This window comes from Paenibacillus sp. yr247 (assembly GCF_900103825.1).
Lineage (GTDB): Bacteria > Bacillota > Bacilli > Paenibacillales > NBRC-103111 > Paenibacillus_E.
The window spans coordinates 115,344-173,014 of sequence record NZ_FNIF01000009.1; the positions used below are offsets into that span (position 1 = coordinate 115,344).

At 43.5% G+C, this 57,671-nt stretch carries 62 protein-coding genes and 1 pseudogene (2 of these 63 cut by a window edge); 58 read left to right on the forward strand and 5 right to left on the reverse strand.

The features are described from left to right. The 18 genes from BLT91_RS17095 to BLT91_RS17180 form a co-directional block, all read left to right on the forward strand. A protein-coding gene (locus BLT91_RS17095) for a helicase-related protein (protein WP_090823056.1) crosses the window boundary here: on the forward strand, positions 1-792 show its 3' end. 1,491 nt of this gene lie to the left of the window's left edge; 792 of the gene's 2,283 nt are visible here — the last part of the coding sequence; its start codon lies beyond the left edge, outside the window; it ends in the stop codon at positions 790-792. Between the two features lie 63 nt (positions 793-855). Beyond that, positions 856-1,329 carry a hypothetical protein gene (locus tag BLT91_RS17100; RefSeq protein ID WP_090823058.1) on the forward strand — a complete coding sequence of 158 codons (474 nt, stop codon included), beginning with the start codon at positions 856-858 and terminating at the stop codon, positions 1,327-1,329. Further along, complete coding sequence (locus BLT91_RS17105) at positions 1,307-1,756, forward strand: hypothetical protein (RefSeq protein WP_090823060.1); 450 nt, start codon at positions 1,307-1,309, stop codon at positions 1,754-1,756. Before BLT91_RS17100 ends, BLT91_RS17105 begins: the two co-directional genes overlap by 23 nt. A gap of 30 nt (positions 1,757-1,786) precedes the next feature. Next, positions 1,787-2,053, forward strand: a complete 267-nt coding sequence (locus BLT91_RS17110; protein ID WP_090823063.1) for a hypothetical protein — start codon at positions 1,787-1,789, stop codon at positions 2,051-2,053. A 13-nt stretch (positions 2,054-2,066) separates the two neighbouring features. Continuing rightward, a complete protein-coding gene (gene yfbR / locus BLT91_RS17115) occupies positions 2,067-2,885 on the forward strand; it encodes a 5'-deoxynucleotidase (RefSeq protein ID WP_090823065.1) in 819 nt (272 codons plus the stop codon). A gap of 157 nt (positions 2,886-3,042) precedes the next feature. After that, positions 3,043-3,816, forward strand: a complete 774-nt coding sequence (locus tag BLT91_RS17120) for a hypothetical protein (protein ID WP_090823067.1) — start codon at positions 3,043-3,045, stop codon at positions 3,814-3,816. Between the two features lie 633 nt (positions 3,817-4,449). Continuing rightward, the gene (locus tag BLT91_RS17125) at positions 4,450-4,830 is read left to right on the forward strand and encodes a hypothetical protein (RefSeq protein WP_090823068.1); all 381 of its coding nucleotides are present in this window, start codon (positions 4,450-4,452) and stop codon (positions 4,828-4,830) included. After that, the gene (locus tag BLT91_RS17130) at positions 4,830-5,363 is read left to right on the forward strand and encodes a hypothetical protein (RefSeq protein ID WP_090823070.1); all 534 of its coding nucleotides are present in this window, start codon (positions 4,830-4,832) and stop codon (positions 5,361-5,363) included. The genes BLT91_RS17125 and BLT91_RS17130 overlap by 1 nt, the downstream gene beginning before the upstream one ends. A gap of 14 nt (positions 5,364-5,377) precedes the next feature. Then, positions 5,378-6,490, forward strand: coding sequence for an RNA-guided endonuclease InsQ/TnpB family protein (locus BLT91_RS17135; RefSeq protein WP_090823072.1), 1,113 nt, complete (start codon positions 5,378-5,380; stop codon positions 6,488-6,490). A 174-nt stretch (positions 6,491-6,664) separates the two neighbouring features. After that, the gene (locus BLT91_RS17140; RefSeq protein WP_090823073.1) at positions 6,665-7,825 is read left to right on the forward strand and encodes a hypothetical protein; all 1,161 of its coding nucleotides are present in this window, start codon (positions 6,665-6,667) and stop codon (positions 7,823-7,825) included. 19 nt (positions 7,826-7,844) lie between these two features. Further along, complete coding sequence (locus tag BLT91_RS17145) at positions 7,845-8,606, forward strand: hypothetical protein (RefSeq protein ID WP_090823075.1); 762 nt, start codon at positions 7,845-7,847, stop codon at positions 8,604-8,606. Further along, entirely contained in the window at positions 8,603-9,247 is a 645-nt protein-coding gene (locus tag BLT91_RS17150; RefSeq protein WP_090823077.1) for a hypothetical protein, read from the forward strand. The genes BLT91_RS17145 and BLT91_RS17150 overlap by 4 nt, the downstream gene beginning before the upstream one ends. Positions 9,248-9,347: 100 nt before the next feature. After that, the gene (locus BLT91_RS17155) at positions 9,348-10,031 is read left to right on the forward strand and encodes a JAB domain-containing protein (RefSeq protein WP_090823079.1); all 684 of its coding nucleotides are present in this window, start codon (positions 9,348-9,350) and stop codon (positions 10,029-10,031) included. Positions 10,032-10,062: 31 nt separating this feature from the next. Further along, complete coding sequence (locus BLT91_RS33890) at positions 10,063-10,476, forward strand: ubiquitin-activating E1 family protein (RefSeq protein ID WP_368086817.1); 414 nt, start codon at positions 10,063-10,065, stop codon at positions 10,474-10,476. A gap of 697 nt (positions 10,477-11,173) precedes the next feature. Further along, positions 11,174-12,901 carry a reverse transcriptase/maturase family protein gene (locus BLT91_RS17165; RefSeq protein WP_254776993.1) on the forward strand — a complete coding sequence of 576 codons (1,728 nt, stop codon included), beginning with the start codon at positions 11,174-11,176 and terminating at the stop codon, positions 12,899-12,901. 137 nt (positions 12,902-13,038) lie between these two features. Continuing rightward, positions 13,039-13,482, forward strand: a complete 444-nt coding sequence (locus tag BLT91_RS17170; protein WP_141225016.1) for a hypothetical protein — start codon at positions 13,039-13,041, stop codon at positions 13,480-13,482. Next, positions 13,475-13,786, forward strand: coding sequence for a hypothetical protein (locus BLT91_RS17175; protein WP_090823087.1), 312 nt, complete (start codon positions 13,475-13,477; stop codon positions 13,784-13,786). Before BLT91_RS17170 ends, BLT91_RS17175 begins: the two co-directional genes overlap by 8 nt. Positions 13,787-13,832: 46 nt before the next feature. Further along, complete coding sequence (locus tag BLT91_RS17180; protein ID WP_090823089.1) at positions 13,833-14,318, forward strand: hypothetical protein; 486 nt, start codon at positions 13,833-13,835, stop codon at positions 14,316-14,318. A gap of 598 nt (positions 14,319-14,916) precedes the next feature. Here BLT91_RS17180 and BLT91_RS17185 read toward each other — a convergent pair. Beyond that, positions 14,917-15,555, reverse strand: coding sequence for a hypothetical protein (locus BLT91_RS17185; RefSeq protein ID WP_090823091.1), 639 nt, complete (start codon positions 15,553-15,555; stop codon positions 14,917-14,919). An 89-nt stretch (positions 15,556-15,644) separates the two neighbouring features. Beyond that, positions 15,645-17,273: a DUF4209 domain-containing protein gene (locus BLT91_RS17190; RefSeq protein ID WP_090823093.1), complete on the reverse strand. Its 1,629-nt coding sequence runs from the start codon at positions 17,271-17,273 to the stop codon at positions 15,645-15,647. 1,330 nt (positions 17,274-18,603) lie between these two features. Between BLT91_RS17190 and BLT91_RS17195 the strand changes: the two genes are divergently transcribed. The 20 genes from BLT91_RS17195 (at position 18,604) to BLT91_RS17285 (ending at position 36,246) form a co-directional block, all read left to right on the forward strand. Next, positions 18,604-19,182, forward strand: a complete 579-nt coding sequence (locus BLT91_RS17195) for a restriction endonuclease subunit S (protein ID WP_090823094.1) — start codon at positions 18,604-18,606, stop codon at positions 19,180-19,182. A gap of 4 nt (positions 19,183-19,186) precedes the next feature. After that, positions 19,187-22,243, forward strand: coding sequence for a type I restriction endonuclease subunit R, EcoR124 family (locus BLT91_RS17200; RefSeq protein ID WP_090823097.1), 3,057 nt, complete (start codon positions 19,187-19,189; stop codon positions 22,241-22,243). Between the two features lie 42 nt (positions 22,244-22,285). After that, entirely contained in the window at positions 22,286-23,509 is a 1,224-nt protein-coding gene (locus BLT91_RS30755; protein WP_217635236.1) for a restriction endonuclease subunit S, read from the forward strand. Between the two features lie 18 nt (positions 23,510-23,527). Further along, the gene (locus BLT91_RS17210; RefSeq protein WP_090823099.1) at positions 23,528-25,144 is read left to right on the forward strand and encodes a type I restriction-modification system subunit M; all 1,617 of its coding nucleotides are present in this window, start codon (positions 23,528-23,530) and stop codon (positions 25,142-25,144) included. Positions 25,145-26,117: 973 nt separating this feature from the next. Next, positions 26,118-27,074 carry a DNA adenine methylase gene (locus BLT91_RS17220; protein ID WP_090823104.1) on the forward strand — a complete coding sequence of 319 codons (957 nt, stop codon included), beginning with the start codon at positions 26,118-26,120 and terminating at the stop codon, positions 27,072-27,074. A gap of 122 nt (positions 27,075-27,196) precedes the next feature. Further along, complete coding sequence (locus tag BLT91_RS33895) at positions 27,197-27,418, forward strand: YodC family protein (protein ID WP_368086815.1); 222 nt, start codon at positions 27,197-27,199, stop codon at positions 27,416-27,418. A gap of 29 nt (positions 27,419-27,447) precedes the next feature. Beyond that, positions 27,448-27,687: a tetratricopeptide repeat protein gene (locus BLT91_RS33900; RefSeq protein ID WP_368086816.1), complete on the forward strand. Its 240-nt coding sequence runs from the start codon at positions 27,448-27,450 to the stop codon at positions 27,685-27,687. Further along, a complete protein-coding gene (locus BLT91_RS17230; RefSeq protein WP_175532361.1) occupies positions 27,677-28,090 on the forward strand; it encodes a toprim domain-containing protein in 414 nt (137 codons plus the stop codon). Before BLT91_RS33900 ends, BLT91_RS17230 begins: the two co-directional genes overlap by 11 nt. A 432-nt stretch (positions 28,091-28,522) precedes the next feature. After that, complete coding sequence (locus BLT91_RS17235; RefSeq protein ID WP_090823108.1) at positions 28,523-29,035, forward strand: hypothetical protein; 513 nt, start codon at positions 28,523-28,525, stop codon at positions 29,033-29,035. Continuing rightward, complete coding sequence (locus BLT91_RS17240; protein ID WP_090823110.1) at positions 28,990-29,427, forward strand: hypothetical protein; 438 nt, start codon at positions 28,990-28,992, stop codon at positions 29,425-29,427. Before BLT91_RS17235 ends, BLT91_RS17240 begins: the two co-directional genes overlap by 46 nt. Before the next feature lie 271 nt (positions 29,428-29,698). Then, complete coding sequence (locus tag BLT91_RS17245) at positions 29,699-30,283, forward strand: recombinase family protein (RefSeq protein WP_090823112.1); 585 nt, start codon at positions 29,699-29,701, stop codon at positions 30,281-30,283. A gap of 210 nt (positions 30,284-30,493) precedes the next feature. After that, positions 30,494-30,721 (forward strand): hypothetical protein, encoded by a 228-nt coding sequence (locus BLT91_RS17250; protein ID WP_090823114.1) that lies wholly within the window; start codon positions 30,494-30,496, stop codon positions 30,719-30,721. Beyond that, positions 30,718-31,659 carry a recombinase family protein gene (locus BLT91_RS17255; RefSeq protein WP_090823116.1) on the forward strand — a complete coding sequence of 314 codons (942 nt, stop codon included), beginning with the start codon at positions 30,718-30,720 and terminating at the stop codon, positions 31,657-31,659. Before BLT91_RS17250 ends, BLT91_RS17255 begins: the two co-directional genes overlap by 4 nt. After that, on the forward strand, positions 31,640-32,290 hold the full coding sequence (locus BLT91_RS17260; protein ID WP_175532363.1) for a recombinase zinc ribbon domain-containing protein: 651 nt from the start codon (positions 31,640-31,642) through the stop codon (positions 32,288-32,290). Before BLT91_RS17255 ends, BLT91_RS17260 begins: the two co-directional genes overlap by 20 nt. 199 nt (positions 32,291-32,489) lie before the next feature. Continuing rightward, positions 32,490-32,810, forward strand: coding sequence for a hypothetical protein (locus BLT91_RS31730; RefSeq protein WP_175532364.1), 321 nt, complete (start codon positions 32,490-32,492; stop codon positions 32,808-32,810). A gap of 280 nt (positions 32,811-33,090) precedes the next feature. Continuing rightward, entirely contained in the window at positions 33,091-33,804 is a 714-nt protein-coding gene (locus BLT91_RS17265; protein WP_090823121.1) for a hypothetical protein, read from the forward strand. Between the two features lie 287 nt (positions 33,805-34,091). After that, complete coding sequence (locus BLT91_RS17270) at positions 34,092-34,469, forward strand: hypothetical protein (protein WP_090823123.1); 378 nt, start codon at positions 34,092-34,094, stop codon at positions 34,467-34,469. A 13-nt stretch (positions 34,470-34,482) separates the two neighbouring features. Further along, the gene (locus BLT91_RS17275) at positions 34,483-34,776 is read left to right on the forward strand and encodes a hypothetical protein (protein WP_090823126.1); all 294 of its coding nucleotides are present in this window, start codon (positions 34,483-34,485) and stop codon (positions 34,774-34,776) included. Positions 34,777-34,791: 15 nt separating this feature from the next. Then, a complete protein-coding gene (locus BLT91_RS17280; protein ID WP_090823128.1) occupies positions 34,792-35,286 on the forward strand; it encodes a hypothetical protein in 495 nt (164 codons plus the stop codon). Positions 35,287-35,388: 102 nt separating this feature from the next. Next, complete coding sequence (locus BLT91_RS17285) at positions 35,389-36,246, forward strand: hypothetical protein (RefSeq protein WP_090823129.1); 858 nt, start codon at positions 35,389-35,391, stop codon at positions 36,244-36,246. A 36-nt stretch (positions 36,247-36,282) separates the two neighbouring features. Here the strand turns inward: BLT91_RS17285 and BLT91_RS17290 are convergent, their stop codons facing one another. After that, positions 36,283-36,558 (reverse strand): hypothetical protein, encoded by a 276-nt coding sequence (locus BLT91_RS17290; protein ID WP_090823131.1) that lies wholly within the window; start codon positions 36,556-36,558, stop codon positions 36,283-36,285. A gap of 401 nt (positions 36,559-36,959) precedes the next feature. On the opposite strand from BLT91_RS17290, the gene BLT91_RS33905 reads away from it, so the two are divergent. From BLT91_RS33905 to tnpA, 7 genes and pseudogenes are all read left to right on the forward strand, one after another. After that, positions 36,960-37,196: a DUF6884 domain-containing protein gene (locus BLT91_RS33905; RefSeq protein ID WP_090823133.1), complete on the forward strand. Its 237-nt coding sequence runs from the start codon at positions 36,960-36,962 to the stop codon at positions 37,194-37,196. Beyond that, complete coding sequence (locus BLT91_RS17300) at positions 37,177-37,404, forward strand: hypothetical protein (RefSeq protein WP_090823135.1); 228 nt, start codon at positions 37,177-37,179, stop codon at positions 37,402-37,404. Before BLT91_RS33905 ends, BLT91_RS17300 begins: the two co-directional genes overlap by 20 nt. After that, on the forward strand, positions 37,401-37,736 hold the full coding sequence (locus tag BLT91_RS17305) for a hypothetical protein (RefSeq protein ID WP_090823137.1): 336 nt from the start codon (positions 37,401-37,403) through the stop codon (positions 37,734-37,736). The genes BLT91_RS17300 and BLT91_RS17305 overlap by 4 nt, the downstream gene beginning before the upstream one ends. A gap of 49 nt (positions 37,737-37,785) precedes the next feature. Next, on the forward strand, positions 37,786-38,262 hold the full coding sequence (locus tag BLT91_RS17310; protein ID WP_090823141.1) for a hypothetical protein: 477 nt from the start codon (positions 37,786-37,788) through the stop codon (positions 38,260-38,262). A gap of 31 nt (positions 38,263-38,293) precedes the next feature. Beyond that, on the forward strand, positions 38,294-38,584 hold the full coding sequence (locus BLT91_RS17315; RefSeq protein WP_217635237.1) for a hypothetical protein: 291 nt from the start codon (positions 38,294-38,296) through the stop codon (positions 38,582-38,584). 119 nt (positions 38,585-38,703) lie between these two features. Continuing rightward, the gene (locus BLT91_RS17320; RefSeq protein ID WP_090823145.1) at positions 38,704-39,345 is read left to right on the forward strand and encodes a hypothetical protein; all 642 of its coding nucleotides are present in this window, start codon (positions 38,704-38,706) and stop codon (positions 39,343-39,345) included. A gap of 481 nt (positions 39,346-39,826) precedes the next feature. Beyond that, a pseudogene (gene tnpA, locus BLT91_RS17325) lies at positions 39,827-40,284 on the forward strand (IS200/IS605 family transposase). 213 nt (positions 40,285-40,497) lie between these two features. Here the strand turns inward: tnpA and BLT91_RS17330 are convergent. Next, the gene (locus BLT91_RS17330) at positions 40,498-41,271 is read right to left on the reverse strand and encodes a helix-turn-helix transcriptional regulator (protein ID WP_090823147.1); all 774 of its coding nucleotides are present in this window, start codon (positions 41,269-41,271) and stop codon (positions 40,498-40,500) included. A 155-nt stretch (positions 41,272-41,426) separates the two neighbouring features. Between BLT91_RS17330 and rbsK the strand changes: the two genes are divergently transcribed. The 4 genes from rbsK to BLT91_RS17350 are packed head-to-tail and all read left to right on the forward strand — an operon-like array spanning position 41,427 to position 44,566. Next, on the forward strand, positions 41,427-42,335 hold the full coding sequence (gene rbsK / locus BLT91_RS17335; RefSeq protein ID WP_090823150.1) for a ribokinase: 909 nt from the start codon (positions 41,427-41,429) through the stop codon (positions 42,333-42,335). Continuing rightward, complete coding sequence (gene rbsD / locus BLT91_RS17340; RefSeq protein ID WP_090823152.1) at positions 42,332-42,733, forward strand: D-ribose pyranase; 402 nt, start codon at positions 42,332-42,334, stop codon at positions 42,731-42,733. The genes rbsK and rbsD overlap by 4 nt, the downstream gene beginning before the upstream one ends. A 34-nt stretch (positions 42,734-42,767) precedes the next feature. Then, positions 42,768-43,682, forward strand: a complete 915-nt coding sequence (locus tag BLT91_RS17345) for a nucleoside hydrolase (RefSeq protein WP_090823154.1) — start codon at positions 42,768-42,770, stop codon at positions 43,680-43,682. Further along, positions 43,679-44,566, forward strand: coding sequence for a helix-turn-helix domain-containing protein (locus BLT91_RS17350; protein ID WP_090823156.1), 888 nt, complete (start codon positions 43,679-43,681; stop codon positions 44,564-44,566). The genes BLT91_RS17345 and BLT91_RS17350 overlap by 4 nt, the downstream gene beginning before the upstream one ends. Before the next feature lie 25 nt (positions 44,567-44,591). On the opposite strand, the gene BLT91_RS17355 is transcribed toward BLT91_RS17350, so the two are convergent. Continuing rightward, positions 44,592-45,371 carry a phytanoyl-CoA dioxygenase family protein gene (locus BLT91_RS17355; RefSeq protein WP_090823157.1) on the reverse strand — a complete coding sequence of 260 codons (780 nt, stop codon included), beginning with the start codon at positions 45,369-45,371 and terminating at the stop codon, positions 44,592-44,594. A 253-nt stretch (positions 45,372-45,624) separates the two neighbouring features. Between BLT91_RS17355 and BLT91_RS17360 the strand changes: the two genes are divergently transcribed. From BLT91_RS17360 to BLT91_RS17400, 9 genes are all read left to right on the forward strand, one after another. Further along, positions 45,625-47,397: a histidine kinase gene (locus tag BLT91_RS17360; RefSeq protein ID WP_090823159.1), complete on the forward strand. Its 1,773-nt coding sequence runs from the start codon at positions 45,625-45,627 to the stop codon at positions 47,395-47,397. Between the two features lie 8 nt (positions 47,398-47,405). Further along, complete coding sequence (locus BLT91_RS17365) at positions 47,406-49,082, forward strand: response regulator transcription factor (protein ID WP_090823162.1); 1,677 nt, start codon at positions 47,406-47,408, stop codon at positions 49,080-49,082. 137 nt (positions 49,083-49,219) lie between these two features. After that, a complete protein-coding gene (locus BLT91_RS17370) occupies positions 49,220-50,917 on the forward strand; it encodes a type 2 periplasmic-binding domain-containing protein (RefSeq protein WP_090823164.1) in 1,698 nt (565 codons plus the stop codon). 81 nt (positions 50,918-50,998) lie between these two features. Further along, complete coding sequence (locus BLT91_RS17375) at positions 50,999-51,934, forward strand: ABC transporter permease (protein WP_175532365.1); 936 nt, start codon at positions 50,999-51,001, stop codon at positions 51,932-51,934. Between the two features lie 12 nt (positions 51,935-51,946). Then, a complete protein-coding gene (locus BLT91_RS17380; RefSeq protein WP_175532366.1) occupies positions 51,947-52,825 on the forward strand; it encodes a carbohydrate ABC transporter permease in 879 nt (292 codons plus the stop codon). 37 nt (positions 52,826-52,862) lie between these two features. Further along, complete coding sequence (locus tag BLT91_RS17385) at positions 52,863-54,518, forward strand: glycoside hydrolase family protein (RefSeq protein WP_090823171.1); 1,656 nt, start codon at positions 52,863-52,865, stop codon at positions 54,516-54,518. Positions 54,519-54,867: 349 nt separating this feature from the next. Further along, positions 54,868-55,857, forward strand: a complete 990-nt coding sequence (locus BLT91_RS17390; protein ID WP_090823173.1) for a LacI family DNA-binding transcriptional regulator — start codon at positions 54,868-54,870, stop codon at positions 55,855-55,857. A gap of 29 nt (positions 55,858-55,886) precedes the next feature. After that, positions 55,887-56,810, forward strand: coding sequence for an ABC transporter permease (locus BLT91_RS17395; protein ID WP_090823197.1), 924 nt, complete (start codon positions 55,887-55,889; stop codon positions 56,808-56,810). 10 nt (positions 56,811-56,820) lie between these two features. After that, on the forward strand, positions 56,821-57,671 hold the 5' portion of the coding sequence (locus tag BLT91_RS17400; RefSeq protein WP_090823175.1) for a carbohydrate ABC transporter permease. It continues 31 nt past the right edge of the window; 851 of the gene's 882 nt are visible here — the first part of the coding sequence; the start codon lies at positions 56,821-56,823; its stop codon lies off the right edge, out of view.

The following is a 57,671-nucleotide window of genomic DNA, read 5'->3' on the forward strand; positions in this document are numbered from 1 at the left end:
GAAGCTGATGAAATACCTGTAATTATTACAAACATGAAAATGGTGGAGGTTGGCCTCGATATGATGTACTGGCCAACGATCATTTTTTATCAGCTCAATTATGAGGTTTCTACTGTGAGGCAATCCTCTCGTCGGGCATGGCGTATCGGGCAGGACCGTGAATGTCGTGTATACTACGCTCTGTATAACGGTACCCAGCAAATGAAACAATTCATGTCCATTATGAGTGGACGCGGGCATGCCCTTATGGTCGAAGGTCGTCTCGACGGTTCAGAGCTAGCGCAGTACTCTCGTGATTCGCAATCAGCGCTTGCGAGTGATCTGGCCAGCTGCTTTGCTTCTAGTGACGTTGCACAGTCTTGGACCGCACTCGCCGCTAAGGACTTGGCAGATGTCGAGATGGTTGAAGAAGGAAGTTTTAAAGAGGTGCTTGCCGAACGGTTTAAAGCTCTAGCTGACGAAACCCTACGGATTTGTGGCGTAGTGGATCTGGCAGCTTGGAGAGAGGCAAAAGAACAACGTGAGAAGGATTTGAAGGAGGAAGTGGTGGTCGATGTCATCGATTTCATGGACATAGTCACTCAAACGGATTCAGAAGACACAAAGAGTCCATCCCTCTTCGATTTCGATTTTTCATCCTTTGGGATCGAGAACACGTTCCCTGGTGCTACTGCGGATAGAGAGAGTGAATCGAAGGCCCGCTATGAGCCTGAGGTCGTTGTCGAAATCGCGAAGTATCAGAAAAAAGGGAAGAAGGCACCTGCAGAAAACCAACTCTGCTGGAATTTTTAAGATCACTTATTGGAGGCCCTGTACATTGTATGGGGTCTCCTTTTTACATGAGGAGGACATGACATGGCCTATGTATATAGTTCGCATCATGCATGCAAAGAAAGGTTTGTACATTATACCTACCTTTGGAACATTCGGGGCATTTGCACTCATGGTCTACGGCAAGCTTCGGACGGGCTTATGGGCCCGGGTATATATTGCTGCAGGGTCAATGATAAGCCGACCTGTGAAGAGATTATCGAGCTACTGAGTGAGGAAATTGATTGGAATAAGGCGACAGAATATGTGAAGGAGCGGGAGTTCACTTCCGAGTCTGCCCGTTCGCTCATCCATCCTATCTATTATGAATACATGGGACCGTATCTATTAGGTGAGGAAAATCCGCAGGGATTTTCAGATATCGCCGGGTATGTCTTGATTCCGAGGATTGCTTTAATACCGAGTCAACTCGTCATCGGTTGCCCTGTTGATTCAGGTATCGTCCCATCCTTTCTCATGGAAGGAGATGGTTCGATTGGCGAAACAGCCAGGTTATAAAGCGATTGTCCATTACTATTTACAGAAAAGCTGCTGGAGTATTCACTTCCAATCGTGCTGTTACACAGGTGCCTACGTTTACGTTTCGGGGGCTTGGGAGACAGAGGTTAAGCCTAATCGCCCGAGTAACCCACGTGGATGGGTTACCGCACGTTCCGTTCAAATTACGTTTTTTTGTGCGGAGGATGCTGGACTTCCAGTGAACCGTAAACTGCTTGAGGAGCTGCGGCCGAGAATTATGGGTCCACTCAAGTACGACAAGAACAAGGTGTCCTTTAATGTGACTGAAGGAACGGGAGGGGTCTTATTCACTCCTGAAGGTGCATTCGTTCTAAAACCAGAGGTGGCGACAATGGACTTATTTAGCTTCGCCGAACACGGCATGAACGTAAACGGAGCGGGGCTTGATCTTGCAACAATGTACTAATGGCTGACTCTGACAAAGGAGATTTTGACAATGTTTAAGGATGGAAAGTATGTCACTGCAAAAGAGAAGGAAAGGATTGATTGCAGGGATCTTAGTTTTGCGATCCGTGCTTATGCGATGGAGCATTTCGCAGATGTGGTTTCGGAATTTAAGAACATGAAGATTCAAAAAGAAATCGATCTGATGAAGAAATTTGCTGAAAAACATGGATATGCAATTACAATTACCTCTCCGGCCGCAATGGATTTTACAAACTACGAGCTGAAACCGGACGGGTCGTTGTCATTTAAATTTTAGGAGGAGATGTCATATGTCGCATTTATTCGCGCATCTATACAGATTAAGAAATATTAAACGGTGGAGCTTAATGAGGAATTTGCAGCCTGAAAATGTGGCGGAGCATACGCTGAACGTGGCCCTCATTGTGCATGCGTTGTGTTCGATTGCCCGTGATGTGTTTGGGAAGGATGTTCCGACGGAGAAAATTGTTCTTGCAGCTTGTTTTCACGACGCATCGGAACTTTTTACATCTGATGTGCCTACGCCAGTTAAGTACCACAATGAAGATATTCTTAAGCAATTCCGGATTCTGGAGGAGTTAGCTACGGCTAGACTACTGAACATGGTTCCAAACGAACTACTGGAGTCGTATCGTCCTCTGATCCGAGATGTAGATTTGGAAGTAAGGCGCTGGATTAAGGCGGCTGACCTATGTGACGCCTACGTCAAGTGTAAAAGTGAAATTGCGGCAGGTAATCGGGAATTCGCTTCGGCGGAAAAGCAGGTGCGACTTGCTCTTTATCAAATGGACATGCGCGAAGTAGATTATTTTCTTGAACATTTTGCGCCTTCCTTTGAGATGACACTCGATGAAATATCCATCTCAAGCAACCGGCTCACCACGGATATGATCCCTGAAATGCAAGCTGGTGTATATGAGGTGAATACGAAAAACGAAATCATCGCTGAGCTCCATACTCTCAATGAAGAGGGTCACATCATGATCCACAAAGATTGTACAGAAGGGCCAGAGATCATAGTGGGTGTACAACAGTTCTTAAATGAACGTGGGATACGGCATGTAGTGTTCACCCGAGGAGACTATACTGAACTTCATTTATCTGAGTAGCAACATAGAGAGGACGGCGCACTGGAAGGATCGGGGCGCCTTTCTTAATTAAACTTTGGGGGATGATGTGATCGATGAATTCGAATTGTGTTAAATGCGCGTGCTGTTGGGAAAGTTCACCTGGGGAGCGTTCGAAAGGGACGGAGGAAAAGAGTGCATGAGTACTGCCCTTATCCAGCATGCTGGACCTGAAGATGGTACACAGTTATGCTTCGACCTTCATGATGGAAAATTCGGTCCTTGGGTCGTTACGCATAAAGGTGATCAGGCAGTCCGGAAACTGCTAGACTCTCACTACAGTCGTCAATCGAAAGGGCATAGCCAGTTCTGTAGACCCGGGAACAATTTGATACTCCGGAACGTGGATTGTACGGCAGTTTGGATTAGCTGGCGAAGCCTCTACAGAGATGATGGGCAAGAGGATGTATGGGAATGTGCCAGTTTCCGAAATTCAGCTGCTAGTGGGTATTTATCCAGTGAAATGATTCATTGGGCCATCTATACGACGATTTGCTGCTGGCATGACCGGTATCCGGCGAAGGGGATCATTACATATGTAGATTCTTCGAAAATTCTCTCCAGTAACCCAGGGTATCGTTTTAAAGTTGCTGGATTTAAGGAGATAGGACGAAGCAAGCGGAGAAATTTGATCCTGCTGCATCATCCACTAGAGAATAACTATCTGGCTCTTCGAGCTGCCAAAGGAATTCGAGAGATCGATTACTGGGTACGTACAGCACTTGACTCCGGCGAGTTTGCTCAAGCCTATGACTTTTTCAGGGATGGGGACGAACACTATAAGTTTCTCCATCATCTACAGCAAATGGTTCAGCACGGAAGGCTAACCGCTTGGAGAGGTCTGGAAGAAAGTGTGATGAAATACGAGGAGCTTATGGAGATTATCTCGCCGTATGAAGAGATTGATATCTAAAACGTATATAGGTGTTTGGTACAAAAAATGACTAGGAGTGGTTATAGATGAGATGGTTCTTATAAATTTTATGGATATTCCTTGTCATAGGTGCTTTTGCTTCCTTTGTAAGGCATCAAGAAGCAACGGCTGTCACCGGCATTGCGAAAGACATTCATGCGACGATAGGCAGTATTTCGTTCGATGTCAATACTGGAGAGGTCAAAGGGGATGTTTCGACCAAGTATCGGAAAGAAGCCGTGAAGCAGATGGACAAAGACAACAATGACTTTTTTGGCACGCTTTCCTTCATTCTCGGAGGTCTTTCCGTGCTGATCGTGATCTTTTTGTTCATCACTCGAAAGCGCGATCGGTAATCGGTACTATAACGCAATTACATCTTGGATAAAGCGCAGGGGTATGGTAAAATGTACATGTACACTTACTTTGCTCACTACTTGAGCTTGACTCCGAAGATATAAGCCCTAGAGGCGGTATAATCATATAGGATAGCTATGTCTATCTCTATAATGAGGAATACTCGCTTCTAGGGCTTTCATTTGTCTTTAGGGGCGTTTTAGTGAGGGCCGTAATTCAAGGATGTCTCCTTGTATTACGGCCTTTTTACATTTCACAGAGGAAGGATGATGATTTGTGGCGTCTTGGTTTTTGGAACCACCAGAAAACAATGTAACCTTCAACCCAAAAATCTTCGCTCGATCCATTGAAGAGCGCGGACTTTCAGATGCTTCAGCAGATTCCCAAGAAGGCATGCTGCATCTGATTAATCTCGTCTGCTATTCGGAAAAGAGATTGATAAGCGAAGTCGACCTCAGGTCTCTTGACCTGGAGTTAATGAAGGACACATTTGATGAGCTGCATAGTTATGAGTCTGACGAGCATGGCGATGAAAATACGGACCTCAACAATGAGGGACAGACGATCATCGAGCTGAATCGAAAGGCAGGCATAACGATTCACTTTGACCGGTTTCAGCCAAAGTGGGTGCAGAAGAAAAGCAGGAGGTTTTTTTGATGAAGAGTCTGTTTCTAACGAGCAATACGCTTACTCAACATTTGCAGACGCTGGATAATCTGATGGCCCTAAAAATGCTACAAGATAAAGGACATGAGATTCCAGGAGACTTGGCATTTGAGGCAGACTGTTGGGGGGACACTGTGCTGGAGTTGGTGCTTGGGATTTTATTTTCCTGTAAGCCAGTGGAGCGGGAAGTGACCCGTACTACATCCAACGGTTCTTACTCGGATCGAGAAACGGTGCTGTCCTTAGAAGGTTATGACGATTGGATTCGTCTCAAGGGCGTATATCCGGAAATGGAAGAAGCGGAAGAGGAGATGCGTGACTTGGAATTCTCATGCGACTACATGGGATCGGGCCTAAGTATCAGTTTTGATGCGGATGGGCTGGTTCTGGAGAATAGCTATGGCGAGTCCTTTTACGTACATACGATCCTTGAAGATTTCTTTACGCTGAAACACATGTGGACAGAAACACTAAGTTATTGGAGGAAGAAAAAAATTGAAGACTTAATCCAAGAAAATGCTTAAGGAGTTGATAGAGGGTGATTCTTGCGAAAAGAGTCAGAATCAAACCGACACTTGAGCAAGAGCGTCAATTATGGAAATTCACAGGATCCGCCAGATGGGTATACAACTGGACGCTTGTACGACAGGAAGAAAACTATCGGAATGGCGGTAAATTTATCCGTGACGGAGATTTGCGCAAAGAACTGACGAAGCTGAAACAGACGGAAAAATATGCATGGCTAAGTGAAATATCAGCTCAGACCATAACGCAATCTGTCAAAGATGCATGTGATGCCTATAAGAAGATGTTCAAGGGCCAATCTAGAAAACCGAAATTCAAAAGCAGGAAGCGTTCAAAGCCAGCGTTCTATAGCAGGTATGACCGATTCAAAGCAAACGGAAAGGCTGTCTATCTTGAGAAACTCGGTTGGATACAAACATCCGAGCCATTGCCTCAGGCTGATAAATATTGTAATCCACGCGTAACATTTGACGGTAAGTATTGGTATGTATCCATCGGTATTGAGCAAGAGTCCGAAAAGGTTGAATTAACAGGGCAAAGTATCGGAATTGATGTAGGCATCAAAGAATTGGCTGTTTGTAGTGACGGAACGGTGTTTAAAAACATCAACAAGTCAGCCGCCGTAAGAAAGGCGGAGAAACGCTTGCGCAGGTTGCAACGTAGAGTTTCCCGAAAATACGAAATGAACAAGGAAGGAAACCGATTTGCCAAGACCCGCAACATTTTAAAAATCGAAAAGTCCATCTGTTTGCTTTATCGGAGGTTAACGAATATCCGCACCAATCACATTCATCAAGCGACAAGCGCAATAGCGAAAACCAAGCCGCGTGCTGTCGTTATGGAGGACTTGAATGTAAGCGGGATGATGAAGAACCATTATTTGAGCAATGCGATTGCCGGGCAAAAACTGGGTGATTTCATCAGGCTGATGAAATACAAGTGCGAAAAGATTGGCGCACAGTTCTTCCAGGCAGACAGGTTCTTTCCATCATCAAAACTATGTTCATGCTGCGGAAAAATTAAGACAGACTTGAAACTATCTGACCGTATCTATGAATGTGATTGCGGATTCAGGATTGACCGCGATTTGAACGCGGCGATCAACCTATCAAAATTGGTGGTCTGACACTTAAACGTCATTGCCAAGATGTAGGATTCGTTGCATCCGAATTTACGCCTGTGGAGTGTTATACCAAATGCGAGTAGCTACGGCAAAAGCAGACACCCTGAAACAGGAAGCAAACAAGACTTGTGCAGACATGTACAATCTCTTGGTAACGGAGAAGGGAGTTTGAAGAGTATGGAAGTCGCAACAATGAGGGAAGAGTACAGGATCGTTCTTCCGAACGATTCTACGAAACTGGCCAGGTTGCTTAAGGTCGTCAATGGCATTGAGGTCGACTCCAAGCGGATCCTAATAGGGGAGCTTATTCTTTCCTTGCTGGAGCAGTTGGATGATCATCTGCTTATTGACTACCTCCTTCGGGACGGGAAAATGAAAGACCTGTTTGAGGAAATAGTAACCTTTGCTCATGAACATGAACCGGATCAACTTGCCGTCGTGATGGAGAGGATTCTAAGTTACGCAACCGATGAACCCACATCGAAGATGGTTAGGGCCATTTTGGGCAGTATTGCCGAAAGTCATAACCTCGCTAAACTCGATGAGGAGCAGCTGGTAAGCGTACTTTCATCTTTGCTGAGAACTGCCGGGGACATGAAAAACAAGCAGGTTTTAGAGCGGACATATCTCGAACTGCTGAAGCGCGTAAGCTTGTTTGATTCTCCGGATGCGAACCTGTTGTCCAATGTGATTACGTGCCTGCTTACTCATACCAAGCAGTTTACAGATGACCAAATGGAACAGCTCAACGCCATGTTTTTGGCGCTGTCCAAGAAAGTTAGTAGAGAAGCTTTGGTGGAAGCAGCGCGTCCACACCTTGCTGATCAGAAACTATCTTCTCCGGTTCTTCCAAAAAACTGTGCCTTTTTCGAACAGTACGGAAACGGCAAGATGGTCGTTGGTATTGAGGTGGAAAAGGGACAGCATGACGTCGTCTTCGGTGATCAAGGGCAAACGGTGTATGAGAAGGTAGGCTATCCAAGGCTGTTATTTTGGTTTTCTCTTTATAACGGGAAGGCCGAAGGGTATGTAGCAGCGGTAAAAGATGCCATCCTCAAGGATTCCACCGAGTTGTTCCGGTTTCCGTATTCGAACGTGAATCAAAGTGGTTTAATGTGCTGGCCTACGCTAAAGCAGCATACGATCCAAGACTTGCGGCAACTTGAAACTCTACCCTTTGTGTTCTTGGGAGCTCCGAAGAATATGGATCTCTACGTCAGTATACAGGGGATGAATCTGCGCGATCTACTCGATCGCATGCAGCATCAGGATTTCAACGATGACCTGCTTGTCCCAACGAACAAAACCATTGGTGATTTACTTAAGTCGAACAACTAATCCATAGGAGGAATTATCCATGAACGATTTATTTGATGATTTTTTCGGTAGCAATGAACCCCAGTCTTCCGGTGTAAACCACGAGCAAGCTGAGGATACGCTTAGGTCTGTTGACACTTCTTCTGGTCAGCAACAAGTGGAACGTGATGCACAGCATTCGACCCATGAGTCGACCCGAGATGCCGAAGCGACTTTAGTTGAAGCAGATAGGCCAGATGATGATTCATCCATGCCGGCAGCATCTACGATAGAAGCATCGGCCAGTGAGGAGACAACCGAGGATAATTCGGAAGAATTAGAAGAACCTGCAGATCATGAACAGGAAGCAGATGAGGCGAATGAGGAAGAGGAGGAAGCACCCGAAACGGAGGACGGTTCGGAAGCAGCCGATGGGAACAGAGATCTGTTCGGCGAGATTATCCAAAGCGCTCCATCTGCGAAGAAAGGTGCTAAAACCACCACGACTTCACCAGATTCCAAGAAAACTTCTTCGTCTACTGTTGCTGCTTCAACCGGCTCCGGTATGAGAAGGGGACTGAAAGAACAGAACATCGAAGTTGGGATTGATTTCACCGTGCATTATGCAACTCGGATGTTTTTGGTCGAGGACATCATCGATGAAATTCCGGAATCCGGTAAGGTTCATCTCAATGTCATTAGGGAGGTCTTGCTGAAAGAATTTTGGGAGTTCTCGGAATCCCGTACAAAGTGGGACTATGACTTGGAAGCGAAAAAATTGGTTCCAATGATTATCGGTGAAAAAATGGGTGGTGCGGTATGAAGATAAAACTTCGTTCGTTCTTCTGGAAGTTATCCGACTACCTATCATCTTCTCATCAATCCCCGATGAACATCGTCGCATCCCGCGATGGCCGTCTTTATGAAGTCCGTGAGACGGATTTCATGCGAATCGCGGTGAGTAAAACCGAGGTCACTGAGCTGGAGGACGTCCAAGAAGGTGTTACGCTGAAACTCCCCAAAATCCCCGGTAGCTATTTAGCGACGGCCGTGGCCTTCTTTCGTTATTACTGCGAGAAGGAGGTGGAGGCGCTGGTGTACATCTATTGGAATCGTAGCACATGTTCCTATGAGCTTGTCTGCCCGGAACAGAATGTGAACATCATAGAGGTCGTATCTTTTATCGAACCTGTCTATAATCCTGATCGGGACATTGTGATGGTGATTCATTCTCACCACCACATGGATGCGTTCTTTTCTCCGGTCGATAATAGGAACGATCAGGCTTTTAGGGTGTATGGTGTGATTGGACGATTGGACTTGCCTTATGGCATGCATGTGAAGTTCCGTGCCGGCTATAACGGGCAGCATTTTGAAATGGATGTGAAGGATCTTTTTGAGTTCAATGGTGTGAACTCGACCACCATGTTTCCGGAGGAATGGAAAGAGCGGGTGCATCTCTGACGCTCTGAGCTGATATCAAATGAGGAGAAGGAAGACGTCTATAGGGCGTCTTCCTTCTTTGCATGATGAAGAATAATTGAGATTTATGGAGGAGATTCGGATGAAAAACGAAAATATAGCGCTCGTCAAAGAGGTTTGCACAATTTACTATGGATCCGGCAATATGGGGAATTTATCGAAAAGAGATTTGTTCGTTCTGATTTGCAACGGGATGATAAATTCCAATGATTCGCTCTCGTTACTTGCCGATGCATTGTCAACTCGTAATCTTCGAGAATTGACTGAGATGTCGGATGTTGAGTTATCCATGTCGTTCGGTCTTAATGATCAGGATGCTCGTAAGTTGTGCGCCATTTTTGAGTTTGCGAAGCGCTATCGTGCGGTGATGAACCATGGAAACGAGGAACGGGTGATCGTCCGATCTCCGGCAGATGCTGTTAACACATTCGAACATATTCGGTATTTAGACAGAGAACATTTTGTTGTATCTTTTCTGAATACAAAAAATATGGTGATTGGAACAGAGAAGATTTCGATAGGTTCCGTTAATGCAAGTATCGTTCATCCGCGTGAGGTGTTTAATCGGGCTATTCGAATGAGTGCTAGTGGTATTATTTGTTGTCACCAACATCCGAGCGGAGATCCTACTCCAAGCCCGGAGGACATCGAGCTTACAAAACGGCTAGTTTCAGCAGGAGAATTGTTAGGAATCCGAGTACTTGACCATCTGATTCTTGGGAGCGGTCAAAGGTACGTATCTTTGAAGGAATCTGGTCATTTTTGATCTATAAGGAGGAGAGAAGATGAATTCATTAATGTATAAGGACCATAGGATACCATTACTTCAGTTTACGATCATCGGAGTGGGGGCTAATGGAAGCCATTTTTTCCGTAGCCTGTGTCAAGATCTTCGAACTCATTTGAATAGGCCGGGTTTTGACAAGGCGCCATCATTTAAATTAGGTCATATCATGCTGGTAGACGGTGACGTATGTGAATCTAAGAATCTTGCGAACCAAGTATTCGATAAAGATGATGTGGGGGAACATAAGGTGATTGCGCTAGCGGAGCGATACGGTGAACATTACGACTTACCGATCCTTCGTTATCCTGAGTACGTCAGGGATATAGATACGCTCAATAACCTGATGGGCGTCCCCGAGCATAATCCTAAAACCACAATGTTCATGCCCGTTTTGATCGGAATGATTGACAACGTGCGCCCATAAGGGCATGAAATGATTGCGGTAAAACGCTAGGATAATGACTCCTATCTCCTAACACCTTATCCGAAAGGGAAACCGGACGGGGAGTGTAGCATGGTGTAAAGGCATTGTACTTGTGAACCACACATGGGTACGTTTAGCTGAAGGGGAAAAAGAGGTTGTATGGTTAAGGCTTGATTGCTTCAACCCAAGTTCTAAGGCGGGTAGAATCATCCCCCTACTGGTGATTGTGGGGAAGACAGTAGGTAGATCAGGTGTTCATGGGTTTGTTGTCCTCATGAACAGTCATTCCGTGGTCTTGCCGGTTACGATAAGTAACTCAACTGAACGAAATGGGAACCTAACCAACCTCGTTAAAGTATCATTTCATGTTTAAATGGGGATTACCTAAACTGGAACGCCAATACGGGCTATGATTTTAGAATCTGAATATCCAGTATGGTAACGGAGCTTCCGTATTAGTCTGAGGAACCTGAATCAACAGGTATTGCCGTAAATCGGAAACGGGAAAACCGTCCACACATCTATGGGAGCATAGATGACACACCATCTGGTGTGCTGGCGAAGGGAAGCAGGATAATTCGCTTAAAAATAAGCAGAAAGGTTATGGTGAAATGCCATGCAAGGACCATCTATTATTTTAAGCGTCTTGAAATCAAAGTCGAGTAATGAGAACTATACCTTTAAAGATCTGTACAAAATGCTATATAATCCTGAGTTTCACCTCAAGGCATATAGCAAACTGGCTCCCAATCCAGGAAATATGACTGCTAGATCCGATGGTACAACTATTGATGGCTACGGAATCGAGAGAATCATGAAAGTGGTTAATGCTCTACGAGATGAAAGCTATCAACCAGTACCAGTACAAAGAACCTACATCCCTAAAAGAAACTCCGATAAGAAGAGACCACTTGGGATGCCATCATTTGGCGACAAGGTTGTGCAAGAACTTATTAGGGTAATACTTGAGGCGATTTATGAGGATAACTTCTCAGACTTCTCTCATGCTTATAGACCTAATAGGAGCTGCCACACTTGCTTGGCCCAAATCAAAACTTGGAGTAAAAGCACAAAATGGTGGGTAGAAGGCGATATTAAAGGCTTCTTTGATTATATCGATCACGACATAATGATCAGCATTCTTCGCATGCGGATAAAGGATGAACGATTCCTTAATCTGATTCGGAAATTCCTTAATGCTGGATACATGGAAGACTGGGAATGGCACCCTACCTATAGTGGTACACCGCAAGGTGGAGTGCTCAGCCCTATCCTATCCAATATCTACCTCAATGAATTTGATAAATTCATGGAAAAACTTGTTGAGGACTTCAACAAGGGGAAATTAAGGAAGCATAGCAATGAATGGGGCAGACCCAATGCGAATGCTCAAAACCGAAGGAAGAAGCGAAAGAATACCACTGATCCTATTGAGAGGGATCGGTTATTAAAAGAAATCAAAGAACTCGAAAAACAATATCGCTCGGTTCCATCTAAAGATGAGATGGACCTTGGGTTCAAGAGACTAAAGTATTTCAGATATGCTGATGACTTCCTCATTAGCGTTATTGGGAGCCACGAGGATGCACTAGCAGTCAAAGAACAGATCAAAGACTTTCTACAGAAGGAACTAAAACTCGAACTAAGCGTTGAAAAAACTCTGATCACACACAACACTCAACCTGTAAGATTCCTTGGTTATGATATCAAAATCAACCAGAGCCAAGAAGTCCTCGACACTGCCAAAGGCAAATCAAGACAGCTGAGTGGAAACGTACTGCTGTCTATGCCACATGACAGAATCAGAGACTTCATGCTAAAGAATGATTACATCATCATCAAAGAAGATGGCACTTGGAAGGCACAGCATGTAAGAAAGCTCATTAACAACTCTGAACTTGAGATCCTGAGAACATTCAATTCTCAAATTCGTGGGTTCTATGAGTACTACAAGCTAGCCAATAATATCTTCCGATTCCATAATCCGTACTTCGCTATCCAAAATAGCTTCCAAAGAACTCTAGCTAACAAGGGCAAGACTTCCACTATGAAAATACGTGAAAGTCACACCTTTGACGGCAGGTTGGGAGTGAAATATCAGGATAAGAAGGGGAATATGCAAGTCGCATACCTGTTCAAGGGACCATTCGAAAGAGTGGATATTCCTAGCACAGACGAGCATGTAGACTTCGTTCCAGTAACGTCGATTTACCTCGGAAGAAATTCGCTAGAGGAAAGAATACTAGCTAACAAGTGCGAGTGGTGCAAGACAGAGGAAGGACCGTTCGAGGTTCATCATGTAAGAAAGCTAAAAGACTTAAAGGGTAAGAAACTCTGGGAAAAAACCATGATTGCGCGTATGAGGAAAACAATGGTGCTTTGTAAAAGATGCCATGTTGACCTCCACGCAGGAAGACTCGACTAAGAAATTAAGACGAATGTTTTATCTAGAGAGCCGTATACGCTGAAAGGTGTACGTACGGTTTGGGGGGGAGTGCTTGGAAACCTACCATAGAAATATGGAAAGGCGCCGGGTGCTTACCCTACAACGCGACGAGACGCTTGCTAGACCAATATTTTTTTCAAGATGAGGTCGAAAACCTGATCTACATCGATGCTGGTGTAGAAGGTGTGGCCGGCTTGGGAGAGGTCCAGAATGTACAGGAATCAGGATTCGGCGGACAGATCGTGTGTGGCTTCAAATACCGCTCGGAAGTTTTACTGCAGCCGGTAGGTAGGGTCTACACGAACATATTGGAAGATGAGGATAGCCCATTCCCTGGTTGCGGAGTCCAGATTCAATCGGCGCCGCAGCGGAGTGCGACTAATAAGACGGCGGCGCAGTTGGCAAATAACGTGGTGAACAATTTACTTCATACCCACTCGATTTACCAGCACGTTATTAACTTCAATGCGCAGCTTTGTGGGACAAGTCCTCAGCTTATCTCGAAGGATATCAAAGAACGGTTTGAAGTCTTAAAGCAAGGGGCTGATGTGAATGTGTGAGCACGCGACTTGGTTACCGCAATCTGAGAGGGTGGATGTTATCCAACAGAAAGAAGCTCGGTTTGGACCGACTGTTAAGATCCGTCGAGCAGATGGTTCTTCTCTGGATGTGCCTCGATCACAGGTTCTGATGAACGATGATGCGGACCTCATTCAGCAACTACAGCACATTTTGATGGCGAATAACCCGGCACGAGATCCGGCGTATTTTTCAACCGTGAAGAATCTTTTGCGCCGAGGAGCCCCGCTCCAGTTGGTCGCGAAAAGAACGGCGCCGACAGGTCAGCAACTTAAGATATTTTGAAAGAATTGAGGATTGAACAGTCACGAATCCGAATGGAGGAGAAGGTATGGGACGACTGATGTTCCGGGTATATGATGCTCAAACGTTGGATGGAGATGTCATCTCATTTTGCGTGAGTGCACTACGGGAGATATCGCTTCGAGAAGAGATTGCCTCAGGGGAGATTTTGCTCAAGGCTGATAGAACGAAGCGCGAGCAATGTGCGGCTATCATGAATTTTAATCGGATAACGCATATCGCGCTGAAGGTGGAGCTGTGTGAACAGCTCCTGAAAACTACAGGGTATGATTTATTTAATTACACCGAGGTTTTGGAGATAGAGATCACATCATATGCAAATGAGTTTGAGTGTCTCTCAGCACTACGACGCAATGAAGCTGGTTACGCCGGCGATCGTCAGGCAAAAGCGAAAGTGAATCGGATAGCGGAAGCTGGCCGTGTCCTTAGAAAAAAGCTATATGCGCGTGACATTATTACTCATCTGCGCTATCGAGATGAGTGCGACTTGACTCATAACTTTGCAATTGTTTGAACCATACATTTGCCACATATTAAAAATGGTTGCATGACGAGTTTCATAACCTTAATCAGGGCTTCTAAAAGTATAAGTTATAAATAAAAGTAAAAATATAAGAACAGAAATATAAGCTTTACCTTCGTCGGAGCCGAAGGCCACGTTTTTATAAAATAATGAGGTGAGTACATTAGTTATGAGCCTTAACTTTTCGACTTTGGACAAGCTTATATGAAATGAGATAATGGACATAAAAGCTCAACGCTAATGTGTACCTTTGCCATAAAATCAGTATACCTCGTCGAACATGGTAGAAAGGGGATAGTTTAAGTGAGTCCGGCCTCTTGGACTGCTACGAGACGCTTTAAATCGTCCCCTTTTATGGCATGGGCGGGATACGTCCACATAATTTGGCTAGCCCATGAAGTTTAGACGCATACACACGTTACTCTCATGCTACGGTCTAATGGAATACCAAGAAGGTAAAAAAACTACCTTAGGGTATATTTAGCCTTAGGCTCGCTTTTCGCGAAAAGCAATTCCTACCATGTTGTGTTGCATTCGTATAAGTGCCATGACGATACAAAAAAGGAGCCATTCGACTCCCAAGAGGCAATCAAGAATCTAAAACACCTTGTAAATAATTACGTACAAGCGGTTCTGTTTTCACTGCGTTTTCCAACCATCGCTCAAGGTTGAGTACAGCCATTGGGTTTAGATGAAGACAGTGATTGGTTTGAATGCTATATTTATTGAATTGTCGTATCTCTACGAAAAAAGGCATCCCTTTATTTATCAGTGATTTCGTGAGAATTGGGTCATACTCACACATTTCCCCTGCTTGGACTACTCGAAATGTCGTACCATGAGAGGTCTTATATAACTGCCCTTCTGAGGAGTACCTTTTTACTTCTTCCCACTTGTAAACCAAACATGCAGCTTCAGTCGGCAGTAAAACCACATACCTATCTTCTTGTTGAATCTTTACATATCCGTATTTTCCAACCGGGAGTAAGCTGATTGTCGCATCTGGCTCAGCTTGCTTTGTTTTTTTTGATGTATACGCTACAAACACAATAAATAAGATAATGGCCGGGATGAGGACATACCATGGAACAGTGCCCAAGACTACCATAAATATAGGTATGCAAACTAATGCAAGCATAAATAAAAACAACTTAGATACCGCACTTTTCACAGCCGAAGCTCCAAACAATAGGATAACAATAACTACAAGCAGGAGAATAATGATCACTGAATTGACTCCTTTTCTCATGGTGAATGTAAGAAGAGAGCCTGTGCTCTCGTTGACTAACAAATGTTAGAACAAAATCGTTTGCTGTCTTAAGTGACTTCTTGTTCAGCAACAGTCGATTTTTGATATTCAAGCTCAATTAACTTATAAATGCAGCAAAATTTTAGAATAAGCCACCAAAGATATTCAGCTTGCAAAGAGTACAAACCTCCATAACTAACTAGTCCATGTGCAACTTTATTTCTAAGATTAGAACCAAATCGTTCGACTAATAAACCTTGCATATCAAAGACAGTATCCTCTCCTAAAAGTGAAGAAAGATCAGGTGAAAATAGTAACGAGTTAAGATTACGTTCATCTTGAACCCCATCTGCATCTATAGTGGATACTATTACATCATTTTGAGAAAGAATACATCTAATGGAATTTTCTAGTTGAGGAATGAGTAAATGAATGCTAACCATCATATCCCCATATAAACCTGCATGTAGTCCATGTGCATAAATCTGTTCTCGTCCCTCAGGTATAAAAGGGTTATTGGAGACAATGGCCTCAAAATCACGAACTCTGATATTATGCTCCAAAAGAATTTGTCTTCTGGCAGGATCAATTACTCCTTGAGTTTGTAATTGTTGATAATAAATTGCTTGTTTATACATTTCCACTTTAATTGCAGCTTCTAATTCCTTCGGGTCAGTAGAAAGCATTGATGGTTGACGTTCGGTTACCTTACCCATTTCATTAACAGCGACATTTGTAACCAAATGTGACAATCTGAAACGACCTTTTGAATCTTCGACTTGCTTCCGTAGCTCAACAACTGATGGGGAGGAACCTAGTGTGGCTAATGTGAATAGTGCGTCATAAATCATTTTTTCTTTCACTTTATTTCTGGCATCTTCTTGATGCTTACTCAAATCAATTGAATCAGACGATATAGTGCCCATCTCTGATATTGATTGTTTCTGGTACATTAGGAGCGTTCTATGAAGTTCAGCGACACGATCACCTGTACCTCCGATTCGTCTGAATGCTTCAATAGCTTGCTGGAGGTATCCTGAAGCCAACATATAGCTTGGGTGATCCTTTGATATTGCTTCCTCCGATTCCTTAACGTATGTCTCTGCTAGGGAAAGTAGGCTGCTCCTCTTTTCTTCGTTGTTCTGAGTTTGTGTATTCCATCGTGAACTCAAGTCCCAGTAAGTTCGAGCTTTGTGCCAATTACCCTCTTCCTCTGACCTTCTAGCTAATTTAGGCGCTAATTGTGCATATTTTTCCGCATCACCTTTACGTTGTTCGAGTAAGATTTCCATTAGACTTGAAGAAAGAAATAAAGGGTCTTCATCGTCATATTTAACAAGTGTTCGTTCAATTAATTCGATAGTTTGAGTATACGGTGTGTTCTTTCTACCTAATAGTACAGCTAACTGGGTAGCTCGCTCTATTCTTTCAATACATTGTGGCCAGTGGTCAGGATCAAGCAGCTTCTCAAATGATTTTAGATAGCTTTCAACTGCAATTTTTGCCATCGGATGATCTCGCTTAGTTGTCCAGATAACATCCGCGATTCTCGCCTTAAGTTCGGGGTCAGATATTTCAGGAACTAATTCTTTAAGAAGACTTAACTGCTCATCGCTAAAATCTTCAATGGCAGCACTACGAGAGTTTTGTAAAATAATAAAAGGTTGAAATGGTTGCTCTGGCTTATCAAGGTTCATATGTAAGGAAGTAATGCATCCTAAGAGGCTGTAGACCTCTTGCTCTTTTGGATTTCTAGGTTCTGTTTCCTTGGCTTTTTCAAAGAAAAGTGAGTAATAAAAGCTGCACTCCTTTTTTTCGGATAGATTTAATAGGTCTTACCAAGGTATCTGATCGAAATCTGCTTTGGTTATGGTATTGTTTAATTGAGCCATACATTATCCTCCAATACTCCTTCTGCTAAATGCTATTATAAGAAACCATATCATTTCCATGGTTTTCCATCAAGGGTTAGGGGCACAACGTACTTTGCCACTCTGTATATTCCACACATGTGGAGTCAGTAATATTGATGGTTCGAAATGAGAAGTGACAGATTCGCTTAAGAAAGTAGTAAGACAAGCAAACCATACATGTTGAGAGTGTAGCATGGATATAGGTAAGGTGTATTGAGGTTTGCGGGTTGGAATCCGGTGGCTCTAAAATCCCTTTATTATTACCGTAGAAGCATGTCCAAGTTGCAGGGGGAAGCGGCGTACAGAGCGAATTAGATGTCAGTTGTTAGTGAGAAAGCAGTTTAGATATCAGTCCTTAAATGAGAGAGCAGATATATGGAGAAGCGGGCATGATAAGCTAGATAGCAATGCGGGATCCTTACCTATCATAGCTTTCGTGGGGCCTCATGTCCGCAAAGACTCCGTGTTAAGTCGCGCTATTAGCCTAATTATTGTTAATCCCCCCATATTGTATTAGCGAAGAGCCACTACGAAGAAGAGTAAAACCATTTGGTAAAGTATAGGGGACTTATGGCTGAAATCTTGCGTCTTAACTTCAATAGATGAGTCGCGTTATGGAAGTGCATTATATTTCTTTTACAAGTGACAAGAAAGCCCTAAACAATCATGACTTTTGCCGCACCCCCAACATGAAAGTGGAGTTTAGTGCGGCACGTTCTCCTACATACTGCATTGCTAGAGTTAATATAAGATTTAGAACCCTTGAAAATCGCCCAATATGGTGGTTTCAAGGGTTTTTCTCGTTTAGAGACTGTTGGATTTGATTGTGATGGGCGTGTTTTTTGTTATTGAAGCCGTCTGTGGAAACAGAATGACATTAAGAGGGAGTGGAGTTTTACGGAGATGGTTTAGCAATTTGGCGGGATGAGAATCTTTTTGCGGAAGAGTGAAATAAAAGCTTGCCTTGTAAATTAGTTCTGTAGGATTTTATTGAATAAAATATGAAATATAAAAATATTTCAAATTATCGTTTGACAAAGTGAATCCGAGGTGATTCAATATGTAATATATAAATATTTCAAAAAATTACGCTCGAAGTTTGGAGGTGGTGTAATTGGAGAAAAGAGGATTAAAAGAGTTCGTAACATTCGTTCCAGGTATAAATCCAACAAGGGCGCAAAAACAGTTTGGAATCCAAGCAATAAATTATTATGATCAGTCGTCTTTTGAAGCTGATTATAATCATAAGGATGTAATTGTTAAAGATGCGGAAAAATCTTTATCTCAAAATAACCCATCGTTAAATGAAGGTGATGTTGTTATCAGTAACTCATTACAACTTGCAACGATGGTCGGTAAAAATAATGTTGGTAAAGTGTTGTCTCTCAATTTCATGAAAATCGAGTTTGATAAAGAACAACTTGATAAGAGATATTTTCTTTTCTTATTTAATGCGTATAAAGATGTGAGGCGACAAAAAGAAAGGGAGTTGCAGGGGAGTGGCCCTGTTCTAAGAATTCCACTTCGTTCTCTGGAGGAGATTATTATTCCCGTTGTTCCTCTTGAGGAGCAACAAAAAATAGGTGCTATTTATGTAGAAACATTGAAGCTACAAAGTAAGCTAATCAAATACGCAGACTTGATTGGACAGTTTACAAGCTCAATCATAGAAGAAACCTTAGAGGGGGAGTAATCAAATGAAAAGTCAATCGGAGTTGGAATTCGAAAATGAAGTCATCGACTATTTGACTAAAATCGGTGGAGTAAAACAATGGGAATATAAAACAGACATCAAAACCACCGAACAACTCTGGGATAACTTTAAAATGATCCTAGAACAAAACAATCGCGCTCGTTTAGATGAACCATTGTCGGTCACTGAATTTAACCAGGTAAAAAAAATCATTACTGGTATCGAATCACCTTACCATGCGGGACAATTTTTGTATGGTGTTAACGGTGTTTCTGAAATTGAAGTTGATCTAGATAATGGTAAGCATGTGTTTTTAACAGTATTCGACCAAGCCCAAGTAGGTGGGGGGAACACTGTTTATCAAGTGGTAAATCAAATTAAACGGCCAAAAGTTATGGATGGTAAGCCTAACCGTCGATTTGATGTAACTTTACTCATTAATGGTTTGCCAATTATTCAAATCGAATTAAAGAAGGCTCTTCACAGCACTACAGAATCCTTGAACCAGATGGAACAGTATATTGCTGAAAAACAATACAGTGGTATTTTTTCAACATTGCAGATTCTAATCGCGATGACGCAGTTTGATATTCGTTACATGGCAAATACGCCACTCAAAAGCTTTAACCGAGCTTTTGCTTTTAACTGGCAAAACGAAGATGATGCTCGCCCTGTTCGTTCGTGGAAGACGTTTGCGGATAAGGTACTATCTATTCCAATGGCTCATGATTTGGCCACACGCTACATGGTACTAGACGGTACTAAAAACAAAGAAAGTATCAAAGTCATGCGTCCTTATCAAGTCTATGCCACAAAGCGTGTGCTTGAGAAAGTTAGAAAATTCGACTTCAAATATGATGATGGTAAGTTAGGATACATTTGGCATACTACGGGCTCAGGTAAGACAATCACAAGTTTTAAGACTGCATGGCTTGCAAGTCGTCTATCTAATGTAGATAAAGTTGTTTTCTTGGTTGACCGTATTGCGCTTACCAACCAAACAGCTGATGCCTATAAAGCCTATGATCCTGTTGCGGGATTTGAAGGGAAAACTGGTGTGGTGGGAGATACAGCTAATATCTCAGACCTTCATCGCAAATTAACGAAGAAGAGCGATAAGAACATCATTGTGACAAGTATTCAAAAGATGTCGCGTTATGTGGCGCGAGATAGCTTCAAGCCACTTAATGAAAGTATTCTTTTTATCGTTGATGAAGCCCACCGTTCAACTGGTGACGGTACTGAAAATGAAGGTATGCTTGAAACGATCCGAAAAGCTATTCCTAATTCTGCTTGGGTTGGTTATACCGGGACACCAAAATTCCCCGGAACACGAGAAATTTTTGGTGATATTCTACATGCTTACACCATCAAGGAAGCTATTGCAGATAAAAACGTCTTAGGGTTTAACGTTGAATTCAAGGAAACGATCGAGGCTCCTAAAGATCCGACCGAAGATGATATCGACGATAATGTTCGTGGTAGTGTCTACGACTATAGTCCAGAACATGTGAAATTGGTAGTGAACGACATCTTCGAAAACTGGAAGAAACGTTCAAATGATCGCAAGTATAATGCCTTGTTTACAGTCCACGTTGGAGGTAACAAAGCAAGTACACCAAGAGCGATGGAATACTTCGATAAATTTGCTGAAGAAAATGCGAATCGTCCAATAGATCAACGATTAAAAGTTGCAGTGAGCTTTTCGGCAGATACATCTAATAGTACTCATCAACTGAAAACAAACGAGAACTTGCATAGGGCTATCACAGCTTATAACACAATGTTTGGTACAGTTTTTGATATGACGACAGTTAAAGCCTACACAGAAGACTTAGCACGACGGTTGAACAAGACAGCTGATGATGGTAAGTATTTAGATTTGGTTATCGTTGTTGACCAACTTTTAACCGGTTTTGATGCCCCTGAAATGAATACCCTCTATATTGACCGAACGCTTAAGGGTGGGAACTTGATTCAGGCATACTCACGTACAAACCGAATGCATAACCTTGTTGATAAGCCTTGGGGGAATGTCGTTAATTATCGTTGGCCAGAACAAAACGAATATGAAATGAATAAGGCTTTTGCTATCTATTCAAATCGTGAATCTGCAGCCGAACAACTTTCACTTGAAGATTTGAAAGAAGGCAATGAAAAGTCTGGTATCATTTCAAAACCCTTTAGTAAGGTTCAAGCTGAGATGCAAGAAGTCATCAAAAAACTTTCAGCGCTCACTGATGATTTTGTACAATTACCGCCGAGTGAACAAGCACAAGATGAAGTCTTTGAGAATTTGAAAGAGTATAACCGCTTGCTTAGTCAGTTGAAACAATATACCGAAGATGATGACAAAAATCCTGTTTCTGCCTATGATAATCCTGAAGAGTTCTATGAACGTTTAGGTATTACTGAGGAACAGGAAGTCATTTTAACAACTGTAATTGCCGGTGAATTGAAAGAACGACGTGCTAAGCGAGAAAACATTGATATTTCGCAAGTCAATCTCTCTATGGTTCATATTCACGATGTTACCATCAATTATGATTACTTAATTGATTTGATTGCTCGAATGGCTGACGAAGTTCACGCGAACGATATGTCGAAAGCGAAAAACACACGTGATGAAATTCATTTTGAAATTGCCAAGTCAGACAATGAAAGAGAAAAATCTAAGATGCACAACTTTGTATCTAAGATTTTTACAAAAGAGTTTGAGTTTGATAATTATCCAGCACCTCGAAGTGTTGAAAAAATGAACCGAGCTATGGATAAAGTACAAAAGGATACGAATATTCAACTTGTAACAAACTTCATCCGAACTTGGGGGCTTGATAACAGCATAAAACCTAAGGAACTTGAAAGCTTAATTAAGAAACACCGTTCAGGTCAAGAAGATATGGATAAACAAGGTGAGCTAACAGCAATTATGAATGACGCAAGAGCTGATTATAAAGAAATTGCAGATAAAAAGATTGTAGAATTGTCCTGGGTGCGATATCGTATTGAATTCCGTAAGGCATTTTACGAAATGGCCGACGAAATTAAGAAGGATGAGTAGTCGAGTGATGAAATTATACAGACTACAAAAAGGAGATCAGAAATGAGCGATAACATAACAAAATCACCCCAATTTAGATTCGCAGGATATACTGACGCTTGGGAACAGCGTAAGTTGGGGGAGATTTACACGGAAAGAAACGAAAGAGGTAATAATTCTTTACAAATTCTTTCGGTTTCCATTCATCACGGTATTTCAAACGGTGAATTAGACAGCAGTACATTGGGTAAGGAAGTTCGCAGAAGTGAAGATAAATCCTTGTATAAAGGTGTGCGTTCCGGCGATCTAGTATTCAACATGATGCGTGCTTGGCAAGGAGCGATCGGCGTAGCAAAAATAGAAGGAATGGTAAGCCCTGCCTATATTACGGCCATTCCGAATGAAAAATTATTTCCGCCATTTATGGATTATTGCTTGCGGCGGCATGAGATAATTACCCAGATAGATAATTTTTCTTATGGGGTCACGGATTTCAGAAAAAGGCTGTATTGGGATTCGTTTTCCAAAGTTTCGTGTCTTATTCCTTCTGTTCCTGAACAAATCAAAATCAATTCGTTCTTCAATCAACTCGACAACCTCATCTCCCTTCATCAGCGTAAGTTAGAACTGTTGAAGGATACGAAAAAGGGCCTGCTTCAAAAAATGTTTCCGAAAGATGGAGCCGATGTTCCTGAAATTCGCTTTGCAGGATTTACGGATGCTTGGGAACAGCGTAAGTTGAGTGACGTGCTAACTGAACGTAATGTTCAGCATCCACAAAACAAGGATTATCCACTAGTATCATTCACTGTTGAGAAAGGTGTTACACCTAAAACAGAACGTTACGAACGAGAACAGCTTGTTGTGGGTGATAAAGCTGCTAAAAAGTATAAAGCCACTGAGCTAAATGATATCGTCTATAATCCTGCTAACCTGAAGTTTGGTGCGATTTCACGAAATAGTTATGGAAAAGCGGTGTTCAGCCCAATCTATGTGACGTTCGAAGTAAATGACAAGTTAGCATTTCCAAGCTATGTCGAAATGTTCGTCACACGACAAGACTTTATTCGGTATTCATTACGTTATCAACAAGGTACTGTGTACGAACGCCAATCAGTTAGCCCGGAATATTTATTGAGTTTGAAAATTTTATTGCCAGGCAAGGAGGAACAGCTCCAAATTGGTAATTTCTTTGATCAACTCAACGACACTATCGCTCTTCAGCAGCGTGAGTTAAATTCGCTTAAAAATTTGAAGGAATCACTGCTTCAACAAATGTTTGTATAAGAAAAGGAGATTACACAAATGAGTAATGCAACAGATATTACATCCAAGCTATGGGAAATGGCTAATAAACTTCGTGGGACAATGGATGCAAGTGAGTACAAGAATTATATTTTGCCATTTATGTTCTATCGCTACTTATCAGAAAATCAAGATGAATACTTGAAAGACAATGATCTGGAAGAGTATTACGAAGTGACAGATGATACTGAAAAGGAAGATTACCTCGAGGAGATTAGTAAAGGTATCGGATATGCGATTGATCCAGTCTACACTTGGGAAAAAATCGTATCAAAAATTGAAAATCACAAAATCAAAGCTAGTGACTTCCAAGACATGTTTGACTCATTCAATACAAACGCCAAACGGAACGCAGTCGCAGAAGCTGACTTTGCAAACGTATTCTCAGATGTTAACCTCGGGGATACACGCCTTGGCTCAAGTACAAACGAACGTGCGAAGGCCTTGAATGATATCGTTTTGATGATTAACGAGTTCAATTTCAAGGACGATACAGGACGTGACATTTTGGGTGACGTGTACGAGTATTTGATTGGGCAGTTTGCTGCCAATGCTGGTAAAAAAGGCGGGGAATTCTATACACCTCATGAAGTTAGTCAAGTCCTTGCAAAAATTGTCACGGTTGATGCAGCTGGTACTGGTGATCAGTTTCGCGTATATGACCCTACAATGGGATCGGGTTCACTTCTTTTAACAGTTCAAAAAGAATTGCCAAATGGTGATGAAGAAGGGAGCGTTGAGTTTTACGGCCAAGAGATGAATACAACGACTTATAACTTGGCTCGCATGAACTTGTTGATGCATGGGGTTAACTATCGCAATATGGAGTTGAAACGCGCAGACACACTTGATGCTGACTGGCCATTTGCTGAAAAAGATGGCACACAAATTCCTTTGAAGTTCGACGCAGTTGTGGCTAACCCCCCATATTCTCAAAACTGGGATATAAAAAATGTTGACCGAGAAAAAGATACACGTTTCAAGGGTTATGGTGTAGCACCAGCTTCTAAGGCAGATTATGCCTTTGTTCTTCATGGACTTTACCATTTAGATAAAGCTGGAACAATGGCTATCGTATTGCCACATGGTGTACTCTTCCGTGGTGCATCTGAAGGTAAAATCCGTAAGAATATTATCGACAACAATCTTTTAGATACTGTTATAGGATTGCCAGCTAATTTGTTCTATGGGACAAGTATCCCAACATGTGTGCTAGTGTTCAAAGGTCGTGAAGCCCGCAAGAATAAAGAAATTTTGTTTATCGATGCTTCAAATGAGTTTAAAAAAGGCAAGAACCAAAACAAGCTCTCTCCTGAAAACATCAACAAAATTATCGAAACATACTGTAACCGTAAAAATGTTGAGAAATATGCCCATGTGGCATCTTTGGATGAAATCAAAAAAAATGATTACAATTTGAACATTCCACGTTATGTCAACACGTTTGAAGAAGAAGAAGGTATTTCACTTTCACAAGTGGCTCAAGAGTTAGTAGAAGTTAGATCAGAAATTGCGAATTCATATGATAACTTGTTTAGGTTATTGAATGAGTTGAATGGGACAAGTGACGAATCCAAAGAAGAACTGAGCAAATTTATCAGTCTTTTAGGTAAATAATAGTGTTAGAAAAGAGCTAAGGAGAATTTAAACCTTGGCTCTTTTCACGAGCGCGTGGGAACTGTGTATGGAAATAAACATTGCTTCTTCACCGTAAATAGGTTGCAGATCAACCGCTCCCCATTCGTTTATGCGGCTCTCTACTGGGAGCCGCTTTTGATTTTTACTAGGGAAGTGGAACAAATCGGTCGGGAAGTGGCATCGGCTGACTGCTAAAAATAGCGATAGAACGCTAGAGTTCCTTCTTCTGTTTGGGGCTAATAAAATAAATAGGTATCCCTATAAAAAGGAGCACTCTTTTAGATTGGCTGAATAAGAAAGGGCATTTAATAAATCAATAGCTGTACTTCAAGACTGAGAGTGTACTGATTGGAAGTAGTGCTAGCCCGCACATTGTAGTATAGAGTTGGAACTTCGCGCCGGAAGTCGCTTGCATGCGGAAAGCCTTGATGGATAAGGTTTTTCTCTGTTTCTGCTCCGTAGTCGTTCAGTCGAGTTGCGCTAAAACTCCGCTCTCTCCTTCCCTCGCGCCAAGGCTTCTATCATATATCAGGTGTTGAATTTTTGATTTTTTTGTCATACAATTTTGGCAGTCCGAGAAGGAAAAAGGTCAGAAGTGGCAAGGTTTAGCGGCATTATGGTGTATATTTTGATGTGCAGTACCCCATGGTTGTCAATCGTAGAGAGAAAACACGAGTTAATTGTAATCGGCAGGATCGTAAATGACCACGACTCACATCAGTTGATGTTTGAAGGGCAAAAACATGCAAATGTCTCATTTTTTCATGGAGCCTGCCCCAAATTGCCGGTTCAGAAGCCTGAATTCCCTATGAAAACAGCTTTTCCCGACGGGTATTTTTAGATGCAAAAATCGCCCCCGATTCGGAACAATTTGTACCGTCAGGCAGTTGTCCTGTCCGGGGTAGCAAGCCTTTATATGCAGTAGTTTGAATGTGGCGAACATGAGGTGCCTATGAAGAAGGTTAAGGAACAACGGCAAAAGCTATCCTTCTGGATGGCGACAAGCAAGCTAGAAACGCTGATGAAGCTTTACGGAACCGACAGTATCACCGAAGTATTCAGCAGGCTGGTCGATGAGAAGCTGGATAGCAACTTCACTTCGCAACAGGATAACCGTTCAGTCATCACATCTATTGGTGGTAAGAACAAGCTGGCAAGACGCATCATTGAGTTGATGCCGGAGCATAGCGTCTATGTGGAGCCGTTCGGGAACACAGCGAGTATTTTGCTTCAGAAGGTTCCTGTAAAGAAGGAAGTTTATAACGATATTCATGAAGATGTGGTCAACTTCTTCACGGTTATTCAAACCGACCCGCTGGCGTTGTATCACGCCTGTACTAGGCTGCCCTATGCGGAAGTGGTCTACAAGGACATGCTGTCCTCCCCTATTCCCGACGATTCGGTAGAGCGGGCAGCAAGGTTTTATTATTTGAGTCGTGCGGGGTTCCTTGCTTCTTCAAAGAGCAGTACGGGTTTTCGAACGAACGCATCCGATGGGCGGAATTTTGGTAAGTTTTACTATAAAGAGTGCGAGCGTTTCTATGCCGTGTCTAAGCGGTTGCAATCGGTCGAACTGTTGAACCGGGATTTCCGTAAGGTGATCAAAGCGTACAGCGACAAACCGGAAGTGCTTATTCTGGCTGACCCGCCGTATTATGATGGAACCGATTATTACGAGGATGGCTTTTCCCTCAAGGATCATCGTAATCTTGCTCGTTTATTGGCGAGTATCAAGGGCAAGGCAATGGTGCTGAACAGTCAGAACGATCAGATCCATAAGCTGTATACGGGTTTGGGATTCAACTTCAAAACGATACGGACAAAGTATGCTTCCCGAAAGGCGATGCAGGATGAAACAGGTAAGCGGACGCGTCCGGTAGCACCGTTGTATGTATACATGAATTTCTAGTCGGGTCAATCGCGGCGATTTAAACGGGCGATAGCATCATTACTTCGCTAATTCATTCATTATTTAAGAAGATCGCAAAAGTCGTTAGATGAAATTAACATAGGGCGTAAGGAAGGATAACTATGAAAGATCTAGAAGGAGCTATTAACTTAAGAGAGATAGGAAAACTAGAAGAGGCCAGACTCTTGTTACTTGAATTAATCAATCAAGAACCACTAAATCCATCGGTCTGGTATCAGTGTGCATGGATTCATGATGTAATGGAACTAGAGAGGGAAGCATTTCCTTATTACAAGAGAGCACTCGAATTAGAGTTGACAGAAGAGGACAAGGCGCATTTTTAGGGCTAGGAAGTACTTACCGAACATTAGGGATGTATGACGAAGCAAAGTTAATATTCGAAGAAGCGATTAGTGTATATCCAGATCATAGAGAGTATCAAGTCTTTTATGCGATGGTTCGATTTAATCAGAATGCGTTCAGTGAAGCGATGGAAATTGTTTTAAAGCAATTGGCAGAGACAAGTGATGATGAAGGTATTCAAAGCTATAAGAAGGCGATCATGTTTTATTCTGACAAGTTGGATAAGACGGAAGGTGCAGATGTTCAATAGCAAGGCGTTTAAGGAAGCGATCCGCGAAGTCCCGGTATTCTGCGTAGAGTCGGCGCTAGATGCGATTTTGCTAAAGAGCTTTGGGGTAGATGCTGTAGCGACCAATGGCATCTTCTCTGTCGGCAAGCTGATTGAACAGGTGAATATCGCTCGAAACGCCGACCTTCGCCTGATGCTGTTGTTCGACTTCGATGAAGACGGTAGGAAAGCGACAGAAAAGGTGAGCTGGGAGCTTCGACATCTGAATGTGATCCCGATCTTGCCCAAAACGCTTGTTGGCCCGGCGGAGTACCTTCGAGGCTTTAAAGATTTTGGTGAAGCCTACAGGGAAAGTCGGTCGAAAGCGGAACAAGCCATTGCCTTTCTTGCGATGATGAAACAAATTAGCGACATGCCGTTTTGAGGTGAGTTGTCCACTGGTGTTGCCAGTTCCCTGTTCGCCTTGATGACCATGCCACTAACGAGACTTTACCTGTTCGAAGGTGGAGTTGTTGTCACAAACCTGCTTTGCGGCAACAAAAACTTAAAGTAAAAACTCAAAGAAAATTGCTAAAACTTTAACGTGCCCGACTTTTTGGGCATTTTTTCTTGCGGAATCCCGGTCGCCGCGACAAAAACGGAAGCGAAAAACTTAAAAGTTAAAGAACCGATAACGGGGCATTTGGCAGGGACTTCATGGAATGTCGATAAATCGGGAGTTCGACCGTTACGGTTCAGGTGATTATTAGGTGACGGGACAGGCTCAACTTATCGAACCTTCTCGCTATGAGGAAAGATGGAGCTCCAATCATGGCAAATCTTTTACGTTGAGCGAGTTCGAAGGAGAGAAAGCGGTATGTTCAGTGATACCGAAAACAGGGAGGTTTTACGATGTTTCGAACTGAACAGGACAAGCAGGCGTATGTTGGATACGCCGACCGCAGCATTCATCCGCAAAAGCTTACACCATGCCCTTGACAGCCGGGGAGAATATGGTGGCTATCTTCTGACTTTCAACAAACCTGCACCGACATTTCGCTCGGTTGATCTGAGCGATATTCAAATGAACGGCTGCACGTTGGATCAGGCAATCTCCGCTTTTACGGTAGGGGAGCTTAGACAGGAAGGGTTAATGCTACCGATGGGTACGGAGAAGACAAACAAGGAATCGTTGCTTCACTATTACATGCTTCGTACGGGACTTTGTTATGTTGAAGCCCGGACGAGAAATGGAACGGAGCGGAGCGTTTCTTCGCAACCAAGAGTGCAGAGGTGCTGTCCGCTCTATATCCTCGGCTATCGCCTGCGGATAAGAAGAAACCGTTGGATCGGTTTGAAGTACCCTTCTCCATCAGCTTTGAAGAGTTAAAGAATGGAACCTTCGAGGTTGTGAAGGCAGTCCCGGATAAGGACGGCTTCAGGCTGTCCAGAAGCAGCATCCATATCCATAACAAGGCTGTTGTTATCCCGATGTACACGGTTGCCAACTACGCCGCATCGATTGCGAATTATCTGCAGCAGCATCGAGTGAAGCTAGTGTATATCGAAAACGGAGCGGTGAAAAAGCTGGTAACTACGCTCAATCAGGCGACAGTAGCCAAGTGGCTAAACACAAGCCCTTGGCATGCCGAGGCGATGGTTGCGGCGGATTGGGTCAATCCGATGAGCTTTGGCAGCATCATGCTTCCAGACTTGTATCGCATGCATGAATTTGTTCATGTCCCGCTGCTTCATATCAAGTCGATTGCCCTTTACGAATAGTAGGTTTTCGGAAATCCCTTTCAGCCCCTCCAGGTTTCGGTAGAGCCTGCGGGGGCATTTCTCTCGCCTGGGCTTGCCTCAAACTGTAGTATGCGGTGGGTATTCAGTACGGCGTAAAGTATAGGCTTCTTGGGGGTTCAGGCTCTGCCTAAACTATCGCCGTAATCAAATTGCCGCTAACCTCTTTTTCGGCTGTGCCATAAAGGTTCTCGTTGTTCTCGAACGTAGGTATCGGCAACGGCTGAAATATAGACGAAAGGAATGTTTAGCGATGAGCAGCGAGCTGTTTGGATATGCGCGAGTAAGCTCGGTGGAGCAAAACTTGGATCGGCAAACTGATGAATTGCATAAGAACGGTGTTCGAGACGAGAACTTGTTCATGGATAAAATGACAGGCGCTACGTTGGAACGTCCCGGATTTGATGCGTTGCAACAAAGGCTTCGGGAGGGCGATGTTGTGATCACAGAGAGCCTATCCCGGTTAAGCCGGACGACCACAGACTTGTTGAACATTATTAACGACTGGCAGCAGCGCGGCATCACGTATATCAGTTTGAAAGAGTCCATCGATTTCTCAACCTCAACTGGCAAATTGATTTTGTCCGTTATGGCATCCATCAGCGAGTTTGAACGCAATATGATTAGGGATCGCGTGAAGGAGGGCATTGCTTCGGCCAGATCCAGAGGGCGGGTTGGCGGCAGGAAGCCTACGGATAAGAGTAAAGTAGTCAAAGCAATCAAACTTTACGAGTCCAAGACGCATAGCCTTAAAGAAATCAGAGACGTGACGGGCGTTACAGAGTCGGTGCTGTATAGGGCGTTGAGAAAGCAAGCTTCATCGAAGAGTATTTATTAAAAATTTGCGATATCATTTCTAAATTTCCAGTTGGGCTGCAAGGCGTGATCACTAATACGTCTTGCATAGCTTAGCTGGCATTTTTTTGAGCATTTTTAGGAGATTACAGTTCTAGGCGGATAATTTTTTCGCATTCAAGAGTTGTTTACTGATCATTTTTACAAGTAGACAGGAGTTAATCTCCGAGTCATTTGTTGTAGGTGGTCGCACATGGTATCAGGTATTTCTGTAGGTGATTGTGTCACGAGTAGCTCTGTTCAGGATTCTCCAGTTTGCAAGATTACGCGCAAGTTTGTTGGTGATCGACCGCTAAACGAGGTTCTTCAATCCGTGTTACAGAGTAAAGTTGACAACATAGTTGAAGCGATCTATCATGCAACACAAGCGAATACTGTCACGTCTCATACACTCCACACCGAAGGGGCGGAATCGATATGAGAAGTGGCACCTATGCAAGGTCTAGTACCAATACGAAAAGCGGCGTCTATGCAAGGGTTAGTACCACAATGTTAAGTCAAAAGGATAGCTTGGAAAATCAGAAATCGTTCTTTGAAAATTACATTCAGCAAAAGGGCTGGGAGCTCGCTGGTATTTATGCTGATGAAGGCATTACGGGAACCAGTACGGCGAAACGAACTCAGCTACAACTACTGATGCAGGACGCAGAACAAGGCAAGTTTGATGTTGTGCTTGTGAAGTCGCTTTCGCGTTTGGCAAGAGATACCGTAGACTCGATTACGCTTGTTCGCAAGTTAAAGAGCTATGGAGTTGTTTTAATTACTGTGGATGATAACTATAATTCGTTTGAAGACGTGAACGAAATGAGACTGCAAATGTACTCCCTGTTTGCTCAACAAGAAAGCGAAAGCGCTTCGGTTCGGGTAAAATTCGGAATTGCGGAAAAATCGAGAAACGGTGTATTCCACGGCACTCCGCCATACGGTTATGATAAAGTAAAAGGAAAGCTGGTTCCAAATCCGCAACATGCGGAAACGGTTCGACTCATTTATCGATTGTATCTGCATGAAGGCTGGGGTTGGCAAAAGATCGCCAATTACTTAACCGATAAAAAGATCCCCTCACCGAGGATGTTGATTGGAGCCAAGAATGCCGGAACCATTTGGCATGAGACAGCGGTCAAGATCATTCTTCAGAACCGTCATTATACGGGAGATTTGGTTCAGGGGCGCTCCAGTGTAGACAGGGACAATAAACTGTTTCATCAGGAGAAAGGGTACAAGCTTCGTCATCAGAATGATGAAAGTAAATGGTTTGTCGTGGAGAATGCGCATTCCCCGATTATTTCCCGCGAAGAGTTCACTGCTACAAGAGAAGGTAGCATTCAAATCGAGGGCGATGTTTTGTGGTCGGGGTAAAAAGTCGCTTTTTGCTCGCCTTGCATACTGCGCTCATTGCGGTAAGGGCATGAATTATAAGAATGATCGAGAAGGGTATGTGTGTGCTACCTATCAAAAGCGTGGCAGTAAGGGATGCCCTTCCCATTTCATCCGGCATGATGAGTTAAAAGAGTCTGTTTTAGCGGATTTGCGCCAGTTGTCGGGGAACGCACTGGATCGGGACTCGCTGGTGGAGAAGGCGCTTAAAAAGGCGAATGAAAAATCGAATCACGCTCTTACTGAATTGAAATCGATCAAGAAGAAAATGCAGCAGCTTCAACAAGAGCAGTTGGAATTGGTTCGCGCCATGACTCGTAAAATGATCGACGATGATACGTTCCAGATGAGCAATACTGCTTTAAAGGATGAGCAGCAAGCTTTGAAAGCAAGGGCAGCAATCTTGGAGGCGGTTCTGAGTCAGGGTGAAGCCAATGAGCGTATCATGCAGAGATTCAGGGAAGAAGTTAGGCGATTTACGGAGTTGCAGATTGATGGCGAAGAAGTCCTTCGCGAAGTGCTTCAGCGTTTGATTGATCGTATTGAAATTGAGCTGGATGGTGGAATTGTTATCCACTATAACTTTGGAAATCCGTTGTCAGCGGGGGCGTAATTCGCCCCCTGTATCACGTCAATATTAAGCACTCCATACATGTGGAGTGCGTAGTGTCCACATATTATGTGGGTAAAAAATAACCGGGTATACAGATTCTGTCTGGAATATCAACAGCCGTTACAGGAAATTAAAAGAACTGATTCAGAAACATGATCCTACTATAGTTGGGGTGGGAGGGCTGCTCTTTTGTAACAAAATGCGGAGGAAGCGGCGATTAGGGACATTATTCCGACTTTTCAATGAGCAGCTGTTCCACGGACTTGGCGTGTCCAATGAGGATTTGTTTCGATTTCCGTGGTTCCAATGTGACAGCTCAGGTGTGTTCGCTCCCCGAAAGTTTGGATCTATCTATACGCGTGGGAGGCAAATACCTTTGCCCAGTGGCTGGACAGTTGAACAAGGGATCGGTTATGGGCTAAAGCTCTTCACTTCACTAGAAGAGAATTACCACGATGAATGCCCGGCTTCATTGCTCATCCCTCCTGAACACATGCCGGAACCTCTCTCTTTATTCTAGCATTCGATATTTCTTTATGTAACGATTAAATTTAATGGATTGTCGATTCATAGGTCTTATGGTATACTCGACTTGTAACTAGTTCTATTTGCTCACTTGTTCTATATTTATATAGTTCAAGAAGTAGCCTGATGCCGAAGAGATAAGCCCTATTGGGTGGTATGTATCTGGATATAGTCTGTCTATTTTTCCTGTTGGATAAATGGACAGACTATGTTCCACGAAGACATCCCTACCTGACAGGGCTTTTTTGTATGGGACTTTGAAGAGGAGGGATTGTATGCTGATCACACTATTAGGTGCTATTGCCTCAGCGTTTTTATTTTTAACGCTATGGCAAAAGGCAAAGGCTGATATTTCATTTCTTGAAAGTAAGGCCGTGAGCTTCGGAGAGAGGGAGACGACGATGCTTCGTGAAATTGAGTGGCTCAATCAGCAACTCAGTTTGCAGGGGGTACGATCGAATCCTACGGTAACGCAACCTCAATCCAGCCATCTTCATGAATTCGAGGCATTGGATAGGTGGGATATTGGAGAAACAGTTCCGGTTAAACCGCCTGATGAGTTGCAGGTTGCAGCACTTAATGATGTATCTATGTTATTTCTCACAAAACTCGGGGTTAACACTGCGAATGAAGTAATACCCGAGGGCGAGACCTTACTCCAAACGGAAACCGGGGAATTCGATATTCCATTCGTCGAAGAGCCTGAATTGGAGCAAGGATCATGGTTTCCAGAGAGTGAAGTCACTATGCTCACAGCATCTTCACTCGACAAACCAGGCCTGCACTTCTTTGAAGGGGAGATCATTCAAAAGTTTGGTGAGGATTTTGCAATGGTCTCAAATGGGGAGCATTCCTACCATCTATCCCATGCGAAATTCACTCGCCATCAGCCTGGAGATAAAATTTCTATACAAGTTCTTGTTTCCCCATCGGGAGCTAGGGAAACCATTGCAGTTTGGCCTCAACAGCAAGCTCTCATTTCCGCATGATGGTCAGGTTGGGAATCGCACGTATTCCCAACCATGACTTTTTACCTAAAGTTTTTATATTGGGTATTCCTTACAATCATGTAATATGGTATAAATGATCTGGTCGAAATATGTCATATTACCTACTATTTTGACGTATTTTGCGTTATTTTGTAAAAAGATAGTAAAAAATTACCTAAGAATATATTGACAATTAGCATTGTCATCCAATATATTGAAAATACAAGTTTAAAATCGTAATATTATAAATAAATGATATTATGATATTTTTTATAGGAGGGATTTATATGATACCACAGCAACAACTTTGTATTGATCAGACTATGGATCTGGTCAAGGCACTAATCACAAACGACTGCCCGTTTATAACCATCAGCAATAGTGCTCAGAATGAAGGGACGATCGTTCTTCATTTTTCTCCTCGCGTACGAGTGCCGCGTGTCGAACGCATCACATCGGAAAGTCCGCGGTATGAACGAGGAAAAGTTTACCTTAATCACTTCAAGGATGGAATTGATGAGGGCAATCTCGAGTTTGCACTTGATATCATTGAAACCAAGCTTCTGACAACACGAATGATCTCGGGAAGTATTCACTTTCTGTTCGCTGATGGTGTCATTCAGAATATACAGACAAAAAGCTCTATGCTTCATAGCGATATGTAAGGGAGGGATACCATTGGAACAGAAACTCCCAGCCACCGGCGGAGGTGGAGATTGGTTTAGCACGCCAGATCCCAATGCGATTGACGCTTGGCTTATGAACTTTCTACATATCCTTCAGAAGTATGGGGTATTGTGTACGGCAGTGTGCTGCCTGATGTTCTATTTTTTTTATCGTCTGGCCAAGATCAGAAAAAATCTGGTTGTCGCTAAGTTTTGGATGACAACTTCCTGGGGAATGGTATTCCTTACTATACTATTCATCATTTTGCCGTATTTTGTTTTAGTGTTTTATCAAAGCAATTCTTAAGAGGGAGGACATGCTGTGGCTAAAATCTATCAATTTCCCACTCAGCGTCAGAAACGCCTAGGACTTGCTGATCTTTTCTCTCCGGAGGAAGTAAATACCTATAAAAAATATTTCACAGATAGTGATGACTGGCAGCAAAGCGGAAAAGATCAAGCCATATATCAAGGTTATCCTTGGATGACTCCGTGTGAACCGGTACGTGGTGATATGGTTTGGTATGTTAATGAGAAGCTCGGTTTTGGTACTTGGGTCATCAATAAAAGTTCGGCCAACACTGTAGAGAATACGGATCTTGTTTGGGGCTGGAGTCCATTTGTGCGGAAGTCGCCAGCGCCAATTCATGAGCCTTTAAACTTAACGCAAAAGGAAATGCGACATCACATCGTCTGGATCGTGGATGAAGAAGAATATGGGCAATATGGTCTCGTTACGAATAAAGGAGAGCTCTGGGTACCTCACCCAAGACCTGTCCATTGGAGAGATCATAATGCAGCTTACAGCAACTTGTAGATTACGGCTAAGAGAGCTGCGATCATAAGTTGCTTTTAATTTGTTGTGACGGCACGAGGAAATAAACCGTGGATTTCATTTATATGAAAGGAGACTTTAATTATGCGGACTGCTTTTCTTCCGAGCGGCAAATTAGTCAGTGCAGATGAATACCAGGAATCAATCCATGGCTTTGAAATCCTCTGTATGGACAAATCCTGCCGGGCACCCCTTATTTTTGTGCCTAAATCAGAAAAAGCATCTTCACATTTTAAGACTGTCGGCAAAACTCAAGATACTAAGCATAGTGCTACATGCGGATTTTATTCTCCGCTTGATATTGTTGAAGCAATCGAGAAGGTTACCGAATATCAGGTTGATGTCCTGGAGTCAACAGTAAAGAAAACGCTCATTTCTCTAAACATGAGAGGGCTGGACCCCGACTATGAAAAGAAGAAAACAGAACGAGAAGGTCAGCAAGAAGAGCAGGATCCAGACAAGATTAAGACCAAAGAAAAAAATGAGAATCCAAGTTCAATCAGCTCGCTTAAAAGTATTGTTAAACTTCTTGTAACCTATGAGCCTGACCAGCTGTCAACGATATACTTTTCCATCGGTAATGGAAGAAAAATGCCGATCTCTAAGATGGTGTTAAGTCAAGAACGTGCACATTTCATGTTATGGAACGATCAATCAATCCGTGATGTGGGGTATTTTGTTTATGGCAGGGTCCAAGATTTTCTTCGCAGAGATAAGGTTTGGTTTGTCCGTTTGGAAAAGGTAAACGATGTTCCTTTTACCATCGTTATCTTTGACAAGCATTTTAAACACTTTACATTGTCAGAGGAGAAGTTGAAGGGGAAGGATATCTTAATCTATGGGGTTCTTCGAAAAAATGAATACCAGGATCGTCAGACAACAGAGATTATCATTAAGAGTGATAAGTACATCGAGTTTTTGAAGCGAAGCAAGAATGAATAAAAAAGACCGGTTTCGCCGGTCGCTATATCACTTGTCTTAAGAGTCGACTTTTTTGGATTGTTGCACGATTAAGATCGGTTTACCGTATGGTTCTAAGCTTACATCCTCGATTGACTCCTCAGAGATATAATGTACTTTTTCATTCTCATGGGAAATCTTTTCGATGAGTGCCCAACGGGGCATTTGCCGAAATGATGTTCTCCTTGCTACAAATCCACCTTTGACAGTGGTTCCATCTTTTAAAGTGACTACCATGGGTTGGCCAGCTTTTATCGCACAAACACTTTTTTTCATATATTCGTCTGGTTTCACTGACCCGGCCCCTCACATAAAAATATTTAGTTATAATCATATCATCTTACTTTGGTATTGACTATAAATAACGACTGTTATCTAATAAATATTTTTTGAGTATGACTGTAGAGATTGTGAATCAACTATGCTAGACTAAAACTGTACCTATTTATTTGCTCGCCTTGTAACTGATTGACAAGGAAGAGCTTGACTATGAAGAGACAAGCCCTATGGGTGGAATGATCCGATAAGGATATGTTTGCATGGCAGACGTATTCAGGAGGACAATCCCACTAATAGGGCTTTATTTGTTTTAGGGGGAGGATACGAACGGCTTTATGATAAAAAATTCGACAATACTATTGAAGGAAAGCGCTCAATTGAAGCGCTTTTTATTATGTCTAAGGAGATGATTCGAAGTGGAACTAGGACTTGTTAGTTGTAGCAAGAGTAAAGCAACCACAAAAATGAAAGCACGAGATTTATATACGGGTGATTTGTTTAGGAAAGCGAGCAGATATGCCTCCGAACGTCATGGCCGGTGGATGATCTTGAGTGCTTTAACGGACTTGTCCATCCAAATGATGAGCTCGAACCTTATACCAGGAGAGGCAAACGCACGGAGGAGGAAAGTATATGCAAGCATGCAAGCTTGAGTACACATGGTGGAAATGGCCAGCTGATCCGCTCGAGGTACTAAAAAAGTATTTCTCGACCATTGAAGAAGCGCTTTTTTATGCTGATATGCATCTGCAGCATTATAAAGGTTGGCGGATTGTCTGTAGGGGCCAAGTAATATGTAATCAGATGGACTATATCATTGGCAATCGAACATTACTGGATCGTAGGGAGGAAGTTCTGTGATTAATGTATATGAGTATGATAAAGAGCTTGGATGGACTTCGGCAGCAATACCTGTTGCTACCTTAACTGAGGCGAAGGAGCTGTCGATATCCATTGCCCGAAAGTATTGTAAAGAGGAGCCTGCTTTTACCGGGAATATCTGTATAGGAGCATCCAATAAGGGGGCAATTATAATCCCAGAATGGATGGCGTTCTATAATAAAGAAAGCGGTAAGAAATATTGTGCAGTTACTTGGTTGGAGGCTTTTCCAGGAGAAGAAGAGGCTACAACACAGCTTCTGGCAGCTGATCATGGGATTGATCCTACACAGATTGAAGTTCGATTCGAATGAGAAGGCAGCTCTAAGGCTGTCTTTATTATTTTTTAGGTGGTTGATCGATGTGGCAATGATTAATGGAATCAGGCTACGGGCTAGAAGAAAGGTACCTGGTACCGTGTACCAATCTCGCTCGACTATAGAGATCGATGGGGAAAAGGCGGGGCATTCTCTTTTTGATCAATCAAGTAACCTCGTCTCGATTCATATTATTGAGAAGAAAAAGGCTATGTTGGGGGAGCGGATTCAGGACTATTTTATGGCCAATCCCCCTATCGTTGAGTCTATTGAAGTCTTTATTCTTGAGCTACAAGAATTATCCAATCACGAAAAAACCTTCAAACGCTGCATCAAGGATGGATACACATTATTAGCGATCTTTCGTTATCGCAAGCGTCATTGGGTCTATGATTTCAAGTACAAGCGGACGGAATGTATTGCTATACAAGACGAGGCAACCCTTTCGGAGTGTATTAAAATGAAGCTCGCCGTAGAAATCAGTGTTTACAGAAGCACAGAGGATTTTTGTATCAAATGTTAAGCAGCTGCCAGATGCAAAATATTATTGTGGCATGAAAAATAATAAGCCATCTATGAAGGAGAAGATCGTGATGAATCTTAAAGGAAATAACTATCCGTCGGGCTTATATACTAAAAAATCTGGCTATGACGAATTACAACGGCTAAAGGCAAGTTATACTCGTAACGGGTATAACTTGCTATATGATGATGTTAATAGTATCTCCCTTTGGAAAGCTGGGAACTCCACTATTGGCGGTCAAAGCGTGAAGTTCAGCCTTGAGAGAACAAAGTTATTTTGGTTTCGCATCCGTCAAGAAGTCGAAATAGAACGAAAGATCTGAATGAATTAGCTGATAACAGATATAAGAAATAAGGTCCTCCACCCCTGCGTGGAGGGGAGCGATTTTAATGCCCCCCTGCACGCTATTTGCAGGGGGGCTAATTTAAGGAGGAACCTATAATGGACAAAAAATGGACGATGAACAAGCAGTTCAAGGATAGCACTCAAAAAGCGGCGGTATCTAACTTAGTCGAAGAGGTCGAACAAAGGGACGATCGAAGTCATCCTTCCGTTCAATTCCGAATGGGGATGTTTCGAACACAGACTCCTATTGCTTATAACGGGTTCATTACCGGCTTTACGAACGATGTAGAATATTCACCCTTCTTTACCCGTGCTGAATCGGACCGTGTCATTCAGCTTCTCGAAACTGAGGATTTTAAATTTCGGTACGATGAATCCATTGATGCCTACTGGGTTAGCTTGGACGGTGAAAAGGATTGTGATATTCATTATCCAGTCGATATCAACGTTAATGGCGTAACGCTTCATGTCTACCCGATCGGTGCCGGTTACGTCGTTTGGGAAGAGAACCGAGAACATCGATATTATTTAAACGTGGATGCAGAAACTGGTGAAGAAGGATGGATTTTCTTCCATGATCCGGACAGACACCGAGAAGAGGATAACATTTTAGAGGTTTACAACGATCCCTGTTTTAGCCGCAGACGATTCGATAAGATGTCGCTCTTGATGATCACGAAGAATGAATATGACGAATTGTTTTTGTTGCACGACAAACCAGAAGACGTTAAGTTTTGAAGTGACAAACATTGTTTTGAAGTTGACAATAATATTTAGAAGTAACAAATAAGGTCTTGAAGTAATTAGGCGCCGGCGATTATGTCCACAGAAAATAAAGTCTTAGACTTTATCATAGATTCCTGTTCAAATCCAATGGTAAAGTGGTATTTGGTAAAAGAGAGGGGTTGTTTTATTTGGCGGCGGGATTTGATCTTTTTAATATATTAGGCGCTCTTGGCACCCCGGTTGAAGTAAACAATAAAGTTTTGAAGTAACAAACAATGTCTTGAAGTGACAAATACAGTTCTGAAGTATATAAAATGATCTTCTTGGCTACCAAGATGTTGTCCTTAGTCAGCAGCAGCTGCGTTCACTCCATTGGGTGAACGCATATTTTAATCTCTGTGGGTCCAATTCCCCGCAGCTTGCTGCGACAGTAGTAGTAGCTTAGATTTGAACTATAAGCACATAAGAAAAAATCAGAAGGAGACGCTGTGATTTGAGTAAGTATATACATAAATCACACAACGTTTCAGTGCTCATGTATCATTTTGTCTGTCCAGCCAAGTACAGAAGAACGGTGATCAGTAAAGAAGTCGATGAAACGATGAAAGAAATTTGTATCGAAATATCCAAGCGATATGAGATCGAATTTTTGGAGATTGGTACAGATAAAAACCATGTGCATTTTCTGATACATTCGGTACCAAGCTACAGTTCAACAAAAATAATACAAACGATCAAGAGCATAACAGCGAGAGAAATATTTGCCCGTCATCCAGAAGTAAAAAAGAAATTATGGGGTGGGCAGTTTTGGTCTGATGTCTATTTTGTCAATACGGTCAGTCAGTTTGGCAGTGAAGCAACGATAAGAAATTATGTGAAGAATCAAGGAGTAGAAGAGATTTTATAAAGTTGCACCAAAAAGTTGATGGGGAGCAGTTGACCTTGTTCTAAGCGAGCGAAGCGATTTGGGGAAGAAAAGATACCCCGCAGCTTGCTGCGGGGAGAATTCATTGGTAATAAGTTGGTCGAAAAAAGTGGTGAGTAGTATCTGCATACTCCGATTGAAAGATGCATAGAAATTGCAGAACAACAAATACGCTACGCGTTCTTATATCTTTTATGCCAATCATAAATATTGCTTTTGTGTATATTGATTGGGACAATTTATTTGTTTAAACTATTTTCTTGGTAACGAATACGGTATGAACGAGGAGATTCGCCTACTTCCCGTTTGAAAATGGAGCAGAATTGCGCATCATTTGAAAACCCAGAATTCATTGCGATTGAAGTAATAGACTTGTCAGTGTATCGCAGCATTCGAATCGCATTCTCGATTCGTTTGTTCATAATATAAGTGATTGGCGAGACGCCAAATTTTTGCTTAAACAAATGCCGAAAGTGATGGTAGCTGTAACCTGCCATGGCAGATAGTGTTTCGACGCGAATGATTTCATTGTAATGCTCATCCATATAATTAATGGCGAACATCAGATTGTCTTCCTGTCTTGCAGGATCTAAAGTCTCTACATTGCGCATGTGTTCGACGAGTGCTTCACTGATGCACAAATCGAGTTTGACGGCGTATAGAGGCTTTTTTTCCTGCATTTCCTCTTTCATGATCCCTAATATTCCCTCTAGCGTATGCTTGTTATCGTCCTTGAACAACCCCTCGTACAACGTAGGTAAACGATGCGTATCGTCAACACGAAAACCTACACACAGTACGTCTGTCTCTTCAAAGCGTCGTTCATCGTGCTGTGTACCAGGGCGGATGATGGCATACGTATGGGGAGAGTAACGATACTCAATAGGACCAACCTTCGATATGCCGCTGCCTGATTGATAGTAAACAAGCTCAAAGCAGTTATGCTTGTGCATCGAAATATAGCTGTCTTTAGGCCGAACTGCATCAAAAATAAAATCCGTTTGCGCCAGCATCCGCAACTATCACCCCTTTGCACAAATCACCACATCGTATAAAAAAATGACCACATCATTAAATTATTTTGCACCGCATTCAAGCTACAATAGGAACGAAGTCAAGAGCACTTTTTCGTATAACCAAATCATAGAACATAATGGAGTGATTTTCAATGAAGGGACAAAAAAGAATTACTGTCGTTGGCAGCCTGAACATGGACCTCGTCGTCTCCATGCAGCGAATGCCGAGAATCGGAGAAACCGTGAACGGTCATGAAATGCATATCATTCCCGGAGGCAAGGGGGCGAACCAAGCTGTCGGTTGCGCCAAGCTTGGCGCTCAAGTGTTATTGATCGGTGCTGTTGGCAAAGACAGCTTCGGAGATGAGTTGCTTATAAAATTGGAGACGACAGGCATCTGTACGGATTCGATTGTGCGGCTGGATGATTACTCTACGGGGACGGCCACGATTTTCCATACTCCGCAGGACAATTGTATCGTCGTCGTTGCGGGTGCAAATGGACAATGCACACCAGAGCTAGTTGTCCATTGTGAAGCAAAGATTCGCGAGGCGGACGTGCTACTTGTGCAGTTGGAAATACCGCTCGACTCCGTTCAAACCGCCCTACGCATCGCACGAAGCGCCGGCGTCATCACCGTCCTCAACCCAGCTCCAGCGGTGCGGCTGCCAAAAGAGATTCTGGACCTTACAGATGTATTGACTCCGAATGAGACGGAATTCGAACTGCTGAGCGGGGCTTCTTATGGCAGTGATGTTGAGCTGCAACAGGGAATGCTGCGATGGGAACAAAACGGTCCGAGGGTGATTGTGACTCGGGGGGAGAAAGGAGCATCGCTGATTAAGGACGGAGTGCTTCATACCGTACCGACGAGGAGTGTACACGTAGTCGATACGACAGGAGCAGGTGATGCATTTAATGCCGCCTTATGTTTTTCACTCGCCGGAGGAGGGGACATCCTTGATGCAGTGGATACAGCGGTGAAAGCAGCATCCATATCGGTTACACGCTTAGGCGCGCAGGCAGGAATGCCGACCATGGAGGAGGTGTCCAGGCTATGAAAAAAATGGGTATTATCAACAGTGAAATCGCAAAAGTGATCGCTGCGATGGGTCATACGGATACGTTGGTTATTGTCGATTCCGGGTATCCGATTCCACCGAACGTTCATCGGATCGACCTCTCGCTCAGGTCTGGATTCCCCAGTATTTTGGACGTGTTGCAAGAAGTGGAGAAAGAATTGGCAGTGGAGAAACTGACTTGCGCAGCCGAATCCGCTCATTATTGCTCTAGTCTTATCGAAGAGGCAGTCGCCATGTTCCCGGGCGCAAGCTCGGAATCCGTGCCGCATGCCGAGTTTAAGGATCGCGCAAGATTCGCAGCGGCAATTATTCGTACGGGAGAATGCACAGCATATTCTAACATTATTTTACAAGCAGGAGTTACTTTCCCCTTGTAAAACCAACATAACCTATCTACAGGAGGAATTTTATATGATTAACTATCCAAAGCTTACTGAAGAAAAACGTCTTCGACGGCTTACCTACCCGCAAGGCCGTATAAGAATGGTACTTGATACCGACACTTTCAACGAAATCGACGACCAGTTCGCAGTCGTGTATGCGCTGAAGTCGCCAGAACGACTACAAATTGAGGCTTTCTATGCTGCGCCCTTCTTTAACGAGCTGTCCACAGGACCACAAGACGGCATGGAAAAGAGCTATCGCGAATTAAAGAAAATTACCGCTCTACTGCCTGAAGCGGAAGGCATTCCGATCTATCGCGGCTCAGAAGCGTACCTTCCAGGACCGGAAACGCCTGTTGAAAGCGAGGCTGCGCGCAATCTCGTTGAACGTGCGATGGCTTCCAGCGAGGAAGATCCACTGTATGTTGTCGCGATCGGTGCAATTACGAACGTGGCCTCAGCCATTCTCATGGAACCGCGCATTATCGAGAAGATCGTCGTTATTTGGCTCGGAGGCAACGCCTTGCATTGGCCGGATACGAAAGAATTCAATCTTATTCAGGATTTGCATGCTTCGCGTATTATCTTAGATTGTGGTGTGCCGCTAGTGCTCATTCCCTGCATGGGAGTTGCTACCCATTTACAAACGACATTGTCAGAGCTTCGCGATTACGTATATAAACGTGGAGCCATTGGGAAGTATTTGTTCGAAACCTATGAAGGCTGCTGCAACGATCATTTCGCCTACTCGCGTGTCATATGGGACATCGCGACAATTGCTTACTTGCAGAATGATTCGTGGTGCGCGAACTCGCTTGTGGCAAGCCCGATTCTCTCTGAACAATTCCATTGGAGCTTCGACGCCTCGCGTCATTTTATTCGCTACATTTACCATATCCAGCGTGATCACGTGTTTCGAGATTTATTCCAGAGACTGGAATGAAGATCTATACGGACAGTGATTTCTTCCGGAGAGCTTCGTTTCCATTGTTCATTGATCAGTATACGATTGGTAAAGGGGAGAAGATCCCAAGCCATTCACATTCCTTTCATGAGCTCATGTATGTCCTTGAGGGGGATGCCAGCCATGAAATGATGGGGGTTGTCTATCAACTGAAGCCTGGGGATTTGTTCGTGCTTGAGCCAGGGATGGGGCATAGCTTTCAGGGCACAGATCAGGAAACGAAGGTTTACAATGTGATGTTTCAGCGTGAATGCCTGCATCACGAGCTTTCCAGGTTGAGCGAAATTCCGGAATTTATGAAATTTTTCTACTTGGCGCCATTCTTGCGAATGACGTCATCTTTTTATCCGTATACGAATGTGGCCGGCACCTCTAGGATGCAGCTGGAAGCGAAGCTGCAAACCATGGAGCAAGAACATAAGCATCGGAAGCCTGGATTCGAGCTGTTGCTTAGGACACAGCTGATCGAGATGTTTGTTTTAGTTAGTCGCGACCTAATGCAAGTGCAAGAAGCGGAAAGGGATCAATCTCAGCAAAATCAGGATTGGATCAATTTGGTTGTCGCCATGCTGAAGCAGCAATATACCCAACCGCTGCAGCTCAAGCAATTCAGCCGAATGTGTGGGATGAGTCCCTCATCCTTTGCACAAAAATTTAAGCGATTTACGGGGAGAAGCTTCCTGAGTTACAAGCAGGAGCTCCAGCTGCAAGAGGCCTGCAGACTGCTTCATAAAACGGAAAAAACGATTCTGGAAGTTGCACAGGAAGCGGGGTACGACGATCTGAGCTATTTCTATCGGATATTTCGAAAAAAGATGGGGATGCCCCCCGTCCAATACCGCAAGAAAAGGGTTGATGAGTAAGCTCATCAGCCCTTTTCTCATTTTGCTAAGCAAGCTTCGGAAACAGTGGTCCTGAAATTGGCTTGCCTACATCTAGTCCTCTGGCGTAATCGGCGAGAATGTGCGGCTTACCGCTGTATGTTATTCCATCAGGCATGTAGATGACAGCCAACACCCGGCGTGGTTTATCGGTTGTATTCGAATGGGCGTAGTGGAACGTTAGTCCGTCATGGAACGTGCAGGAACCTGACTTCATTCGGACAATAACCGGCTTCTGTCGTGTTTCTTGTTCTTCTCCATGGACGAACTCATAAATATCTTGTGGCTCAATGAGATCGATGGCTTGCAGCTTGCCGATTTTGTGTGACTTCGGTACGAACATCATGCAGCCGTTATCCTCGTTGACATCGTCGAGCGGAAGCCACATCGATAGTGCGCCGGATTCGTTCATTGGCCAGTAGGGAAGATCCTGATGCCATGGTGTTGGTTTGGAATCTCCTGGCATCTTAAATAGTAGATGGTCGTGGAACAATCGGACCCCAGGCTGACCGGAGAGTTGTCGGGCAGTATCAGCAAATCGTGAATGTAATGAGAATTTGGCCATCCCTCCATGATCACGCCATGTGTTGAATCGTTGATTCAGCACACGAAAGTATCCACGGTTTTCTTTGTCTGGCTGTTGGGAATGAGAATGTTCCTCCAAAATGGCTTCATCCGCATATTGGCGAAGTTCCTCCATCTCTTCTGGCGTGATGATGTTGTCGATTTGAACAAAACCATTTTCCCGGTAAAATGCGATTTGCTCCTCGGTGATCGTTACATTCATGTGATTCAGCTCTCCTTTTATCTGTGATATCTAGGTTATATCACTGGACGGATAGCAATATCTTGGACTTTTAAGCAAACTTATTGGATAAAATTTAGACTCCGGTTTGACTCCGGCTGAGGTAAACAAAAGACAGTATACAAGTAAACAAAAAAGACTAGAAGAAAAGGAAATAACCTCGTACAATAGCATTAATCGCTATGAAGGAATTCATTATCCATTCTTTTTATATACTACAAGGAGATGCATATATTTGAAAACGCTTACAAAATATAGAGTGTTTCTAACTGAATTTACTATTTTTCAGAAGCTTGTTGCTACGTTCTTACTAGCTTTGATTCCTATTCTCGTTATTAGCTTCATGATGAATATTTCGAGTGAAGCTACGATTCGTAAAGATATCTCGACATCCATGAATTCGCGCGTCCATTTTTATTTAAGTACATTTGAGACTGACTTGGAGAGGATCATCCGCATGAAACAGCGGTACATGGTCGACGAGGATGTTCAGAATCTGATAATGTTTCACCAAATTCTTCCTTTCAGTGAGCAAAGGACGAGTATGATCACGATTCAAGAAAAGCTTAGACAGTTTCGCGATTCCAGCTTATTCGTGCAAGAACTGAAGTTGTTTATACCGGAGTTGAATTTGAACATCCAGGATGAGATAATCGACCGCAGTCTGCCTTCGGATGAGATTGCCGTATTGGAGCAACTGCGTAGCAAGAATGGAACTGTCGCACCGGTAAACAATGAATTGATTCTGGGAGACAGCTATCCCAAGTATATGTTGAACGACCACCCTCCAGATGCGTGGCTGGAGGTTGTTCTTTCGACCAAAAACATGGAGTCCTCTTTAAAACAAATTTCACAATACAATGACGGGGAAGCGATCATTTTTGATAACAGCGGCAATTGGTCGCTGGGTGTTCCTCCAGAGCAAGGAATCAAGGCAAAGGAAATGCTGGGCTTGCTTCAAAGGAATGCCGCACCTGGACAGAAAAGCGGAGTCGGGCGTTTCGAGCTCAACAAGACATCCTATTATTTTGCTTATGAATACTCAGAATTATTGAATGGTACCCTGATGGTGTACGTGCCAGAGTCCCAAGTGCTGGGTCCGCTGGATTGGTACAAGCGCGTATTTTGGATTCTGGCGGTGACCTCTACGGGGGTTATCTTATTTTTCTCGCTTTGGATCTACCGACTTATTCACCAACCGATGTACCGACTGACGAGTGCATTCCGGAGACTTGAGAAAGGGGAATTTCAACTAGTACTTTCGTATAAGAGAAAGGACGAGTTCCGATACTTGTATGAGCAATTTAACAATATGACACAACGGTTGAAGCAACTGATCCAAGACGTGTACGAGCAAGAACTGCGCTCGAATCGAGCGGAGTTGAAGCAATTGCAGTCCCAGATCAATCCCCATTTCCTATACAATATTTTCTTCTTATTGAACCGGATTTTGCAATTTGAGGACATCGATAACGCTAAAGCAATTACCCGTCATCTCGGGTCCTATTTCCGCTATATTACACGCAATTCCAAGGATGAAGTGGCTTTGGAGCAGGAGATGGAGCATATCCGCTACTATATTTCCATACAGACGATTCGTTTCGGGCGGAGGCTGCATGTCGAATTGGACGATTTGCCGAAGGAAGCAAGTCAGCTCTTAGTGCCTAAATTAATTTTACAGCCGATTGTGGAAAATGCATTTGAATATGGCTTGGAGGAACATGCGGAGCAAGGCATTTTGCATATTCGTTGTTTGATAAAAGAAGAGGCTTTCGAAATTCACATTGAGGAGAATGGTAAAGGCTTGACGGGCGATGAGCTGGCTGCATTGAGCGAACGATTGAATTCTACAGAGATAGGGATGGAGACCACAGGGATCATCAATGTGCACCGGAGATTGCAGCTAAGCTTTGGCAAGCTGTTTGGCCTGCATGTCACTCGCAGCGCGCTGGGCGGTGTGTTAGTTACGGTTCGCGTCCCTCTTCATCCATCTAATAGGGAGGCATAAGGAAAACTATGTATCGTTTACTGATTGTGGACAATGAAGAATACGTCGTTGATGGGCTAGTAGAACTATTTCGCCATGAGAAAGAGCTAGATCTGGAAGTGCTGGGTGCTTATTCTTCATCCGAAGGGCTCAAGTGTCTGATGAGTACCAAGATTGACATCGTGATCACCGATATCCGTATGCCAGGTATGAGCGGGTTGGAACTGCAGAAAGTGATTGTCAGCCGTTGGCCGCGCTGCAAGGTCATTTTTCTGTCTGGTTATGATGATTTTAATTATGCTCAGGAAGCGATGCGAGTAGGCTCTTCCAACTACATCTTAAAGACGGAAGGAGACGAGGTCATCGTTGAAGCTGTCCGGCAGGCAACGCTACAACTGCAATCCGATACGGAAACGCAAAATATTATCATGCAGGCTAAACAAAAAATTCAGCAAGCGGCGGATGCGTTAAGACGCGAATATTTCAGCAATCTTATACTGGGGGATAGCTATGCCTACCGTACGATGGAGAAGCAGTTCTCGGATCTTTGTATCCCTTTGTCGGCTAAGAAGCCAGTTTTTGTCGCTGTTGTCCGAATAGATGAATGGAGCCGAGATTTCAGCTTCTACGATAAATCACTGCTGCAATATGGCGTACAAAATATCGCGCAGGAACATTTGGATTTATCTACGATTCACTCATCATTTGTATACGAGAGATCCAAAATGATCTGGCTGATCCAGCCTAAATCGGATGATTGGCATCCGCATCAAGTTGTTCACGACCACCTATGGCGGATGACGCAACATTTCATTTACGGTTCGTTTGAGAGTATCCAATCGACGTGTGTTGATTTGCTGCACTTGCCGATTTCTGTAACCATTAGCCGGGAAGCCGTAGCATGGATGGATTTACGATCGGCGTATGAGAAGCTGAGCCATTATTTTGAGTTTGGCATGAAGAAGCAGCTTCTCATCGTTGAAGCGGATAATGCCGTGGCCTCAGGGGGCGCAGCTGTGGAACGCATCCATACCCAAGAGGTGCTGAAGCAGTACGAACTGCTTAATTATTATTTGGAAAATAATGAAGGTACGGAATTTTTCAGTATTCTTCAAATGTTAATGGAGACCGGGCACAAAGCATCCTCCTCTTCAAATTCGGTCATGGCCTTGCAAATCGCAAGCACGGTATCCTCAATTATGCTCAGCTTTATGGAAAATCTGTCGCTCAAAGAAGAGCCTAAGTCCTATGTTACCGATATCCAAAATCTGCTAAGGCCGGAATCGTTGGCAAACTGGAAACAAACCGAAATGCAGCTTTTCCATTTGGCCGAAGTGTTGTTCGAACACAAATCTGCGGCCACTGCTAACGGAGAGGAAGAAATTGTTTACCAAGTTAATCACTACATTCAGCGCAACTTAGGAGGAGACTTGACACTCAAGACGATTGCACAAGAGATAGGACATAATCCATCTTACTTGTCGCGTTTGTATAAACAAAAGGCCGGCCAGGGCTTGTCCGAAACGATTTTGGACGCCAGGCTGAATCGGGCGAAGGAGCTATTGATTCAACCGCAATATAAAATAAATGACGTTTCGAAAATGGTAGGTTTTCTTTCGGAGCATTATTTTTACCGTTTCTTTAAAAGGGCGACAAGACTTACCCCGCAGGAGTTCCGTGAACTAGAAGTAAATAGAAGGCAGTAAAAACAGTAAACAGATTGAAGTAGATATCAGCATGCCTTCCATCCTAGAATAAAGGTAAGAGAGAGGCCGGCTCTCCTGGCAAATGAATTATTTCCCGTTTCCCATTAACAGTGAAATACACAGGAGGTCTGAAATTTATGAAGAAAATGCGTATGACGACAATTGCATGCTCAGTACTAGTACTCTCAGGCTTGTTAGCGGGCTGCAGTAAGTCACCTGCAATTTCCAGCACGAGCAAGCCTAGTACGGATAACGTTGCGACGACAACGACCACACCAGTCGGGGACAAAAAGGCAGATCCTGTGAAAGTTGATTGGTATGTCGATCTTTCCTGGTGGAAATATCAAGGCGATTTAGGCAAAGATGAATTTTCTAAACTTATTAGAGATAAGTTCGGTTTAGACATTAACTTCATCACACCGGCAGCTGACGACGGGCAGAAAATGGCCGCTATGATTGCATCCAATACGCTTCCCGATATTATTACATATGAAGGCTGGAAGGATGATCCGGGTTACAAGTTGTTCAAAAGCGGTTCTCTCGCGTCAATGGATCAATTGATCGAGAAGTACACGCCAGAGTTCAAAGACAAGGTCTACAAGGACGTGGCCGATTGGTATCGGCAAAGTGACGGACATTTCTATGGTTTGCCAAATTATGCTTACTCCAAGTTCGAAATGAAGCCGGGAGAGAAGCTTGAGCCGAACAGCGGCTTTACGCTGCGCAAAGATATTTTGGAGAAATTAGGAAACCCGGATATCTCCACAGCAGACAAATTTATGAATGTCCTTGAACGAGTCAAAAACGAAGTGAAAACGTACGATGGCAAGCCTCTCATTCCGCTGCAATTGTATGAGTTTACGGATAAAGGTTCAGGCTCGATTAACTGGCTGCAACAATATTTCTCCACTCCTTTTGAAGATAAGAATGGCAATTTTTTAGATGTCCGCTTTCAAGAGAACTACTATGCAGGAATTAAATTTCTGAACGAAGCGTACCGCAAGGGCCTAATCTCGCAAGATAACTTTACGGATAAGCGCGATCAGATCAACGAGAAGGTAGCCAGCGGTAAAGTATTCGCTATGCTTACAGCTAATCAGGATTTCGATGCTCAATACCGTACATTGTATAGAGCGGATAATAAGGCGCAATATCAAGCGTTCGCTCTTCGCAATAATAAAGGCGAGGAACTGTATCTCCAGGATCTACGGGGCTATGGCTGGCTGTTAACTTCCGTTAACAAAAATACGAAGTATGCCGACCGTATCACGAAATTAATCGCATTCCTGAACAGCAAAGAAGGCCAATACATGACTGAATTCGGCTTCGAAGGCAAGACGTATACGAAGAGCGCGGACGGCACTTTCCAGAAGACAGAGGAATTTGATAAAGGTCTTGCATCTGGCGAATCGGCGAAGAAATATGGAGTTGGCATGGGAATCGGCTTTAACCTCCAGCAGGATTGGTTGACTGTGAAAGATATGTATGCCAAGCCTACAAAGCCTGAAGATATTTATATGCAAGATATCAAAAAGCCTTTATTGCCATTCAGTTATGATTTCAATGCGGCAAATCCGAAGTTCGATCCGGAGAATGTGAAATATAACGAGATGACGGATCTGAAGAACAAGCTAGATCTGTTGTGGGGTCGTTTGCTGCCTAAGATGATTCTAGCGGATTCTGAAGCAAAAAGCCGTCAAGCTTATGATGATGCTATTGCTAAGATGAAAGATGCCGGTTGGGATAAACTGAATACGTTTAACCAAGAGATGTACCAAGCGACGAAAAAACGTCTGGGCACTGAGTATGGTTGGCCTGGAAATGCGAAGAAATAGATATTAGATGATAAAGCAAGGCATGCAGTTGCTGCTTCAGCTGCTGAGTGCCTTGCTTTGAGGATGAGAGGAGGGGAAACCATGAGGTTGCAAAGAGCAGGAATTGTCGCGCGATTGTTGTCCCAGTGGCAAATTCAAGCCATGGCTTGGTGCGGCATTATCTTCATTCTTGTATTTGCTTATATCCCTATGGTCGGAATTGTGATGGCGTTTAAGGATATGGATCATTCATTTAGCGTTATACACGACCTTATCCATGCCCCTTGGGTTGGATTAACCTTTTTTAAAGAATTTTTCCACGATGATCGATTTGCTGACATTTTGAAGAACACCGTAGGTCTTAACTTGCTTCAACTGCTCATCAATTTTCCAGCGCCAATTATTTTTGCCATTATGATCAGTGAAGTATTCCATACCAAGCTGAAAAAGTTTGTGCAATCGCTTTCTTACTTACCGCATTTTCTATCGTGGATCGTGTTTGGCGGTATTATTATCACGTTAGTTTCGCAAGATAGCGGAGTCGTAAATCCGCTCCTAATAAAGCTTGGATTTCTTCATAAGCCATTCGATTTTCTGGGCGACCCGAACCATATTTGGGGGTTAATTATTGTGACTTCGCTTCTGAAAGGTCTAGGATGGGGCTCGATCATTTATTTGGCAGCTATTACATCGATTGATACGACCCTATTTGAGGCAGCGACAATCGATGGGGCGGGGCGATTTAACAAAATTTGGAATGTCACGCTCCCGTCTATTTCGGGAACGATTCTAATCTTCTTCCTTTTATCCATTGGCAACCTGTTAAATTCGTCCTTCGATCAAATCTGGATTTTTCAATCTCCTTTGAATTTGGAAAGAAGTGAAGTCATTGACACCTTCGTTTATCGCGTTGGCATTAAGGAAATGAGGTTCTCCTATACGACTGCGGTCGGTGTCTTCAAATCGCTAATTGCCTTGTTGCTGCTAATTTCCGGTCATTACACAAGCAAGAAAATCGCAGGCCGAGGCCTTTTCTAAGGAGAGATGTTCATGGTAGGCGCCAAGCGCTGGGACCTGTTCACCATTGTGAATTATTCATTGTTAACTTTATTTTGCTTGCTGACCTTATACCCCATCATTTATGTAATAGCCGGCTCCTTCAACGATGGGAATGATTACATGAGAGGAGGCGTTTATTTCTTTCCAAGACAATTCAGCTTGGCCAGCTATATGATCGTTTTCCGCGATGACCGCCTCATCTCCAGCATCATCGTCTCGCTTTTGCGTACGGGTATTGGCACGATAACCAGCATTTTGTTTACAGCTATGGTTGCATATGCGATGTCCCGTAAATATTTAATCGGTCGAAATGGATATTATTGGATCCATCTTATTACGCTCTTTTTCAATGGAGGTTTGATTCCCTATTTCATTCTGTTGAAATATTTGAACCTCCTAGACTCTTTCTGGGTGTTTATCATTCCTAGCGTGTTCTCCGTGTTCAACATGATTATTTTCCAAGGTTTTTTTCGAGAGATTCCAGAAGACATTCACGAATCTGCAACGATGGACGGAGCCGGCGATTTTCGCATATTCTGGGCGCTATTCATTCCATTGTCAACGCCGATATTAGCAACTGTAGGCTTATGGAATGCGGTTTGGCATTGGAATTCGTTCTTTGATGCGATGCTCTTTACGAACAGCCAGAAGCTGATGCCGCTCCAACTGTATCTCATGAAATTGATCAAAGAGGCCGACGTACTGACAGCCAGTTCTCCGTTCGTTCCGCCTCAAATTAAAAAGCAGTTCAGTGTCCAAACGGTGCGGATGGCCGCTATTATGATCAGCACACTGCCGATTCTTGGTCTGTATCCGTTTATGCAGCGTTATTTTGTGACAGGTATTATGGTCGGCTCACTTAAGGGGTAGGAAGTGTTAGGCGATCTATAACATGGGGGGAAATCTAATGAAGGTGAAATTACTTTATTTATGGTTCACATTGATCCTTATGTTTCTGTTTCTTGGCACAGAGTCCGTCTATGCGGCTATTAATTGGACGCCCAACACAGTCACGCAGATTTATGACCCCTCCAGCGGCGGAGGCCAATATTATGCCTATGCGCCCACGGCAATCATTGACGGTTCAACTGAGCGCTATTGGACCTGTCATAATTCTACCTCTGGAGTGATTAAAGACAGTATTTGGTATACAGAACGAGTTAGCGGTAGTATCGTAACGAATCAAGAAGCCTATCATGCCAGTACAAATTCCGGTGATTGGGATAGCTATCACGTTTGCGATCCGACAGTTGTAGCTGGAACATTCAAGTATCAAAACACGAATTATGCCTATGCCTTGTTTTATACCGGCAACGATATCAATGGAAGTACGCATAATCAAATTGGAGTTGCTTTTGCAAATCAACTGACCGGGCCATGGACCAGATATCCAGGGCCGATCATCAAGTTTACCAATACCAGTTACTGGGGTGTCGGCCAGCCGTCCGCAACAGCTGTATCTGGAGGCAGGGTACTGCTCTTTTTTACGAGGGGTATTTCTGACGCCGACACGCATGTGTATAGATCGGATATCGATTTAAGCAACATGGATAATTCCCCGCCTTCAATAGATATGACAACGGTGCCATCTCCAACGGATTCTGTAACCAAAAAGCTTTCGGAGACTGGATTAAAGAGAACAGATGGGACTGCAGACTATTTGAACAATGTAGATATGGTTTATGATGGAAGTCGAGATCGTTTCTATGCAGTGAGGGAGCAGCATCCGTACCCTGCGGATTATCCTAATTATATTGGGAAAAACACGCAAATTATTAGTATGATAGGATCGGATGTTTGGAATGGAACAGGATCATGGACCACGGAAGGAACGATCAATCCAGATCTAACAGGGATTACACGAAATCATAATGCGGGATTAGAAAGAAATGTATATGGGGGACTTCCCAATTCCAGTGCGCTAAGGGCAGTCTTTACGTCTAGCTGCTCCGGAACCGGTTGCAATGTTGCGGAATGGACGTATAAATTATGGGAAGTTAAGGGGACTCTTGTCAATGGAGCAGCCGATAATGTACTTCTATCCTCCGACGCAATCTATAGCGGGAACGCCTCGAATTGGGGCACTCCTCGTGGGAGCATTCAAGAATTGATGTATGATTCCGTCTATAATAAATACCTTATGCAGGGAGATTGGAATGAGTATGGAGTCCCGTACGGATTAAATATTGGTAAAATAACAGAAGCAAATGCTTTATATTGGCAAGCGTCATGGTCATCTTCCAAACAAATTAATTATTTTTCTGCTGCGGGTTCCTATCCCAATCAGCCTCAACCATATACCATGTGGAAGATTGAGTATAAGCTTGGCTCCACGTGGACAACTTTAGCCTCTGGTCAGGGAGGGTGGATGAATTCGGGTATTTTTACTTGGGGCGGACAGGGGACTGCTCCGATTACACTGGATGCGATCCGTGTAAAAATATATTCGGACGGCGTACATGATGTGGTCAGTCCTGACTTTCGTGGACGCGGCGGGTTGAGCAATCAAACGAATGATACCGCAACAACGCCCAAAGCATCAGTCGCGCAGCTCTTGCAATAGAATTAGTAATCTCAAAATGAGCGCATGAAAACCAGTGCTAATAAAAACGACAAAACCGCCTAATGCACCATAATTCGGGCGGTTTTGTCGTTTTTGCGTGGCTCCACACTGAAATTCAAACCGAGCGAAGACATCGACCATAATGCTTGGATGACGGAATATGCAAACACTTTGGGCATCAACTTGAAGTATGCATTTTCTGCCAATGGAGACGGCGATCCAATGCTCAAAAATTGAACGTTTTTCGAAACGTTACAAAACTGCTGCCCCGCATTGACAGATATTGGATGGAGTTTTATAATAGCTTTATTCGAAACGTTTCACATTTTTTCAATTAGCAGGTGAAGTTGTGACAACTATTAAAGACGTAGCATTGCGGGCGGGAGTAGCGGTTTCTACCGCTTCTTACGCACTCAGCGGAAGCTCGAAGATTAGTCGAACTACCCGTGAGAAGGTTCAGCAAGCGGCGAAGGAACTGAACTATCAGAAAAACGGTTTTGCTATGGATCTCAAACGAAGATCATCGAAAACGATCTTGCTTATCTTGAAAGATTTATCCGGTCCCTACTATTCCGAACTAATCCGTGGCGTGCAAGCGGTTACAATATCGAACGGATTTGATCTGATCGCTTGCAGCTCGGTAGGCGGGAGTGACTCGACGGCTTATAAGTTCTTAACGGAGCGGCGAGTTGACGGAGCGATCGTTCTTGATAAGAATATTGAAACGGATTTTTTGCGGGACACAGCCCGCGAAGGGTGCCCGATCGTGTGCCTTGACCGAATCATTGATAGCGATTTCATTATGAACATTTCGGCGGATAATATCCAAGGGGGGTTTCTCGCCGCGGAACATCTGATTCAATTGGGGCATCGGGATATCGGATGGATCGGCGGCCCGGTAACTTCTTTTAACAATCAACTACGAAAACAAGGGTTCCTTAATGCGCTGAAGCTGTATGATATCCAAGAACGGCAAAAGTGGATGCTAGTCGGAAATTTTACCCAAGAGGGCGGATATCATGCGACTAAGTTGCTGCTGATGAACGAGCATCGTCCGACAGCAATCTTTTATGCCAACGATGAAATGGCGTTAGGTGGGTACAAGGCCATTCGGGAAAAAGGTCTAAGCATTCCGGCAGACCTATCCGTCATCGGATTTGACGATATTCACGTGGCTGAGTACATCCATCCGGCTTTAACGACAATACGTCAGCCGAAATTTGAAATCGGTACGATGGCCGCTCATTTGATCTTGCAGGCTCTTAGCGGGGAATATGTAAAAAGAAAGCACGAGCTAAGCATTGAATTAATCGCGCGCGATTCAACGATCCGCCGGTAAGCGAGAGGGAAACGGAGATGAAACCAGCTATGATGCAAATGACGGAACGCCGTTCGCGGTTTCCAAAATGGTTAACCGATTGGGAATTGTATATGCTCTTGCTTCCGGGCTTGGCTTTTTTTCTTATCTTCAAATATGCGCCCATGTTCGGGATCGTGATGGCTTTTCAGGATTACAGTCCGTTTCAGGGCATTACTGGCAGCAAATGGGTGGGCTTTAAGCATTTTGCCGATATGTTCGCATATGACGGATTTTGGCGGCTTCTCAGAAATACGTTGCTGATCAGTTGTTATAATATCGTTTTTTATTTCCCCGCCCCTATTATCGTAGCGCTGATGCTAAATGAAATACGGAGGGAATGGTTTAAGAAGTCGGTGCAAACCATCATCTACTTGCCGCATTTTATTTCATGGGTTGTCGTAGGTTCCATTACGTATTTTCTTTTAAATCCTGAGGAGGGCTTAATCAACCAACTTCTGACTCATAGCGGTATGCACTCCATGCCGTTCCTGACCGATTCCAATTGGTTCAGAACAATTATTGTATCGCAAAGCATCTGGAAAGAAGTGGGTTGGGGAACGATCATTTTCTTGGCAGCGCTTGCAGGTGTCGATCCTCAGCTGTACGAAGCCGCCGTGGTGGACGGGGCAGGCCGATGGCGTCAGCTGTGGCATGTGACGCTTCCGGCGCTGCGCAGTACGATCATAGTCTTGCTTATTCTGCGTCTTGGCCATGTGCTGGATGTCGGGTTCGAACAAATCTTTCTCATGCTGAACGAACTCGTTTATCAAGTGGGGGACGTGTTCGATACTTATGTATTCCGAGAAGGAATTACGGGCGGAAGGTTCAGTTTCGGCGTTGCGGTAGGTCTTTTCAAATCAGTTGTCGGTCTTATTCTTGTAATATCAGCAAATTGGCTGGCGAAAAAAGCCGGAGAAGAAGGCATTTACTAGGGGGCAATTTATGCGTATCGGAGAGACGTGGAGCAGCAAACTATTAGACGGCGTGAATATATTGCTTGTGGTTGTTATATCGCTTTTAACGCTGTCTCCGTTCCTTTATATAGTGGCCACTTCGATTTCGCCTATCGATCAAGTGCTTCGCGGCGGTATCATTCTCTGGCCGGAACGGATTATATGGGATGCATATAAAGTGATTTTGTATAACAGTAATTTTGTTCGTTCCATATATGTGACGTTATTCGCCACTATTGTAGGAACGCTTGTCAATTTGGTTATGACCGCATTCATGGCGTATCCGTTGGCGAAGAAACGCTTGCGCGGCAGAGGATTCATTATGTTCTTTGTTCTGTTCAGCATGCTTTTTAGCGGCGGTATGATCCCTACCTACATTATCGTCAAATCGATGGGGCTGTTCAACACGGTATGGGCGCTAATTTTACCTGGTGCTATAAGCGCTTTCAATTTGATCATATTAAAAAATTTTTTCCAGGGTATCCCTGAAGAATTGGAAGAAGCGGCAAGAATCGACGGCTGCCGAAACTTCGGAGTTCTGTTCAAGATCGTACTGCCCCTATCTATGCCGGCTCTCGCGACGTTTACGCTGTTTTACGCAGTGGGCAACTGGAACCAATTTTTTAACGCCGTGTTATACATAACAAAGCCCGGGCTTTGGACCGTTCAAGTATTTTTGCGGCAAATGATTTTCCAAGGCTCAACGCAGGATGTGCTTGGACAGGCCGGGTTGGTAACGGATATTCAAGTGATCCCGACTACGATCCAAATGGCCGCCATCATAATAGCCACCTTACCGATCTTGCTTGTATATCCTTTTCTGCAAAAGCATTTTGCCAA

Coding starts and splice junctions, on each gene's coding strand:
- BLT91_RS17100 (WP_090823058.1), top strand. CDS start 856: ATGGCCTATGTATATAGTTCGCATCATGCATGCAAAGAAAGGTTTGTA.
- BLT91_RS17110 (WP_090823063.1), top strand. CDS start 1,787: ATGTTTAAGGATGGAAAGTATGTCACTGCAAAAGAGAAGGAAAGGATT.
- yfbR (WP_090823065.1), top strand. CDS start 2,067: ATGTCGCATTTATTCGCGCATCTATACAGATTAAGAAATATTAAACGG.
- BLT91_RS17120 (WP_090823067.1), top strand. CDS start 3,043: ATGAGTACTGCCCTTATCCAGCATGCTGGACCTGAAGATGGTACACAG.
- BLT91_RS17130 (WP_090823070.1), top strand. CDS start 4,830: ATGAAGAGTCTGTTTCTAACGAGCAATACGCTTACTCAACATTTGCAG.
- BLT91_RS17140 (WP_090823073.1), top strand. CDS start 6,665: ATGGAAGTCGCAACAATGAGGGAAGAGTACAGGATCGTTCTTCCGAAC.
- BLT91_RS17145 (WP_090823075.1), top strand. CDS start 7,845: ATGAACGATTTATTTGATGATTTTTTCGGTAGCAATGAACCCCAGTCT.
- BLT91_RS17150 (WP_090823077.1), top strand. CDS start 8,603: ATGAAGATAAAACTTCGTTCGTTCTTCTGGAAGTTATCCGACTACCTA.
- BLT91_RS17155 (WP_090823079.1), top strand. CDS start 9,348: ATGAAAAACGAAAATATAGCGCTCGTCAAAGAGGTTTGCACAATTTAC.
- BLT91_RS33890 (WP_368086817.1), top strand. CDS start 10,063: ATGTATAAGGACCATAGGATACCATTACTTCAGTTTACGATCATCGGA.
- BLT91_RS17165 (WP_254776993.1), top strand. CDS start 11,174: ATGCTATATAATCCTGAGTTTCACCTCAAGGCATATAGCAAACTGGCT.
- BLT91_RS17175 (WP_090823087.1), top strand. CDS start 13,475: ATGTGTGAGCACGCGACTTGGTTACCGCAATCTGAGAGGGTGGATGTT.
- BLT91_RS17180 (WP_090823089.1), top strand. CDS start 13,833: ATGGGACGACTGATGTTCCGGGTATATGATGCTCAAACGTTGGATGGA.
- BLT91_RS17190 (WP_090823093.1), bottom strand. CDS start 17,273: ATGAACCTTGATAAGCCAGAGCAACCATTTCAACCTTTTATTATTTTA.
- BLT91_RS17200 (WP_090823097.1), top strand. CDS start 19,187: ATGAAAAGTCAATCGGAGTTGGAATTCGAAAATGAAGTCATCGACTAT.
- BLT91_RS30755 (WP_217635236.1), top strand. CDS start 22,286: ATGAGCGATAACATAACAAAATCACCCCAATTTAGATTCGCAGGATAT.
- BLT91_RS17210 (WP_090823099.1), top strand. CDS start 23,528: ATGAGTAATGCAACAGATATTACATCCAAGCTATGGGAAATGGCTAAT.
- BLT91_RS17220 (WP_090823104.1), top strand. CDS start 26,118: ATGAAGAAGGTTAAGGAACAACGGCAAAAGCTATCCTTCTGGATGGCG.
- BLT91_RS33895 (WP_368086815.1), top strand. CDS start 27,197: ATGAAAGATCTAGAAGGAGCTATTAACTTAAGAGAGATAGGAAAACTA.
- BLT91_RS33900 (WP_368086816.1), top strand. CDS start 27,448: ATGTATGACGAAGCAAAGTTAATATTCGAAGAAGCGATTAGTGTATAT.
- BLT91_RS17230 (WP_175532361.1), top strand. CDS start 27,677: ATGTTCAATAGCAAGGCGTTTAAGGAAGCGATCCGCGAAGTCCCGGTA.
- BLT91_RS17235 (WP_090823108.1), top strand. CDS start 28,523: ATGTTCAGTGATACCGAAAACAGGGAGGTTTTACGATGTTTCGAACTG.
- BLT91_RS17245 (WP_090823112.1), top strand. CDS start 29,699: ATGAGCAGCGAGCTGTTTGGATATGCGCGAGTAAGCTCGGTGGAGCAA.
- BLT91_RS17250 (WP_090823114.1), top strand. CDS start 30,494: ATGGTATCAGGTATTTCTGTAGGTGATTGTGTCACGAGTAGCTCTGTT.
- BLT91_RS17255 (WP_090823116.1), top strand. CDS start 30,718: ATGAGAAGTGGCACCTATGCAAGGTCTAGTACCAATACGAAAAGCGGC.
- BLT91_RS17260 (WP_175532363.1), top strand. CDS start 31,640: ATGTTTTGTGGTCGGGGTAAAAAGTCGCTTTTTGCTCGCCTTGCATAC.
- BLT91_RS31730 (WP_175532364.1), top strand. CDS start 32,490: ATGCGGAGGAAGCGGCGATTAGGGACATTATTCCGACTTTTCAATGAG.
- BLT91_RS17265 (WP_090823121.1), top strand. CDS start 33,091: ATGCTGATCACACTATTAGGTGCTATTGCCTCAGCGTTTTTATTTTTA.
- BLT91_RS17270 (WP_090823123.1), top strand. CDS start 34,092: ATGATACCACAGCAACAACTTTGTATTGATCAGACTATGGATCTGGTC.
- BLT91_RS17285 (WP_090823129.1), top strand. CDS start 35,389: ATGCGGACTGCTTTTCTTCCGAGCGGCAAATTAGTCAGTGCAGATGAA.
- BLT91_RS17300 (WP_090823135.1), top strand. CDS start 37,177: ATGCAAGCATGCAAGCTTGAGTACACATGGTGGAAATGGCCAGCTGAT.
- BLT91_RS17315 (WP_217635237.1), top strand. CDS start 38,294: ATGAAAAATAATAAGCCATCTATGAAGGAGAAGATCGTGATGAATCTT.
- BLT91_RS17320 (WP_090823145.1), top strand. CDS start 38,704: ATGGACAAAAAATGGACGATGAACAAGCAGTTCAAGGATAGCACTCAA.
- BLT91_RS17330 (WP_090823147.1), bottom strand. CDS start 41,271: ATGCTGGCGCAAACGGATTTTATTTTTGATGCAGTTCGGCCTAAAGAC.
- rbsK (WP_090823150.1), top strand. CDS start 41,427: ATGAAGGGACAAAAAAGAATTACTGTCGTTGGCAGCCTGAACATGGAC.
- rbsD (WP_090823152.1), top strand. CDS start 42,332: ATGAAAAAAATGGGTATTATCAACAGTGAAATCGCAAAAGTGATCGCT.
- BLT91_RS17345 (WP_090823154.1), top strand. CDS start 42,768: ATGATTAACTATCCAAAGCTTACTGAAGAAAAACGTCTTCGACGGCTT.
- BLT91_RS17350 (WP_090823156.1), top strand. CDS start 43,679: ATGAAGATCTATACGGACAGTGATTTCTTCCGGAGAGCTTCGTTTCCA.
- BLT91_RS17355 (WP_090823157.1), bottom strand. CDS start 45,371: ATGAATGTAACGATCACCGAGGAGCAAATCGCATTTTACCGGGAAAAT.
- BLT91_RS17365 (WP_090823162.1), top strand. CDS start 47,406: ATGTATCGTTTACTGATTGTGGACAATGAAGAATACGTCGTTGATGGG.
- BLT91_RS17370 (WP_090823164.1), top strand. CDS start 49,220: ATGAAGAAAATGCGTATGACGACAATTGCATGCTCAGTACTAGTACTC.
- BLT91_RS17375 (WP_175532365.1), top strand. CDS start 50,999: ATGAGGTTGCAAAGAGCAGGAATTGTCGCGCGATTGTTGTCCCAGTGG.
- BLT91_RS17380 (WP_175532366.1), top strand. CDS start 51,947: ATGGTAGGCGCCAAGCGCTGGGACCTGTTCACCATTGTGAATTATTCA.
- BLT91_RS17385 (WP_090823171.1), top strand. CDS start 52,863: ATGAAGGTGAAATTACTTTATTTATGGTTCACATTGATCCTTATGTTT.
- BLT91_RS17395 (WP_090823197.1), top strand. CDS start 55,887: ATGATGCAAATGACGGAACGCCGTTCGCGGTTTCCAAAATGGTTAACC.